We start from the raw sequence: 57,671 nt of genomic DNA on the forward strand, positions 1-57,671 counted from the left end.
CGTCCTTGGGCTCCTTGCGTGCCACTGCGGCGTCCTCCAGGTCGATCTCCGTCGATGCCTGGATCACAGTACTCATCAGGTGCGTTCTCCTTGATCAGGAGTTACACCGAAAACCGTACAGTCCCGGGTCACTGTCTTGCCCGCGTAGACGGGCTCCCATCCGATGGCGTGAAAGGCGCCGATGTTTGGGAGGAGGGTCTTGAGCATGTTCACGGTGCGGCGGTGGTACCACTTTGACATGGCGGTGATGACCAGCCCTGACCGTAGTGCTTCGTGTAGGTAGGGCAGCGCGAATTCGACGTTCTGCCAGGTGTTGGTGGACTGGTCTTCGCATCGGATCACGTTGTCGGGGACGCCACGTTCGATGAGGAGACGGCGGAAGGTGCGCGCCTCGACGATCCCGTTGTGGCGGTTCACGCCGCCGGTGGCGATGATGAGTGGGGCGAGACCCGCGTGGTATCGCTCGGCCGCGATCTCGGCCGGTGGCGCCTGATTGGTTCCAAAGAGCAGGAGTGCGGTCGGCTGGTCGTCAGGCGGAGGTGCATGGACGTCCACGAACCCGGTGATCTCAGCTATCTGGTGGGGACTGATGTCGTCGGTCATCCACGGTCCTCAACAGCGCGGGGGAGTTGCAGGTGGTGTGCGGCGGTGTTGATCGCGTCCAGGTACCGGGCGTGGTACTCGGCGGTTTGTTGAGCGTCGGCGAATTGCTGGGCGAGGACTTTGTCGAGCTTGTCGGCAAGGACCATGGTGGGCCAGGCGGGGCGGCTGCCGGATAGCGCGGCGTGGCCGGCGGCCGCTGATTCGTCCAGCCGGCCGAGTGCGGCCTGGGCGAGTCCCAGGATCAGCAGTGAGCGTGCGTAGCCGGATGGGTGCTCGCCGCGTTGGCGGGCTTCTGGCTGGTAGACGGTCTCGATGACACGATGGGTGGCGTTCACGGCTTCTCGGTATCGGCCGACGAACAGCAGCGACGTGGCGGTGTAGGGCGGATCTTCTGATAGAGCGATGGAGAGCGCGCCCGTTGTTGCAGCATCGGCGGGAAGGGCCGCGATTGCCTGGCTGGCCTGGCGGCGGGCGCGGGTCATGCCATCGACGTCGCCCGCCATCGCCGCGGCGCGCATCTCCTGAGAGGCCAGCTTGGCGTAGACGACTGTCCCCCGCGGCGCGACGTGTTGGCCCTGGGCTGACAGCGTCGCAGACTGGCGAGGCTGCCCCTGATACCAGGCGATCATTGCTTTGGTCAGGGCTGCCCATGCCTCCAGTTCCGGGTGTCTGGCTTCCCTGCTGCGGCGTTCGGCGTCGGAGCACCAGACGCGAGCGGCGGCGTGCTCTCCCATGTCACATGCGGCCACGGCGAGCAGGTGGGACAGCCGGCCAGTTGCCAAGACGAGGTCCGTCCGAGGTGAGGTGTGGCCGACGTGATCGAGGATCCCGCTGGCGTACGACCTGACGGTGAGAAGCTCGTCATACACGTCTGCGGGAGGAAGCGCGCAGATTGTCTGCGCGTAGTGGTCGATGAGTTCGCCCAGGCTGTCCACCATCCCGTTGAGATGATCGTTACCGATCACGCTGAGCGCCTGGATGACCCGCCGATCCTCGTGCAGGTGCATTGCGGGCACTGCGGCGGCAGCTATTCCGCGTTGGAGGAATGTCCGGCGTAGCACCTCGCTCACCTGCTCTACATCGTCGCTGGGGACAGTGTAGGGAGCGACCGGTGCCTGCCTGGTGCGCGTCTTCTTTCCGGGCCTGTCAGGTGCCGTCTCCAGCACGTCTAGGTCGACGTTCAGGACTTGCGCCAGCGCGGGAAGCCAAGAAGCCGGTCGGACACTGCGCCTGCCGACAATTCCATCCATGCAGGTCAAGCGGCATGTGAATACTCGTGGAGGACGCCGCCGAGCCGGTCTCGTCGGCGTATGTTCAGGTCGATGATTCGCCTGGGGTCTGTGATCGGGTCCGGGGCGGGACGCAGCGGGGCTGCTTGGTTCAGGGCTTGGTGGGCTCGGTGCTGGTTGTAGAACCGTTCGTACTCGCGCAGGGCGTGCCGCAGATGGCGTTCGTTCCATACGAGGCAGCGGTCGAGAAGTTCGTGACGGCACGACTGCACCCACCTCTCCATGATCGAGTTCATCCGCGGCATCCGAATACCGGTGAGCACCGTCTTGATGCCGGCCTCGGCGAGGACCTCGTCCATGAGCGCCGGGAACTTCCCATCCCGATCTCGGAGCAGAAAGCGCGCCCGGCAGCCCGCATCGTCCAGATCCATCACCAGGTTCTTTATCGCCTGGATGACCCAGTTCGCGCTCGGGTGAGCGGTGGTGCCGAGCACATGGACGCGCCTGGTGGCGTGCTCGATGACGGCCAGGATGTACTGGCGTTGCCCGTTAAGGGTGACGGTCTCGATGAAATCGCAGGCCAGTAGGGCGTCGGCTTGCGAGCGCAGGAAGTCGGCCCACGTGGTGGACGCCCGCTCGGACGCCGGATCAAGACCTGCCTGCTTGAGGATCTCCCATACCGTGGACGGTGCGATCTCGATGCAGAGCGTGGTGAGCTCTCCGTGGACCCGCCTATATCCCCAGCCCGGGTTCTCCCGAACCAGGCGCAGAATGAGGGCACGGATGGAGCGGACCGTGGGTGGGCGCCCACGTCGCTTCGGCCGGCAGGTACGGGCATGACGATGTCTCATCAGATCGCGGTTCCAGCGCAGGATGGTGTCCGGCCGGACGAGAAGCCGCAGCCGACGCAGAACCTCGTGGGGCAGCGAGGTCAGGAGAGCGGCGAGAAAGGCCCGGTCCTCGGGAGCGAATCTCACTCTGGTGTCGGCGCCGAGTTGGCGTTCAAGGACGGTGATCTGGTGACGCAAGACGAGAATCTCCACGTCCTTGTCCCGATCACTCATGGGCAGCAACCGCAGCGCGGCGAAGGTGTTCGTGACGGTGAGATAGGCCAGGCGAAGGAGCACGGCCGATCATCCTGCCGCACTTGGTTCCGTCTCCTGAGTGGCCGAAGCTCGCGCCGCCACGCGAAGCCCTCGCAGAGTCATGACCTGGGCGGATGTAATTATCGGCAGTCGCAATGTCCTGAGCCGACCTAACCTCCCGCGGAGAGGCGTAAGTCGTGCACGCGTTCCCACCGTTGCGCTGTGACGATCTTGGCGGTCACGTCATCCAGGTCGTAGACGATCGACCACCGGGTGTGGTGCTGAGCCACCTTCCTGAGCAGCTCCATCGCGTCCGTGTCGCCGCCTTCGGCGAGGAGCCGGTAGCGGCGGTCGGCCAGCTTGGCGGCCCGGTCGGCGCCGCTCATCGTGATGTTGGTGAGGTAGCGGTCGTCGATGACGTTCATGCGCCCGTCGCCGTACTCGACGACGGCGGACCTGCCCGCCCGGTCCGCGATCAGGTAGTGGAGTTGCGGGCCGCCGGTGAAGTCCAGATTGTAGCGACCCATCAGGTCGATCGCCTCGGGCACGGTCGCGGCCCGGTCGAGCATGAGCCGGATGATCCGCACCCCGCTCACGGTGGCGCGTCCCGGGGTGGGCGCGGGCAGCTGCGCGTCGGGCGCCTGGGCCAGGCCGACGACGAGCCCCTTCTCGTTCATACCGTCGAACGGGGCCAGCACCGCGTGCGCCAGCCGCCGCCGGTCCTGGGCGGCGTTCAGGTCCGGCCGGGCCCCCGGCGGGAACAGGTAGGAGACGTCGGCCAGGGAGAGCGAGGCGTAGCCGTCCGGCGGGCGGGCGTGGACGACCATGGCCGGGTTGGGCTCCCAGTCGAAGTTCCTGCCGAATTCGCCGGGGCGGTGGAACAGCGAGCATGCCCAGCCGTCCCCTTTCCTGGCCAGCTCCTCCTCGGTGAGCGGTGCCTCGGCGTCATAGCCGCCGTGGTAGGTCATTTCGTACAGCGGCAGATCGTCCAGCCGGCGCAGGCTGGCCGCCGTACGGGCGATCTGGTCCTCCGTCTGCCTGAGTACCCCCCGGGGAGCCGCGGAGGAGGGCGTTGGCGGCGCTACTGCGGGCGCGCACGCCACCGTCGCCGCCAGGAGCAGGGCCGACAAAATCGCCATGGTAGGGGTCCGCATCGTTGTATTGTCCCTTCCGGCACCCGCCGTGTCACCAGTGGATCAAGGCCTCACCCGTGCATGGACGAGGTCAGAAGTCCTGGAGTTGAACACCCCACAGGAAGACCGCCAACGCCGGAAGGCAGGGGCGGCATCGCGTTACGTCGTGTGCCCGTACACCTCAGGCATACGGCACGCTGATCCGCCCCCACCGCATTCAGGCGGTGCACCGACTCTCGTTGCGGGCTTGCGGGCTTGCGGGCCGCCAGGTCGGACCATGTCCGCGTTCTCAGGAGTCGCGAGTGCCACGGCGCTTGCGGCGGAGTGCCGCTCGGTCGGCGGGAGTGTGTGGCCGGCGCGTGGCCGTGTCTGCCCGCTCTACGCCCTCCACCCCCTCTGCTGCTTCGTCGGCGAGCCATTGGGCCAGGGTACGGATCGTGGGGTGGGCGTAGAGCGTGGTCAGCGGGATACGCCTGCCCAGGGACTGTTCGAGGTGGTGCTGGATCTTGGCCATGAGGAGTGAGTGGCCGCCGGCGTCGAAGAAGCTCTGGTCCCAGTCGAGCGCCGACACTCCGAGGGCGGCTTGCCAGGCTGCGGTGACGTGCTCGGCCAGCGGGACGATCGGGCCCGCGAGCCGCGGGCCCTCGGCCGGGGTCTGGTGGCTGGGCGGGGCGGGGAGCGCGTCGGTGTCCACCTTGCCGGTGGGTGTCAGGGGGAGCGAGTCCACCTCCACGAAGGCCGACGGCAGCATGAAATCAGGAAGCACCAGCTCGAGGCCGCGGCGCAGCGCGGTCGTGTCGATCGCGTCGCCGAGAACATAGGCGACGATCCGCCGCTCACCGTGGATCTCGCGGGTCGTCACGGCGGACCTGGAGACCCCGGGCAGTTCGGCGAGCGCCGCCTCCACCTCGCCCAGCTCGATGCGGTGGCCACGGATCTTCAGCTGCCTGTCGAGACGGCCGAGATAGGCGATGCGGCCATCGGGGAGCCTGCGGCCCAGGTCGCCCGTGCGGTAGTAGCGGGTGCCGTCCAGGTCGCGGCCGAACCTGGCCTGGTCCCGTTCCGAGGCGCCCAGGTAGCTCGCCAGGAAGGCGCTCCGGATGACGATCTCACCCTCCGGGGCCTCCAGACCTCTTGAACCCCTCGAGTTTCCCGAGACCCGCGAGTCATCCGAGCCCCGTGAACGTTCCGCGTAAGTCCCGTCCAGGACGATCTCCGCCCCGTCGAGGGAGAAGCCGATGGGCACCACCGCGGTCCCGATGCCCCTGCCTGCCGCCAGGTCCGCCGATGTCAGGTGGTTCTGGACCGCAAAGGAGATTTCGGTGGCGCCATAACCGTTGACGAACACGCAGTCCTCGGTGAAGTGCCTGCGGAAGCGGTCGAGGTCGTCATGGACGACCTCCTCACCGCCGAGCAGGACAACGCGCACACCGACCAGGACGTCTCGCGGCGACAGCGAGTCGAGCAGGTATCGGTAGACGGTCGGGGTGGAGTGGTAGATGGTGACACCCCGCTCCGACAATACCTCCGCCAGGTGGGCCAGCCCGCGCTCGCGGAGGTCGACAGGCACGACCGCGGCTCCGTTGAGCAGGGCGGAGAAGCTGTCGGTCACCGCCATGTCGTAGCTGAAGGAGGAGACCACGCTGAGCCGGTCGGACGGCTGGATGCGCAGGTTGGCGGTGTGCGTCCTGACCTGGAACATCACCCCCCGGTGCGTCTGCACCACGCCCTTCGGCCGGCCGGTCGACCCCGAGGTGAACAGGATGTACGCCGGCGAATCCGGGTCCACGGCGACCGGCTGGAATTCGAGGGCCGGAGGCAGGGACGTGACGTCCACGATGTCGCCGGCTCCTGGGAGCAGATCCTTGTGCTCGGGCAGGGCGAGCAGCAGGTCGGGTTCGGCCAGCTCGGCCATGCGTGCCAGCCGTACATGCGGGTAGCCGGGGTCGAGCGGGACGTAGGTCGCGCCGGCGGTGAGCGTGCCGAGGATGCCGGCCAGCATGCGGGGACCGTGGCCGAGCAGCAGCCCGACGCGCGTGGCCCCGTGCACGGCCGCCGCGACGGCGCGCACTTCCTCTGCCAGTTCGGCGTAGGTGAGCGCGCCGTCGTCGCCGAGCACAGCCGTGTGCCCTGGATGCTCCGCCACCACGGCCCAGAAGCGGGCTGCGATCGACTCGCCGAGCACCTGCTACCTCCCCCTCGACAGGCGCGGAATGGTCAGCGCCGACGTCGACGCCGGGGCCTCCGCCTGCCGCTCCGCCCTGAGCTGCTCGACCCTGGCCGCCATCTGCCGCACCGTGGGCGCCTCGAACAGGGTGCGCATCGGGAGCCGCACCCCGGCCACCGACCGCGCCTGCGCGATGAGCTGGACGGCGACCAGGGAGTTGCCGCCGAGGTCGAAGAAGTCGTCGTCGGCACCGACCTCGGGCACGCCGAGGATCTCGCCCCACACCTTCGCCAGCGCGGCCTCGAGCTCCCCTTCGGGCGCCACGAAGTCCTCCTGGCGTTCCGGGACGTGCGACTCCAGGCTCTCCCTGGTCAGGCGCTCCCGCGTGATGATCTCGTCGAGCGAGGTCGCGCTGACGGCGATCTGCGGGCCCAGGTCCGCGGCCAGGACGCGGACGAACGCCTCGGCGCCCTGGGCAGGCGCGATTCCGGTCGCGGTGGAGCCGGGGCCGCCCACCGCCAGCGAACCGGTGACCGCCTCGGTGTCGATGCGGCGCAGGACGAACTCCTCGATCTCGACGAGCACGGCCCCCGACTCGTCGAGCAGGGTGAGATCCGCCGTGACGACTTCACCGCCGCCGCCGTCGCCCCTCCGGCGGAGATGGCTGTAGAAGCGGGCGGGCAGGGCCGACCTGACGAGCAGGCGCCCGTAGCTCAGCGGGAGGTAGGCGCCGGTCCCTCTGCCGCTGCCGAAGGAGGTGGCGATGTCGAGCAGTGCCGGGTGCAGCCCCCAGCGGTGCACCTCCGCCGCGACCTGCTCGGTCCCCTCGATGAGCGCGAGCTCCTCGTCATCGCCGAGCCAGATCAGCTCTGGTGATCGCCAGCGCGGGCCGAAGGTCAGCACGCTGCCGTGTTCCTCGCCCTGGGCGGCGGTGATCGCGCGCAGCCTGCTCTTCACCGCGGCGAGGTCCGTGGACGCGGCAGGCTCGGGCCGGATCCAGGCTGCCGCGCCCTGGGTGTGCCTGCGACCGCCTGCCCGCACCTCGAAGGAGGAGCCGTCGGAGAACGCCACGGTGAGCTGGGCGGTCGTCCCGTCGGGCACCGCGAGAGGCTCGAGGAAGACCACGTCGCGAAGCTCGACCGCGTGTCCGTCGCCGGGGGAGGGTACGGCCGCCGCGAACGCGGCCCGCGCGCACTCCAGCTGCCCGGTGGCCGGCAGCACGGGCACGTCGCCGATGCGGTGCTCGTCCAGCACCCAGTGCGTGGCCGCGGCGAGCGGTCCCGAGCACTCGGCTCCGGTACGGCCGCGCACGACGGGATGGTCGACGGCGATGGTCGCCGCGCTCGCGGACAGGCCGGCAGCGGGTACGGCGGCCGCGGCCATGCCGACCTCGAGCCAGGCGCCCCAGTTGATGCTGATCACGCGGGTCCGGTGCGCGGCCCTGGCGTAGGCGTCCAGGAACGCGTTGGCCGCGCAGTAGTCGACCTGGCCGAAACCGCCGCTGATCGCGGTCACCGACGAGCACAGGGCGACGAAGTCCAGGTCGAGGTCGCCGAAGGCCTGCCACAACGCGACCGTTCCGGCGAGCTTGGGGTCGAGTACGGCTTGCGCCGTGGCGCGGTCCTTGATCTCGGCCATGCCACCACCCGGCAGGCCTGCCGCGTGGACGATGCCGTGGAGCGCGCCGTGCGCCGTGAGCGTCTCGTCCCTGATCTGGCGCAGCCGTACCGGGTCGGTGACGTCGGCCGCCACCACGGTCACCTGGCCACCTGCCTGCTCGATCCGTGCGATGGTGGCCGCCGCCCTGGGCGTGACGTTGCCGCTCCTGCCGAGCAGCACCAGCCGGGCCCTGAGCCGGGTGCCGAGGTGCTCGGCGAGGGTGAGACCGATGCCGCCCAGACCGCCGGTGATCAGGTAGATGCCCTCCTGCCTGAGCCCGGAATCTCCGCCGCCGTCCGGCAGGCGGACCTGCTGGAACTCCTTGACCCAGCGCCGCCCGCCGCGCAGGGCGAGCACGTCGCCTGGGGCGTCCCTGCGCAGCTCGGCCAGGACGGTCCTCGCCGGGGTGCCGGTGGGATCGAGGTCGAGGTGGCGCACGCGCAGGCCCTGGACCTCCAGCGGCACCACCCGGGCGATTCCGGTGACCGTGGCGTGCTCTGGTCTGGTCAGGTCGCCCCCAAGGACGTCCTCGGTGCCGGCGGTGATGATGTCGAGCTCGACGCCGTCGACGATCTGCGCGGCGGTCAGTGCCTGGACGAGGCAGAGCAGGCTGAACAGGCCGTGCTCCTGCGCATGTGCCAGGGAGCCGAGGTCCGTGCCCGCAGGCTCGCCGTCCAGCGCCCACGCGTGCAGCACACGACCCGGCATCCCGCCGTTCTCGGCCAGCGCGGTCGCGAGGGCGTCGTAGTCGGAACGCTCGCCCGGCCGCACGGTTATCGGCTCGGGAACTCCGCCCCCTTCGTCGTGGCCGGCAGAGAACTCCCCGCCCGGGCGGACCTCGATCACCTCGCCGCCGGCCGCCCTGATGGCGGACACCAGCTCCGTGCCCCGCTCACCGGCCACGAAGGCCAGGCACCTGGTGATCGGCTCGCTGGGGTCCGGCGGTGCCACCTGCCGCCAGGTGGGGATCTCGAACCAGTCCTCGAGGGCCCGTGGCCCGGCGGCCCGCTTCGGTTCGGGCGCCCTGCCCTCACCTGGCGGGATGAACCGGTACTTGCGCTCGTACGGATAGCCGGGCAGCGGCACCCTCCGACCGATCATCGGCGGTTCGACCGGCACGCCCGCAGTCCACAGCCGGCCGGCCGTGCCGTACAGGAGAGAGAGGTCGCCGGTGCTCTCACCGGGGCCGGGCAGGCTGGGGAGCGGCGGCATCGCCCCCTTGGAGACCGCCTCACGCATCTGCATGCGCGCCAGCCCGGCCAGCTGCTTGCCCGGGCCGCATTCCACTAGCGCCCACACGCCGTCGGCCAGCAGCCGGGCCACGCAGTCGGCGAAGCGCACCGGCCGGCGTATGTGCGCGGCCCAGTAGCCGGGATCGGTCGCCTGCTCCGCGGTGATCCAGTCACCGGTCACGTTCGACAGGAACGGCAGGCTCGGCGCCCGGCGCGGCACGCCCGCCACGAGGCTTTCGAACTCGGCCAGGATCGGGTCCATCATCGGCGAGTGGAAGGCGTGCGAGGTGCGCAGCAGGGTGGACTTGACGCCCTGACCCGCGAGGTGTTCAGCGAACGCCGAGATCGCCTCGGACGTCCCCGCCACCACGCACGTCCCCGGTCCGTTCACCGTGGCGATGCTCACCCCGTCGGTGAGCATCGCGGCGATGTCCTTCTCGTCCTTGGTCACGGCCAGCATCGAGCCGGTGGGGAGCGACTGCATCAGGCGTCCGCGGGCGGCCACCAGGCGCAGCGCGTCGGGCAGCGCGAAGACTCCGGCGAGCGTGGCGGCGACGTACTCGCCGACGGAGTGGCCGATCATCGCGGCCGGCCTGGTGCCCCACTCCTGCCAGAGCCTGGCCAGCGCGTATTCGACGGTGAACAGCGCGGGCTGGGTGAGGCGGGTCTCGCGCAGCCTGTCGTCGCCGCCCTCGGTGAACAGCAGGGGCCTGATGTCCTCGCCCAGCTCGGCCTGGAGGATCTCGGCGCACTCGTCGACGGCGGCGGCGAACGCCGGCTCGGCGGCATAGAGCTCGGCGCCCATGCCGGCGTACTGCGCGCCCTGGCCGGAGAACAGGAACGCCACCTTGGGCGCGGTGCCGCTCGCCGTACCGGTGTGGCAGCGCTTGCGGTCGCCCAGCGCGGCCACGGCATCCGCAAGGTCGCCGGTGACCACCGCCGCACGGTGGGTGTGGTCGGCCCGGCCCGCCCGCAGCGTATACGCCACGTCGGAGAGGCTGAGGTCGGGCTGCCCGGCGAGGAACTCGGCGAGCTGGGCACGCATGGTCTGCAGCGCGCTCTCGGTGCGGGCGGACAGCCAGAGCGGCCGCGGCCCGCCGGTGGCGGGCAGGCCGGCGGGCACGGCCTCCGGCGGCGGCGCTTCCTGGAGGATCACGTGGGCGTTGGTGCCGCCGATGCCGAACGAGCTCACCGCAGCCCGCTTGGGATGCGCTCCCGCGTCCCATTTCGACGGGGTGGACACGACATAGAAAGGGCTGGTGTCGAAGTCGATCTCCGGGTTGGGCCGTTCGAAGTTGATGGTCGGCGGGATCACGCCGCGCTCCATCGCCAGCACGGTCTTGATCACGCCGACCACGCCGGAGGCCTGGCTGAGGTGACCGAGGTTGGACTTCACCGAGCCGATGCCGCACCAGCCCCTGTCGTGCGTGTCGCGTTGGTAGACCTCGCTGAGCGCGGCCACCTCGATCGGGTCGCCGAGGGCGGTGCCGGTGCCGTGCGCCTCCACGTACCCGATCGTGCGCGGGTCCACTCCCGCCACACCGAGCGCCTCGGCCACCACCTCGGTTTGCCCCGCGTGGCTCGGCGCGGAGAAGCCGATCTTGTTACTGCCGTCATTGTTGATCGCGTTGCCGAGCACGACCGCGCGGATGTGGTCACCGTCGGCCAGCGCGTCCTCCAGCCGCTTGACCACGAGCACACCGACACCGCTGCCCCAGATCGTGCCGTCGGCGCGGGCGTCGAACGGTCTGACGTGCCCGTCGGACGAGGTGAAGCCGTCCATGGCCGGGTACCCGATCCCGTGCGGCAGCTCGACGCACACGCCACCGGCCAACGCCATATCACATTCGCCGCCGCGCAGCGCCTCGCAGGCGAGGTGAAGCGCCACCAGCGAGGAGGAGCAGGCGGTGGTGACGGTCATCGCGGGGCCGCGCAGGTTCAGCCGGTAGGAGACAGTGGTGGCGACGTAGTCGATGTTGTTGCCGATGGACATGCCGAGCTTGAGCGCCTCGCTGTCCAGGTCGGGGTTGGTCTGCAGGTTCAGCCATTGGTACTGGCTGGGGCCGGAGCCGGCGTAGACCCCGATGGCGCCGTCGTAGCGGCCGGGATCGTAACCGGCGTCCTGGAGCGCCGCATGCGACTGCTCGAGGAAGACCCGTTGCTGCGGATCGGCCAGTTCCGCCTCGCGCGCGCTCATGCCGAAGAACTCGTTGTCGACATGCTCCATGTCGATCATGACGGGCGCGGCCCTCACGAACATCGGGTTGTCGAGCTGAGCCTGCGTGGCCCCCCGAGCGCGCTGCTCGTCGTCGGTGAAGAACGTCACCGACTCCACGCCGTCGATCAGGTTGTGCCAGAACTGGTCGAGATCGTTGGCGCCGGGCACGCGGGCGCTCATGCCGATGATGGCGATGGGTTCCGAAGGGAGCGGAGCTCCCGAGGTAATAAGAGGCGAAGGGAGCGGAGCTCCCGAGGTAATAGGAGCCGCGCCCGCGTCTTCGTACATGGCGTCCTGCGACAACTCTGTCACTGTCTCCTCCTGCGCTTGTCCCGCAGCTGGCGGCGTGCACCCGCACGCCGATCGGCTCGGCTCAGTTCTGGGTGCCCGGACGCGCCGTCGAGGTGAGCGGCCAGGGCACGCACGGTCGGGTAGCGGAACAGCTCGACGACCGTGGTCTGGCGCCCGGTCAGCGCGGCCAGCCGGTCTCGGATCACGACGACGGCCATTGATGTGCCGCCCACGTCGAAGAAGTTGTCGGTCGCGCTCACCTCGCTACGGCCGAGCACGTCGCACCAGATCCCGGCGAGCAGCCGCTCGGTGTCGGTCGCCGGCTCGCTGTGCCCGCTCTCCGTCGCCGGCGCGCTCTCGACCGGCTCGTCGGCAATGCCTTCCGCCAGCGCCTCCACGCCGGGGAGCGCGAAGGACTCCACCGGACTGCCGGGATCGGCGACGGCCGCGCCGAGCAGGGTCGTGTACGCGGCGAGCAGCGCGTCGATCCGCTCCGCCGTGTACAGGTCGGTGTTGTAGACGATGTCCACCGCGTAGCGGCCCTCGCGCTCCACCACGTAGACGGTCAGGTCGAAGGGGGAACCCGCAGGCGCCGCGCCGATGCCCGTCGAGCTCAGCCCGGGCAGGCGGAGCCGCGACTCGGGGAAGTTGTAGACGTTGAACAGCACCTGCACCAGCGGGGCCCGGCCGGGGTCCCGCGGCAGCGCAAGGGTGTCGACGATGTCCTCAATCATGGCGGAGGGCCGGGCCAGGGCGTTGATGACCGCGTCGGCGCAATCGCGAACGCGCTCGGCCAAGCCGGCCCCCTCCGCCGCCCGCAGCCTGATCGGCACGATGTCGACGAAGAAGCCGACGAGGTCGTGGAATGCCTCGTGCCTGCGGTCCGCTGCCGGGGTGCCGACGACGATGTCGGCGCGCCCGGTGATGCGGCGCACGAGCTCGGCGAAGGCGGCGAGCAGCACGCTCGGGGAAGTGGTGCCCAGCCGGGTCGCGAGGTCGCGGATCGCGGCAGTGGTCGCCTGCGAGAGCGCGGCGGTGGCCAGCGCGCCCGCATAGGTCTGTACGGCCGGCCTCGGACGGTCCCGCGGCAGGTCCAGAACGGCCGGCGCATCCTTCAGGTGGTCGGCCCACCAGGCCAGGTCGGCCTTGCCGCGCCTCCCGTCACGCCTGGCTCGCCACGCCGCGTAGTCCGCGAACCGGGCGGGCCGTTCAGGCAGGGGCTCGCTCGCATAGGCGCGGGCGAGGTCCTCCAGGAAGGGCCGCTGCGACCAGCCGTCGAACACCGCATGGTGAAAGGTCACCGACAGCACGTGGTCCCGTGGCCCGAGCCGGAACAGCTGAGGCCGCCAGAGCGGGCCACTGGCCAGCTGGAACCGATGAGCCGCCGCCGCGGCGAGCCGCTCGTGGAGCTCGCTCTCGCTCGCGACGTCCTCGACGTCCAGCGACACCGGTCCGATCGGGTCGACCTCCACGCGAGGGACACCGCCGGCGTCCGGCACTCGCCAGCGCAGCACGTCGTGGTGTTCGACCACGGCCGTCAGCGCGCGCTCGAGCGCGGCCACGTCCAGGGGCCCTAGCAGCCGCTCGGCGATCCCGATGTTGTAGGCGACGCTGTCGGGCGCGAGCCGGTCCAGGAACCACAGCCGTCGCTGCGCGGCCGTCAGGGCGGGCGGGCTGCCCGCAGGCAGGTCATCGGTCACCGGCGGGGCCTCGGCGAGCAGGCCGGCGAGAGCCCCCAGCGTGCGGGCGGCGTAGACGTCCTCCACCGTGACTTCTCGGCCGATCGCCGACCGCAGGCCGCTGACCAGGCGCATGGCGCTGATGGAGTGGCCGCCGCAGGCGAAGAAGTCGTCCTCGAGACCGGGTTCCAGGCCCAGCACCCGCGACCAGACCTCGGCCACGTCGCGCTCCAGCGGCGTGCCCGGACGCGCGCCGCGGCCGGTGGCGGGGCTGGTGAGCAGCGTACGCAGCGCGGCGCCGTCCACCTTCCCCGACGCCGATGTGGGCAGGCTCGGGAGGAACAGCACCTGGGCCGGTACCATCACGTCGGGCAGCCGCTCGGCGCAGTACTCCCGTACCTGCTCCGGTCGAGGCTCCTCGCCGAGCGGGGTGCAGAAGGCCACGAGGCTGGTCCCCGCCGGGGCTTGGACCGCCTCGACCACAGCGTGCCCGATCCGCGGATGTCCGCGCAGGACGGTCTCCACCTCGCCGATCTCCACCCGCTGCCCGCGGATCTTGAGCTGCCCGTCGCTCCTGCCCAGGAAGAGCAGCTCGCCGTCGGGCTGCAGGACGGCAAGGTCGCCGGTCCGGTAGAGCCTGGCACCCGGCTCGCCGCCGAACGGGTCGGGGACGAATCGTTCGGCGGTCATCCCAGGCTGCCGGAGGTAGCCGCGGGCCAGGCCGGGGCCGCCGATCAGCAGCTCGCCCGGCACGCCGGCCGGCACCTCCCGCAGCTCCTCGTCCACGAGATGGACGCGATGGGCGGGCATTGCCCTGCCGATCGGCAGGGGACGGTCCCAGCGCCCCGTTGCCTCGAACGCCGTCACCGCCACCGTGGTCTCGGTGGGACCGTAGTAGTGGAGGAACCTGCGTCCGCCGGCGGTCCACCGCTCCACCTGCTCGGGCCCGGGCGCCTCGGCTCCGGTGATGAGGGTCCGCCACGCGGGCAGGCCTTCGGGGTCCAGCAAAGGCAGCAGCGAGACGGGAAGGCAACCCCACGAGATCTCGTGCTCGGCGCAGAACCGCTGCAGCCGCACCGGGTCGTGCCTGTCGGACTCATCGGCGAGCATGACAACGCCGCCCGCGGCCAGCGGGACGAAGATGTCCTGCACCGACACGTCGAAGACGAGCGAGGCGAAGGCCAAGGCGCGGGTGTGCTCGTCCACGCCGGTGGACTCGATGACGTAGCGCACGTACTCGCACGCGCTGAGATGGCTGACCACGACGCCCTTCGGCACCCCCGTGGAGCCCGAGGTGTGCAGCACGTAGGCGGGGTTTCCGGCGAGCGCGGGTCCGGGGCCTTCCGGTGCGGCCGCCGGGCCGTCGACCAGGACGAGTCGCACGTCCATTCCCTCGAACAGGTCCGCCGTGTACTCGTCGACCACCACGATGCCGAGGCCTGACCCCTCGACGATCTGCTCCCTGCGTGCGGCGGGGGCATCGGGGTCGAGCGGTACGTACGCGCCGCCTGCCACCATGACACCGACGATCCCGGCCACCATGGTCGGCTTCCGCCGTAGGCATACCCCTACCAGCCGCTCAGGGCCTACCTCCGGCAACCGCGCTGCCAGCCCGCCCGCCATGGTGGCGAGCTCGCCGTAGGTGAGCACGTCCTGCCGCTGCCGTACGGCGGGCGCCTGCGGGCGCCGCGCGGCCTGAGCGAGCACCAAGTCCGCCAGAGTCATCCCGTGCCTCCGTGAAGGGGGTCGACCATCTGCATCCGCAACTCCGTGAAGTAACGGCGACCCGCCGCGTCGGGCAGCCAGGCCTGGTCGGGGGTGGGCAGCATCTCCGAAACCACCAGCTGCACGTCCTGCCCGGCGGCCAGGCGGGCGGCATGGACCATGGAGCACAGCAGGTCGCAGTAGACCGGGCTGGTGAGATCGACGTACGTCGGCTTGATCTCGGTGCTCAGCTTGACGAAGACCCGATCGGGTAGTTCGAGCCGCTGCCGCCACCCGCGCACCGCCAGATACCTGGCCCGCTCTCCCTCGACGTCGGCCAAGCCCGTGGCGTCGACCGTGGTCCGCCACGTCCTGCGGGCCACGACCAGCCGATCGATGGTGATCCTCGGGCTGTGCCCGTGCCGGTCCGCGCCGCCCAGCTTGAAGCCGTCGACGGCGTGCATCGACACCAGCTGGGAGAAGACCTCGATCAGCGGCCAGGACCGCCCGTCGGAGGCGGTGGCGACCAGGCCCGCGCCCTCCTCGGTCACCAGCATCCCCGCCGCCGGCAGCAGCCGATCCGGATCGGTGCCCGGCGCGGCGGTCCAGCCGAGATCCCAGTCCGTGGGGTGGATGAGCGAGTGAGACATCCGGCCCGTGTAGCGCGGCCAGTCGACGGGGTACAGGGGCCTGATCCGCCGCGGGCCGATATCGGCGGTCAGCGCGTCGCGCAGCGCGCCCGGGTCGGGATGGGCGAGGGTGAGGACCGAACAGTCGAACGTCGCCCAGGCCGCGTGCATCTCGCCCATGACGACCAGGTAGTCGCCGCGGTTCACCGCTTCGACACTCTCGGCGCAGATCTGCAGATCAGGGCTGTGCAGCCGGCCGGCGGACCAGCCGGGGCGGGCAGCGGCGAAGGTCTTCGAGGCGGACAGCTCCCGCGCGGTGAAGGTCAGCTCCGCCGTGCCCGGTGCCACGTCGGCCAGGCCGAAGAGCTCCGACCAGCGGCGCGCGAACTCCTCGGCGATAGCGTCGACGGGCCTGGGGCCCGCGCCGAACATCATGCCCTGCGCCAGGAACCACAGGTCCGACAGGCGCACCGGCCCGTCGGCGCGCAACTCCTCGAACAGCTCGCGCAGCGCCTGACCGTATGCGTGAGCCAGCTCGGCGGTCAGCCAGCGGGCGGCGCCGAGCATCAGCTCCAGCGGACCGGCGATGCCCTCGAGCAGCGACTCGCCGAAGGTCACCCGGACGTCCCTGGTGGTGTCCTCGTAGACCAGGCCGCGTGCGGCGTAGGTCTGGCCCGCCCTGCGCTCGCCGGCGGTACCCGTGATCTCGGTGAACTCGGCGCTCAGCGCGTCCATCGCGGCGTCGAGCGCCTCCGGGTCGCCCGCCGAGCGCGCCACCCGGTCCCTGGCGGCGCCGAGCCTGCCGAAACCCGCCATCGCCCGCTCGCGCGCGCCGGGATCCTTGATCCCCGCCAGCAGCTCGCCCAGCCGCTCCTCGGCGTGCTCTGACTGCGGCACGTCGCCTCGCCAGGACAGCACGCCGCGCTCGGCCAGCCGTTCCAGCAGCAGATAGGCATCCTCCTCGGTGCGGATGCCCGCCTGGCCGAGCACGTCGGCGACCACGTCTGACGCCCTGCGTTTTCCGTCGCACCCGGACAGCAACGCCGCCTCGGCCGCCGACACGGGCAACGGCGGCTGGGCGGGGCGCCGTATCAGCCGGCCCTCCAGCGTGAGATGTGGCTGGAGGGCGGGAGGCAGCGAGCGGCGGATCAGGGGATCGTCCGCCAGCACCTCCATGTAGGAGCGCAGCGCCCAGTCCTCGAAGCGCACCCGACGGTCGCTCAACAGTCCCCGGCCGGGTGCGGCGGTCACCGTCGGCCCGTCCTGCGTGCACGTCACCCAGGTCACCGGGCCGAAGAAGCCAACGGTCTCGTTCTTGGCGCAGTACCGCTGCCAGTACTTGGCCACGATCCGCTCGCGCTTGCGCCTGCGGGAGTCGCGCTTCTGCGTCGGGCCGCCGCGCACCAGGGCGTCGAGCGAGACGAGGACACCCCGGTTCTGCCAGGTGATCGCTTCGCGGAACAGCGGGTCGGCGGCGATGCCGCCCAGTTCCCTGGCGCTCTCGTGCACGGCCTGCTCCAGCGCCTTGTCGAAAACCTCCGCACCGATCTCGCCCGCCAGCAACGCGTCGGCGGCCGCCGCGCACGCGGGGGCGGAGAGTCTGTCGAGGCCGTCGGCGGGGAAGCCGGTACTGCGTAACACCGCCTCGCGCCACACCGACCAGTCGGTGGCGCCGAGCGGCATGCGGTGACCACTGTGTTCGCTCATGCGCCCTCCTTCGTCGGTCGCATGAGCGAACAGGTTCGGCTGTGTTTGTTTGGTCGCTCGCTGCGCTCGCTCATGCCAGCGCCTCCTTGAGGATGTGATCTCGCCGCTCGTGGAGGAAGAAGTGGCCGCCGGGCTCGACGCGCAGGTCGAAGCCGGCCGTGGTGTGCCTGGCCCAGCCGCGCATGTCGTCGGGGGTGACGGAGTGGTCCTCGGCGCCGGCGAAGGCCACGATGGGCACCTCGATCGGCGGCTCGGGCTCGTACTCGTAGGTGTCGAGCCAGGTGAAGTCGGCGCGGAGCACGGGCAGGATCAGCTCGCACAGCTCGGGCTCGGCGAGGATCTCCTCCGGCAGCCCGCCGAGCTCGCGGAGCCGGTCGAGCAGCTCCTCGTCGCTGACCCACGACAGCTCGGCCAGCGGCTCCAGGATGTCGGGCGGCCTGCACCCGCCGAGGCTCAGCCGCAGCGGCTGCCTGTGGCCGCGCTTGCGCAGCTCGCGGACCACTTCGAAGCCCAGCCTGCCGCCCATGGAGTGGCCGTAGATCGTGTACGGCCGGTCGGCGCGCGCCGCGATCGCCGAGGCCAGCTCGGCGATGTCGGCGTCGAAGGGCTCGGTGTACCTGCTCTCCCTGCCAGGCAGTACCACGGGCAGCACCTCGAGCTCGGGCCCTGCGGCGGCTGCCCAGCCCCGGAAGGCGCTTGCCCCCGCACCCGCGTACGGCAGGCAGAACAGCTGCCGCCGCGCCCCCGGCCGGGGCGAGGGGTCGGAGAACCAGCGGGCCAGCGAGGCGGTGTCCTGGTGCGTCATGACCGATCCTCCTGCCAGTAGTGCACCCGCTGGAACGGGTAGGCGGGCAGCGACGTCGTCCGCCCGTCCGGCAGCGGCCAGCCGATGCCCGCGCCCTCCACCCAGGCGGCCGCCTGGTGCCGCAGCTCCTCTGGCGCACCGACGGCCACAGGTATGTCACCGTCGTGCCGGCGTAGCTCCGCGACGGCCTCGGCGATGTCGCGGCACAGCACCGCCGCCCGGCAGCTGAACGCCCGGCGCCCGGTCGCCAACGTGTAGGCGACGTTGTCCAGGCGTGTCCCCTGGGCGGTCGCGAGGTGCTCGGCCAGGAGCGTCCGGGCCGCGCGCAGGGCCTCGGGGGTGCGAGCGGACAGCGGTAGCACGTGCCACCCGCCCACCTCCGGCCTCGGGGCTTCGGCCGGCGCCTGCTCGACGATCACATGCGCGTTGGTGCCCCCCATGCCGAAGGCGCTCACTCCCGCCCGCCGTACCTCCGCCTGCCAGCCGACGTTCTTGACCGGGACGTAGAACGGCGAGGAGTCGACGTCGATGTCCGGGTTGGGGCGGTCGTAGTGGAGATTGGCCGGGATGACGCCATGCCGTACGGCGAGAATGGCCTTGATCAGCCCGGCGGCGCCAGCGGCGGCGTCCAGGTTGCCGATGTTGGTCTTGACCGAGCCCAGGGCGACAGAGCGTGGAGACAGCGGTTCTGCCGCGAAGACCTGGGCGAGGGCGGCCACCTCGATCGCGTCGCCGACCGCGGTGCCGCTGCCGTGGGCTTCGACGTACCCGATCGAGGCCGGTGTCAGGTCCGCCGCCGCCAGGGCCTCCGCCACCACGCTCGCCTGCCCGTCCAGCCCCGGCGCCGCGAATCCCGCCCGCAGGCCGCCGTCGTTGTTGACCGCCCATCCGCGCAGGACGGCGATGATCTGGTCGCGATCGGCGAGCGCGTCCTCCAGGCGCTTCAGCGCGAGCACCGCCACGCCGCTGCTGTACCCGCTGCCCTGCCCGGCGGCGTCGAAGGCGCGGCAGCGGCCGTCGGGAGAGACCAGGCCGCCGGGCCGGTGCACGAACCTCGGCTCCATCACGCTCACCCCGCCCGCGAGCGCCAGGTCACAACGGTAGTCGAGCAGCTGCTGCCCGGCCATGCAGATCGCGACGAGGGAGCTGGAACAGGCGGTCTGCACCGTGACCGCGGGCCCGGTCAGGCCGAGCCGGTAAGCGGCCTGCGCAGTCAGGTAGTCGGCGGCGAACCCGGGATCCAGCGGCTCGTCGGGGTTCCCGCCGAACTGGTGGAACAGGAAGTACCTGTTGACCGTGCCGCCGGCGAACACCCCGATCAGACCGTCGTGGGAAGCGGGGTCGCACCCGGCATCCTCGAGGGCCGCCCAGGACTGCTCGACGAAGAGCCGGTGCTGCGGGTCCATGCGGACGGCCTCGGCCGCCGGCACGCCGAAGAACTCGGCGTCGAACCGGGCCACGTCCGGCAGGCGCCCGCCCGCGCGCACGTGCGCCGGGTCTGCGAGCAGGCGCTCGCCGACGCCCAGCGCGCGCAACTCGGCGTCGGTGTAGTCGTGCACGGCGTCCATGCCGTCCAGCAGGTTGCGCCAGAACGTGGCCACGTCGGGAGCGCCGGGGAACCGTCCCGCCATCCCGACGACGGCTATCCCGTCCGCTGCGTGCTGCCGGTCCTCCATCACCCGCAGACCACCGCGGCGACGTCCTCGACGCCGGCGACCTCGATCATCGCCTCCGGTTCGAGCGGCAGGTAGTCCGCCGCGGTGTAGCAGCCCGAGCCGTGCACCACGACGTCGTCCCAGGGGTCGGCCAGGCCGCGGTCGATGGCGTTCAGCACGCCGGTCATGGCCATCACCAGCGACCACTCGCGCAGCTGCCGGAAGTCGGCGGGGAGTTCGCAGCCCGAGCCGGCGAGCAGCTCGCGCAGCTCCGAGTAGCGCGCCACGCATTCGGCCAGCGAGACGACGATGCCGTCACCGCCGAACCGCTCGATCAACCCGTTCATCTCCGGGGAGGTCGCCGGCCTGTGGGTGTAGAACGTCGGGTCGAGCACCTCGTCGGGGTCGTAGGTCACCTGCGGGAACCGCGGGTCGGCCGACTGGCGGTAGAGCCCGCCGTGGCGCTCGTAGGCGGGTGCGTTGGCCCGGTCGAAGTCGCCGTTCCGCAGGTTGAGCACCATGTCGGGGGTGCCCAGGTGCTGCACGAGCAGGCTGGCGGGCCTGGAGTCCTGGCTCACCGCGCCCGAGCCTTCCAGTACGGCCCTGCCCCGGTGGTAGCCGAGCAGCCCGAAGGCACTGGAGACGGCGTGGGCGTGCAGCCGGGGCGCGGTGCCCGCCGGGGCCGCCTGCTGCTCGAAGAACGCCCTGGCGGTGTCGGCCACCAGGTAGTTGCCCAGCTCCAGCGAGAACCACAGGTTCTCGCCACTGGCTCTGAGATCGCCCGCGTATTTGTCGGTGAAGGCCCGGCCGATCGCCTTCACCCGCTCCGGCTCGGGCCCGCTGTAGACCAGCATGGGGTTCAGCGCACGCAGCGCCGGGTCGGTGGACAGCCTGCTGGAGCGTAACTTGCCCAGGCACGAGCGTGGCGCCAGGATCACCGTGCGCAACTGCTCGGGCTCGGCCAGCCCGGCGTCGATGGCGCGCAGCACGGCGTCGCGGAGCGCCACGCCCTTGTTCGCCGACGTGGGCGAGAAGATCGTGACTGCCTCGCCGTACCGCCTGATGTATTCAACCGCCCGCGCGACGATGAGCAGCGAGGGGAAGGTCTTGGTCGTGCCCGTGGCCGGGTTGCACGTCAGGTCGAGCAGGTTCAGCCGATGGCCGGAATAGGACCTCAGTGGTTGCCAGCGGGCGGTGGCCACGGAGAAGAACCTCTCGACTCCCGCGTCCGGCTCGGGCAGCAGGAAACCGGGGGAGAACCCGGTGTCGTCCCTGACGGGCTCGGTGCTGTCGACGCAGGCCGCGATCGAGGTGGGCAGACGATCGTAGAAGTCGAGCAACAGGTTCGCTGCGTGGTTCGGCATCGTTGGCGCACCTCTGTTTGTCATAGGCGGGTGACGGGATGGGGGCTTCGGAGGTCCTGCCCGGGCGCCAGGTCGCGGAGCCGGTCGCGGAGCCGGCCCAGGACATCGCCCGCGGGTGCCAGATCGGCGACGGGGAAGCCGTCGGCGATCTCCGGCGCCAGCCGGGCCAGCTCCTCCCGGGCGGCGGGGCCGAAGGCGAGGCGCTCGCCGTCGACGACGACGCCGTCGCGCAGCGCGGCGCGCTGGTTGAACGCCACGGCCTCGGATCGGTCCATGCCAGGTGGCAGCCGCAGGTCCAGGCGGCCGCGGGCGAGTCGTACCGGATAGCCGCCCGGCAGCCCGAGCGGTCCTGGCAGATTGGTGTCGATCTCGGCCCCGGCGAGCAGGCCACTCAGCAGACGTGCCGCCGTGAGGCCGGTGACGTGGTTGAGCTCGGCTCGCGCGGCGGCACGCTGGGCCGCGAGCAGCGTGCTCACCTGGGTGAGCGGCTGGTCGCCCTGCCAGGCCAGCGCTTCGTCCGCGGGTGACGGCGGGGTGTACAGGTGGACGTGGTGTGCCAGCACGCGCAGTTCCCGCTGGTCGGGGAGGCCGAGCGCGGCTTGCAGGCTGGCGGCGAGCAGCCCCGCGTTGCCGATGCCGCACAGCACGGGCACCCCTGCGGCGCTCAGCACCGGGTTGACGGCATCGGGGAAGCAGGCGTTGACGAACCACGCGTCCCTGCCGGTGGCCGCGAGGGCCCGGCCGACGCGCAGGGCCGAGTCGGCCTGGAACGGCAGCGTCAGGCCGAACCCCGCGCGCTGGACGAGGGCCGTCCACTCCGAGGGAGAGGTGCGCGACTCCCAGGGAGACTGGCTGGAGGCCGCGAGCACCACACCTGCGGGCGCGGCGGCCGCCAGCGCGGCCGTCAGGGCGTCAGCGCAGGTCAGATCCACGGTCACAGGGCGGAACTCCGCGGCCGTCCCGGATGTCGCGGCCCGAGCGGAGGAGACGTAGCAGATCTCGGCAGCCCTGGCGGGATCGCGGCCCACCACGGACACCCGGATCGGCGCCTGGGGGATCACGGCCAAGGCGTAGGTGATGGCTCGGGCGAGACCGCCTGTGCCGATGACGACCAGCGAGGCCGGGTCGGTCATGGGGCGTGGGCCGCCTGCGGACTGGGCAGGGCGCTATGCACCGTCATCCGGATAGACCCCTCTCACTGCCTGTTTGGCGCGAAGTAAGGATGAACTCCATAAAACGGACGAACCGTCTGTTTTGTCCCATTCCGCTGTTACGGGATTTGGGCGGGGCCAATATTCCACAGCCTGCGCCGACGGGGCAATAGGGAAGTTGCCCTGTCAATCGCACAGTCGACCGGGCAACGTCGTGATTCCACGACATCTCTTGACTTGCCGGTCTTGATCTACTTCAATCAGCGAGGCTTCTGGCGTTTCGAGCAAACATCGCAGTCAGTGTCGAGAATGTACGCTGCCAACGCAGTGTGGCCGTAACTTGTCCAGTTCACGGTCTGCAGTCCCACATCATTCTTTGGCATGCCCGGAAATCCCGGGCACCGCGAAAGGGAGAAGGCGTGCCAATGCCCGGGGGCGACTACAAGGTCGTAATCAACGACGAGGATCAGTACTCCATCTGGGCCGCGAACCGCCCCGCCCCTGCCGGGTGGCGGGAGGAGGGCTTTTCGGGCGACCGAAATGCCTGCCTCGACTACATCGACAAGGTGTGGACGGACATGCGGCCTCGCAGCCTCCGCGAGGCCATGCGGGAGCTCGAGCGGGCCGACTAGACGGTGAGCACGCCCATGGATCCGGCCGGCGGTTACGAACTTCCCGCGTCCTTCGCGCAGGAGCGGCTCTGGTTTTTGGATCAGCTCGAATCCGGGCTCGCGGTGTACAACATCGGCTTCGGCACCCCGCTCCCGCCCGGTTGCGACGCCGCCGAGGTCACCGCCGCGCTCGCGCGGGTGGTCGGCCGCCACGAGATCCTGCGCACCAGGCTCACCGCGCGCGACGGCGGACTCGTGCAGGTCGTCGAGCCGGAGGTGCCGATCGAGATCCCCGTCACCGATCTGCGCGACGGAGTTCGTGCCCCCGAGGGCGAGCTGGCCCGGATACGCGCCGCCGAGGCCGCCCGATCCATCGCCCTCGACAGCGCCCCGCTGTGGCGGGCCCGGCTGATCCGCACCGGCGGCGAGGCGGACCACTTCTTCTTCACCGTGCACCACGTGGCCTTCGACGCCGCCTCCGTGGCAATCCTCCAGGAGGAGTTCCTGGCGGCCTTCGAAGGGCGCGACTCCGGCCTGCCGGAGCTGCCGATCCAGTACGGCGACTTCGCCGGCTGGCAGCGCGACCGGTGGGAGCGTGCCGAGCTGGCCGACCAGCTCGGCTACTGGCGCAAGCAACTCGGCGAGCTGCCGGGACCGCTCCGCTTGTCGCCGCGCGCCCCGGACCCGGACATCTCCCGCCACTCCGGCGGCGACGTCGGCTTCGTGCTGCCGGAGGAGACCGTACGCGCCTGCCACGAGCTGGCCAGGAAGCTCCGCACGACCCCCTTCGTGGTGCTGCTGGCCGGGCTCAAGGCGCTGCTCTCGCGGCTGGCCGGCCAGGCCGACGTGGTGGTGGGGTCACCCGTGGGCGGGCGGCCACTGCCCGAGCTCGAGCCGCTGATCGGCAACTTCGTCAACACGTTGCTGCTGCGTACCGACTGCAGGCCCGAGGTGTCCTTCGGCGAGCTGGTCGAGCGGGTGCGGACCACGGTGCTCGACGCGCTCGACCACGATGAGGTGCCCTACGAGCGGCTCGTCGAGGAGGTGCGGCCTGATCACGCCGAGGGCGCCGGCGCTCCCCTGCACCAGATCGTGTTCAACCTGCTGCCCTCGCTGGTCACCAACGGGCAGCTGCGCAACGGCACGGCGAAGGTGGACCTGCTGATCGACCTGGCCGAGGTGGACGGCCGTATCGACGGGCGGATCGAGTACGCCAGGGCGCTGTTCGACGAGACGTGGACGCTGCGCTTCGCCGAGCGCTACCGGCGCCTCCTCGACGCTGCGCTGACCGATCCGGCGACCCCGCTCGGCCGGCTGCCGATCCTGCTGCCCGGCGAGGACGACCGCCTCGTGCGGGCCGCCCTGCCGGCGAAGTCCCGCGAAGGGCACGGAGTTCCCGAGCTGATAACAGGCGCCTCCGCGGAGTTCGCGTCGGTGACCGAGGCGTTCGCCGCTCAGGTGGCGGCGCGGCCCGACCAGGTCGCGGTCGCCGACGCCGGGGGGCGCACGCTGACCTACGCGGAGCTCGACCGCAGGTCCAGCAGGCTCGCCAGGCACCTGGCGGGGACGGCCCGCCCCGACATCCCGATCGCGATCCTCCTGGACACCGACGTCGACCTCGCCGTGGCCGTGCTCGCCGTGCTCAAGAGCGGCGCCGCCTACCTCCCGCTGGACCTGGAGCACCCCCAGGAGAGGCTCCGCCACCTGATCGCCGACTCCGGCGCGACGGCCGTACTGACCAGGTCGGGGCTGGACGTACCCCAGACGGACGTTCCCATCGTCGACCTCGACGTGGACGCCGGGATCATCGCCGCTCTCCCGGACACGCTGCCCGCCGTGATCCGGCACCCCGACACGCTCGCCTACGTGATCTACACCTCCGGCTCGACCGGCCTGCCCAAGGGGGTGGGCGTGGCCGACAGGCACCTGACCGCCTACGTCGCGGGCGTCACCGGCCTTCTCGGGCTGGCACCGGGGCTGCGGTCGTCGATGCTGCAGCCGCTGACGTTCGACTTCAGCGTCACCGTCTTCCACGGCGCGCTGCTCACCGGCGGCACCCTGCACCTGGTGCCCCGTGCCCACGCTACGGACGCCGCCTGGGTCGCCGAGCACCTGCGCGACGACCGGATCGATCTGCTAAAGATCACCCCATCGCACCTGGCCGCGCTTCACACCGGCGTCGCCGACCTGCTGCCGGGCCGTACGCTCGTGCTCGGCGGTGAGGCGTCTCGCTGGGAGTGGGTACGCCGCCTGCGCGCGCTGCCCGGCGGCCCCGCCGTCGTCAACCACTACGGCCCCACCGAGACCACCGTTGGCGTGCTCGCACTCGCGGCCGATCAGGAACCTGCGGGGGCCGGAGTCATCACCCCCATCGGCCACCCGCTGCCGCACGCCGAGGCGTACATTCTCGACGAGGACCTGTGCCTCGTCCCCGACGGCGTGGTCGGCGAGCTGTGCGTCGGCGGCGTCACCGTCACCCGCGGCTACCTCGGCCGCCCCGGGCAGACCGCCGCCGCGTTCGTGCCCGACCCGTTCTCCGTGCGCGCGGGTGCCAGGCTCTACCGCACCGGCGACCGGGCGCGGAGGTTGCCCGACGGCGCGATCGAGTTCCTCGGCCGCGCCGACGGCCAGGTCAAGATCCGCGGACACCGCGTCGAGCCGGGCGAGGTGCAGGCGGTCCTGGCGGCGCATCCGTCGGTCGACGACTGCGTGGTGGTGGTGCGAGGCGAGGACGAGCCGGCGCTGGTGGCCTACGTCGTCGGTGACGCCCGGCCGGCGGAGCTGCGCGGCTTCCTGGCCGAACGGCTGCCCGAGCACATGATCCCGGCACACCTCGTCGAACTGCCCGCGCTGCCGCTGGCCGCGCACGGCAAGGTCGACAGGTCGGCCCTGCCCGAGCCGGCCGGTGTGGTCGAGCCGGTGCGGGTGGCGCCGCGTGGTCCGGTGGAGGAGGTGGTGGCGGCGCTGTTCGAGGCGGTGCTCCAGACGGGTCCGGTGGGGCGTGACGACGGTTTCTTCGCGCTCGGCGGCCACTCGCTGCTGGCGATCAAGCTGATGGGGCGGCTGCGCAAGGCGTTCGGCGCTGGGCTGCCGCCACGGGCGCTGTTCGAGTCGCCCACGGTCGCCGGCCTCGCCGCGCGGCTGGCGGCCGTCCAGGGCCGCGGGATCGACCAGATCCCGCCGGTCACCCCCGTGCCGCGCGACGGGCTGCTGCCCGCCTCCTATGCCCAGCGCCGGCTGTGGTTCCTCGATCAGCTGGAGAGCGACCTCGCGCTCTACAACACGCACATCTGCCTCAGGATCAGGGGCCCGCTGGATGCCCGGTTGCTGGAGCGGGCGTTGGTGGCGTTGGCGGAGCGGCATGAGGTGCTGCGGTCGCGGTTCGTGCAGGTTGATGATGAGGTGCTGGTGTCGGTGGGGGCCGAGCCGGTGGTGCCTTTTGAGGTGGTGGAGCTGGCCGAGGCGGAGGCTCGTGAGCTTTTGCTGGGGGTGGCGGGGCGGCGTTTCGATCTGACGGCTGAGCCTCCGGTGCGGGCGCATCTGGTCCGGCATGGGGCGCGGGATCATCAGTTGCTGGTGACGGTGCATCATGTGGTGAACGATGCGTGGTCGGCGGTGTTGTTCGCCCGGGAGTTGGGTGAGCTTTATGCGGCGTTGGCGGAGGGCCGGGCTGCGTCGCTGGTGGAGCTGCCGGTGCAGTACGCCGACTATGCGGCCTGGCAGCGTGCGCGGGTGGAGGGTGAGCTCCGCGACACCCAGGTGGCTTACTGGCGCAAGCGGCTGGCGGGCATGCCCGAACGCCTGGAACTCCCCGCCGACTGGCCGCGCCCCGCCAGGCGCGACTACCAGGGCGCCAACGTCCCGGTCACCATTCCGGCGCAGGTCGTGGAGCGGCTGCGCACCCTCGGCGCCGACGAGAACGCCTCGCTGTTCATGACCATGGTCGCCTGCCTCGCCGTCGCGCTCTCCCGCGCCACCGGCCAGCACGACATCGTGGTCGGCACACCCGTGGCCGAACGGCCCAGGCCGGAGCTGGAACCGCTGATCGGCTGCTTCCTCAACACGTTGGTGCTCCGCACCGACTGCTCGGGTGACCCCACCTTCCGGGAATTGATCAGGCAGGTCAGGGCCACCACGCTGGACGCCTTCGCCAACGCCGAGGTCCCCTTCGAAGCGCTGATCGAAGAGCTGCGGCCGGAGCGCGACCTGGGTGCGACACCGCTGGTGCAGGTCCTGTTCAGCCTGGAGGACGCCGACCGTCCGCCCATCGACGCCGGCGGCCTGGGCATGGAATGGAGGTCGGTCGGCACCTCGACGGCCAAGTTCGACCTCACCATGTACCTCCGCAGGGAGCCGGGCGGCATCGGCGGCATCCTGGAATACCGCACCGACCTGTTCGACCAGGCCACCGCCGAGCGCATCGCGACCCTCTACACCGAAGTACTCGCCGCCGCGGCCGCCGGGCCGGAGCAGCGGCTGTCCGCGTCGCCCGCGCTCACCGCCGCCGACACCGAGACGATCGAGCGGTGGAACGCCACGGGCGGCCCGGAGGGCTTCGCGGCGCTGCCCGACCTGCTGGCGCGGCGGGTGGCCGCGACGCCGGACGCGCCCGCGGTGTGCGACGCCGACGGCACGTGGCTGACCTACGCCGAGTTCGGCGGGCGGGTCAACGCGCTGGCCAGAGCCTTGCGTGAGCGTGGTGTGCGGGTGGGTGACGTGGTGGGCGTGTGCCTGCCGCGCAGCGTCGACCTGGTGGCGGCCGTGCACGCCGCGGTGGCGGCGGGAGCGGCGTACCTGCCGCTCGACCCCGGCTACCCCGACCAGCGGCTGGTGTTCATGGCCACGGACGGCAGGGCGCGGGTCGTGATCACCGAGGAGCCGGACCGCTTCCCTGGCTTCATCACTATTCTTACTAGCTCGGGAGCTCCGCTCCCTTCGCAAAGTCCTGAGACGGCGGGGGATGGCGGGCCGCTGGCGCTGAAGATCCCGCCCAGGGCGCCCGCCTACCTGATCTACACCTCCGGCTCCACCGGCACCCCCAAGGGCGTCCTCGTCTCCCACGAGGCGATCGTCAACCGGCTGACCTGGACCGACCACGCCTTCACGCTCACGCCCGGCGACCGGGTCATGCTCAAGACCACCTTCACCTTCGACGTGTCGGTCTGGGAGCTGTTCTGGCCGCTCATCGCCGGCGCCGGCCTCGTGGTGGCCCCGCCGGACGCACACCGCGATCCGGCCGCGCTGGCCCGGCTCGTCGCCCAGCACGACGTCACCACCATTCACTTCGTCCCGTCCATGCTGGACGCGCTGCTGGACGAGCCGGAGCTGGACCTGCCCTCCGTGCGCAGGGTGATCTGCTCGGGGGAGGCGCTGCCTGCCGTGCTGGCCGAACGCCTGCACACCCGGCTGCCCGGCGCCGAGCTGCACAACCTGTACGGCCCCACCGAGGCCGCCATCGAGGTGACCTGGCACAAGTGCGAGCCGGGTGAGACGCAAACCCCGATCGGCGCCCCGATCAGGGGGATCAGGGTCGAGATCCTCGACGCGGACCTGCGCAGGGTGCCCATCGGCACTCCCGGCGAGCTGTGCATCGCGGGCATCGGCCTGGCCGAGGGGTACGCCGGCCGGCCAGGGCTGACGGCGCGGCAGTTCGTGCCCGACCCCTACGGCCCGCCCGGCGCTCGCCTCTACCGCACCGGCGATCTGGCCAGGTGGCTCCCGGGCGGCGAGGTCGATTACCTCGGCCGCATGGACAACCAGGTGAAGATCCGCGGCATGCGGGTCGAGCCCGGCGAGATCGAGTCGCTCCTCGCCGAGCATCCAGCCGTCCGCACCGCGGTGGTGCAGCCCGTTCGCGGCGTCCTCGCCGCCTATGTCGTGCCGTCGGGCGATGTCACGCCGGAACCCGCAGAACTCCGCGCCCTCCTGCACGAGCGGCTGCCCGACCACATGATCCCCGCCACCCTCACCTTCTTGGACGAGCTCCCAACCAATGCCAACGGCAAGCTCGACAGGTCGGCCCTGCCCGAGCCGGCCGGTGTGGCCGAGCCGGTGCGGGTGGCGCCGCGTGGTCCGGTGGAGGAGGTGGTGGCGGCGCTGTTCGAGGCGGTGCTCCAGACCGGTCCGGTGGGGCGTGACGACGGTTTCTTCGCGCTCGGCGGCCACTCGCTGCTGGCGATCAAGATCGTCACCCGCTTGCGTGCGGCCTTCGAGATCGAGTTGCCGGTACGGGCGCTGTTCGAGGCGCCCACCGTGGCCGCGCTGGCCGAGCGCATCGCCGCCGCCCAGCGCACGGCCGCGGACTCGGCGGCGATGCGCACGGCCGCGGACTCGGCGGCGATGCGCACGGCCGCGGACTCGGTGCCCGAGGTGGTGCCGCTGCCGCGCGACGGGCTGCTGCCGGTGTCGTACGGCCAGCGCCGGCTGTGGTTCCTCGATCAGCTGGAGAGCGATCTCGCTGTCTACAACACCCAGATCTGGCTGCGCCTGCGCGGCCCGCTGGATGCGGGGTTGCTGGAGCGGGCGTTGGTGGCGTTGGCGGAGCGGCATGAGGTGCTGCGGTCGCGGTTCGTGCAGGTTGATGATGAGGTGCTGGTGTCGGTGGGGGCCGAGCCGGTGGTGCCTTTTGAGGTGGTGGAGCTGGCCGAGGCGGAGGCTCGTGAGCTTTTGCTGGGGGTGGCGGGGCGGCGTTTCGATCTGACGGCTGAGCCTCCGGTGCGGGCGCATCTGGTCCGGCATGGGGCGCGGGATCATCAGTTGCTGGTGACGGTGCATCATGTGGTGAACGATGCGTGGTCGGCGGTGTTGTTCGCCCGGGAGTTGGGTGAGCTTTATGCGGCGTTGGCGGAGGGCCGGGCTGCGTCGCTGGTGGAGCTGCCGGTGCAGTACGCCGACTATGCGGCCTGGCAGCGTGCGCGGGTGGAGGGTGAGCTCCGCGACACCCAGGTGGCTTACTGGCGCAAGCGGCTGGCGGGCATGCCCGAACGCCTGGAACTCCCCGCGAGCAAGCCGCGTCCGGCTCGACGCGGTCACGACGGCGCCAATGTTCCGTTCATGATCCCGGCACCGGTCTCCGAGCGGCTGCGGGCGCTGGGCGCCGACGAGAACGCCTCGCTGTTCATGACGCTGGTCGCCGCCTTCGCCGTCCTGCTCTCCCGGCACACGGGGCAGCAGGACATCTCCGTCGGCACGCCGACCGCGGAACGGCCCAGGCCGGAGCTGGAGCCGTTGATCGGTTTCTTCCTCAACACGTTGGTGCTCCGTACCGACTGCTCGGGAGATCCCACCTTCCGGGAGTTGATCAGGCAGATCAGGACCACCACGCTGGACGCCTTCGCCAACGCGGAGGTTCCCTTCGAGGCGCTCGTCGAGGATCTGCGGCCGCGCCGCGATCTGGGCAGTACGCCGTTGGTCCAGGCCATGCTCAGCCTGGAAGATACGGAACGGCCTGCGATGCGGGCCGGAGATCTGCACGTCGAGTGGGTGTCGTCGAACACCACGACCGCCAAGTTCGACCTCTCGCTCCATATCCAGCGCTTCCCCGGCCGGCTGGGCGGCATCTTCGAGTACCGCACCGACCTCTTCGACGCAGACGTGATCGAGCGCATGGCCGAGCACTTCGTCGCCCTGCTCACCGCGGCGGTGGACGACCCCGACGCGCCTGTCTCAGGGCTTCCCCTGCTCGCCCGGGATGTGGCGGCGGTGGAGGGGTGGAATACGACGGGGATGGCGCGGGAGTTCGTGTCGTTGCCTGACGCGGTGGCCGCACGGGTGGCCGCGACGCCGGACGCGCCTGCGGTGTGCGATGCCGACGGTACGTGGCTCACGTATGCGGAGTTCGGCGGGCGGGTCAACGCGCTGGCCGGGGCCTTGCGTGAAAGTGGCGTGCGGATGGGCGACGTGGTGGGCGTGTGCCTGCCGCGCAGCGTCGACCTGGTGGTGGCCGTGCACGCCGCGATGGCGGCGGGAGCGGCGTACCTGCCGCTCGACCCCGGCTACCCCGACCAGCGGCTGGCGTTCATGGTTACGGATGGCGGAGTGCGGACCGTGATCACCGAGGAGCCGCTGCGTTTCGCCGGGTGTGTCACGGTGAGTCCGGCGGCTGAGCCCGAGGACGGGGCGCCCGGGCGTGTGCCGGTTCCTGCGAGTGCCCCGGCGTATGTGATCTACACGTCGGGGTCGACGGGGCGGCCGAAGGGCGTGGTGGTCTCGCATCGCGCGATCGCGAATCGGCTGGTGTGGATGGGGGAGGCCTTCCCGTTGGGGGGCGGCGATCGGGTGCTGCACAAGACGCCGTTCACGTTCGACGTGTCCGTGTGGGAGTTGTTCTGGCCGTTGATGTCCGGCGCGGGGTTGGTGGTGGCGGCGCCGGGTGCGCATCGTGACACCTCTGCCTTGATCGGGCTGATTCATCAGCATGAGCTGTCGATGGTGCATTTTGTGCCGTCGATGCTGGAGGCGTTGCTGGAGGAGCCGGTTCTGGAGGTGCCGTCGCTGCGGCGCGTGGTGTGTTCGGGGGAGGCGTTGCCGTCGTCGTTGGCGGGGCGGTTCTTTGAGCGGATTCCGCATGCGCGGTTGCACAACCTGTATGGGCCGACCGAAGCGGCGGTCGATGTGAGCTGGCATGCCTGTGTGCCGGGGGAGACGCGCACGCCGATCGGCGCGCCGATCCGGGGGATCCGGTTGGAGGTCCTGGACCAGAACCTGCGGCGGGTGCCGGTGGGGACGGCAGGGGAGCTGTGCATCGCCGGGGTGGGTCTGGCCGACGGATACGCCGGCAGCCCGGCGTTGACGGCGCAGCAGTTCGTGCCCGATCCCTACGGCCCGCCGGGTTCGCGGTTGTATCGGACGGGTGATCTGGCGCGGTGGTTGCCGGAGGGTGAGGTCGACTACCTGGGCCGGATCGATCATCAAGTGAAGATCCGCGGGATGCGGGTGGAGCTTGGTGAGGTCGAGGCGGTGCTGGCCGGACATGCGTCGCTGACGGCGGCGGCGGTGCAGCCGTTCGGCGGAGGGTTGGCGGCGTATGTGGTGGGTGAGCCGCACGTCGAGGAGCTGACGGGGTATCTGCGTGCGCAGTTGCCCGATCACATGGTTCCGTCCTGGTTCACGGTGCTGGAACGGTTGCCGGTCACCGCCAACGGCAAACTCGACCGCAAAGCACTGCCTACGCCTCAGGCCCCGGCGGACGTGCCGTACGAGGAGCCGAGCGGGGCGGGCGAACGGGCGGTCGCCGAGGTCTGGGCCGAGGTGCTGGACATCGCGTCGCCGGGCGCCCACGACGGTTTCTTCGCCCTCGGCGGCGACTCCATCAGATCGCTCAAGGTCGTCGCACGCCTCCGGGCCCGTGGCTACACCCTCAAGCTCGAGGACGTCTTCGTCCACCAGACGGTACGGGAGCTGGCCCAGGCGATCAGCCTCGGCGAGAACGACGAGACCGGCGAGCCCGGCGGGAGCACGGGCAGCCGGGCGTTCGGCCTGCTCGGCTCGGCGGATCTGGATCGGCTCAAGCGGCGATTCCCAGGAGGCAGGCGTTGACGGCAACAGACTCCGTGACCGGGCTGGAAGACGCCTACCCGCTGACCGCACTGCAGGCGGGAATGCTCTTCCACAGCGCCTACCAGGAAGACTCCGCGACCTACCACGACGTCTTCACACTGATCCTGCGCGGCATCTACCAGAGCGAGGTGTTCAGGTCCGCGCTGCGCGACGTCATGGCCAGGCACGCCGTCCTGCGGACCTCGTTCGACCTGACCGGATTCGACGAGCCGATCCAGCTCGTCTGGGACGACGTCGAGCCGCCCGTACAGGAGATCGACCTTTCCGGGTTCGAGGATCCCCGGCAGCGGCTGAGCATCTGGCGGGAGGAGGAGAAGCGGCGACCTTTCGACTGGGAGGCCCCGCCGCTCTTCCGCGCCGTCATCCACCACCTCGCACCGGGACGGTTCGCGCTCACCCTGAGCTTCCACCACGCGATCCTCGACGGCTGGAGCGTGGCCTCGCTCGTGACCGAACTGCTTGGCCGCTACGCCGCCAGGTTCGCTGTCGACAGCGACCCGGCGGTCGAGCCTCCGCCCGCGAACGGCAGTGGCCGTGCGGAGGCGCCGGGGCTGACCTTCCGTGATTTCGTCGCCAGGGAGAAGGCCGCGGTGGCGTCCGTGGCGACCGAGCAGTTCTGGCGGGACGTGCTGGCGGAGGCGCCGGCCACCACGCTGCCTCGTCTGCCCGGATACCGTACGGGGGACGCGGAGGAGACGACGGCTCACGCCGTAACCCTCGGCGAGCCGCTCGTGGCGGCGCTCCAGCAGGTGGCGCGCCAGGCCAGGGTGCCGCTGCGGACCGTGCTGCTCGCAGGTCACCTCCGCGTGCTCGCGCTGCTCACCGGCCACGCCGATGTCATCACCGGCCTGGTCACGCACGGCAGGCCCGAGCACGAGGCGGCGGAGCAGGTCCTCGGCCTGTTCCTCAACAGCGTGCCCGTCAGGGTGCGTACGGACGTCCGCACCTGGCAGGAGCTGATCAGGAAGGTCTTCGAAGCCGAGGTGGCCCTCCTGCCGCACCGGCTCTACCCGCTGTTCGAGATGCAACGGCTCACTAACCGGTCGCCGGTGATCGACGTCCTCTTCGACTACCGCGACTTCCACGTCTACCGCGACCTCGGCCCCGGCGGCCCGATCGAGGTCGTGGAGAGCGAATTCTTCGAGCAGACCAACCTGCCGCTCTCGGCCAACTTCACGTGGTCCCCGCAGAGCGGCGGGCTGGAGCTGAAGCTGAAGTACGACGTCACCCAGTTCTCCGCGGACCAGATCCTCCGCATGGGCGAGTACTACCACCAGGTCTTCACCGAGATCGCTGCGGATCCCGCGGCCGATCCGCGCGGTGCCGCCGAGCTCCTCGCCCAGGACGTGGCGGCGGTGGAGGGGTGGAACGCGACGGGGCCGGCGCGGGAGTTCGTGTCGTTGCCTGAGGCGGTGGTGCGGCAGGTGACTGCGACGCCGGATGCCGCGGCCGTTTGCGGCGGCGATGGCGTGTGGTTGTCATATGCGGAGTTCGGCGAACGAGTGAGTGCGCTGGCTTCGGCCCTTCGTGAGCGGGGTGTGCGGCTGGGCGATGTGGTGGGGGTGTGCCTGCCGCGGAGCGTGGACCTGGTGGTGGCCGTCCATGCGGTGATGGCGGCGGGGGGCGCCTATCTGCCGCTGGAGCCGGAGTACCCGGATGAGCGGTTGACGTTCATGGTGGCCGATGCCGGGGCGCGGGTCGTGATCACCGAGGCGCCGGAGCGGTTCGGGGAGGTGCAGACCGTCTCCACCGCCGTGCCGGACGTGGTGCGCGGGGCGGAGCCTGTGGCCGTTCCTCCGGAGGCGCCGGCGTATGTGATCTACACGTCGGGGTCGACGGGGCGGCCGAAGGGCGTGGTGGTATCGCATCGCGCGATCGCGAATCGGCTGGTGTGGATGGGGGAGGCATGCCCGCTCGGAGCGGGGGATCGGGTGGTGCAGAAGACGCCGTTCACGTTCGACGTGTCGGTGTGGGAGTTGTTCTGGCCGCTGGTGGAGGGCGCTGGGCTGGTGGTGGCGCCGCCCGGCGTGCACCTGGACGCGCCGGCGTTGGTGGAGTTGATGCGGCGGGAGCACGTGTCGATGGTCCATTTCGTGCCATCGATGCTGGATGCGGTGGTGGAGGTGCCGGATCTGGCGGTGCCGTCCTTGCGGCGGGTGGTGTGTTCGGGGGAGGCGTTGCCGAGCGCGCTCGTGGCGCGGGTTCATCGGATGTGGCCCGGTGTGGAGGTCCACAACCTGTACGGACCGACCGAGGCGGCGGTGGATGTGACCTGGCACGCGTGCCAGGTGGGGGAGGAGCGGACGCCGATCGGGGCGCCGATCCGGGCGACGCGCATCGAGATCCTGGATGCCGATTCGCGGCGGGTGCCGGTAGGGACACCAGGAGAGCTGTGCATCGGCGGAGTGCAGGTGGCCGAGGGATATGTGCGGCGGCCCGGGCTGACCGCCGAGCGGTTCGTCCCGGATCCGTATGGCCCGCCGGGGTCGCGGCTGTATCGCACCGGTGACCTGGCGCGGTGGTTGCCGTACGGCGAGGTGGACTACCTGGGCCGGATGGACGATCAGGTGAAAGTCCGGGGGATGCGGGTGGAACTGGGCGAGATCGAGGCGGTGCTGGCCCGGCATCCCACGGTGCAGGCGGCGGCGGTGCGGCCGGTGGGTGGCGTGCTGGCGGCCTACGTGGTGGGCCGGGCGGATGCGCAGGAACTGGCGGGGTTCCTGCGTGAGCGGTTGCCGGAGCACATGATCCCCGCGTCCTTCACCGAGTTGGAGCGCTTACCGGTCACCGCCAATGGCAAACTCGACCGCAAAGCACTCCCTGACCCGGCACCGGCGGCCCGTGCCCCGTACGAAGCTCCCCGGGACGACCTGGAGCGGACCCTCACCGAGATCTGGGCCGACATCCTCGGGGTCGAGCAGGTCGGCATCCGCGACGACTTCTTCGACCTGGGCGGCCACTCGCTGCTGGCGCTCCGCCTGGCCCTGCGCATGCGCCAGGAGCTCGACCGCGAGATCCCGGTGGGGACGGTCCTCGCCGCGCCCACGGTGGCGCTGCTCGCCGAGGCGCTCGCCGACGAGGGCGACAACCCGGTGTCACGCGGAAGGGTCGTCCCGCTGCGCACCACGGGCAAGCGTCCCCCGCTCTTCCTCATCCACGCCCTCGGCGGGCAGGTGTTCCGGTATCGGCCGCTCGCCCAGCACCTGGGCGAGGACCAGCCGGTCTACGCCATCCCGGCACACGGCCTCACCGCGGGCGACGCCGTACACACCTCGATCGACGAGATGGCGGAAGCCTACGCCGGCTACATCCGCGAGATCGCCCCGGCAGGGCCGTACTTCTTGGGTGGTTTCTGCATCGGCGGGAACATCGCCCTCGAGGTCGCCCGCAGGCTGCGCGCGTCCGGCGAGACCGTGCCGTACGTCTTCCTCGCCTGGTCCTCTGCGGACGAGCCGGTGGTCGGCTCCACCCTGGAGGACGACACCGCGCTGATGGTGCACGCGCTCGCCGGCGGCGCCACCTCGCTCGACCCGCGCGAGCTCAGCATGCTCGAACCGGCCGAGCGCCTGCTGAAGATCGTCAACGCGGCCACCAAGGAAGGGCAACTGCGGACCGAGACCGACGACCTTGATCAGATCCAGCGCTATGTGGAGGTCTTCCGCGCCAACGCGCAGGCGGTGGGCCGCTACAAGCACGACATCTACGACGGGCCCGCCGTCCTGCTGATCCCGGAAGAGGACAAGGCGCCCGCCGATGAGGATTTCGGCTGGCGGCCGATCGTCCCCGGGCTGGACACCGGGCTCATCCCCGGTGCCCGCTTCAGCGCGTTGTACGACCCCTACGTCACCAGAACCGCCCACAAATGGAGGAGGTGGATGGACCGTGGCCTCGGACACGCCGACCACTGAGACACCGGCGCCCGCCCCGGCCGTAGACGAGCCCGCCAGCCTCTGGAAGCACCGAGAGTTCCTCAAGCTCTGGCTCGGCTACACCACCTCGCAGTTCGGCGCCCAGGTCACCGTGGTGGCCATGCCGCTGGTGGCCATCGTCATCCTCGGCGCGAACGAGGCCGAGGTGGGCACGCTCGGCGCGGTCAGCCGCCTGCCGTTCCTGTTGTTCCTGTTCGCCGGCTTCTGGGCCGACCGGTTCCGCAAGCGGCCCACCATGATCGCCGCAGACGTCGGCCGCGCCCTGCTGCTGCTCCTGATCGTCGTCATGTACCTCACCGGGACGCTCACGCTCTTCTGGCTCGGCACGATCTCCTTCCTCTCGGTCGCGCTGTTCGTGTTCTTCGAGGTCGCCAACATGTCGCACCTGCCGTTCCTGGTGGGGCGGGAGCATCTCGGTGACGGCAACGCCAAGCTGCAGCTCAGCACCTCCGTCTCCAGGATCGCCGGAAACAGCACGGGATCCGCCCTCGTCAGCGCGTTCGCCGCGGCCCAAGTCCTGCTCGTCAACGTGGTGACGCTCATCATCTCCGCGATCAGCTGCGCACTGATCCGCAAACCGGAGCCGGTGCCCACACCGGGCGAGGAACGGCCGAGTGTGTTCTCCTCGATCGCCGAGGGGCTGCGCTGGGTGTGGCGTGACCCGCTGATCCGGCCGGGCGTCATCGCGGCCGGCTTCTACATGTTCTTCTACACCGGCATCGAGGTCCTGCTGCCGCTCTGGGTCGTCGAAGGGCTGGGCCTCAACCCTTACTGGCTCGGCATCTTGCTGGCCGTCGGCGCTCCCGGCGCCATTCTCGGGTCGCTGCTGGCCACGCGGACGATGAAGTGGATCGGCATCGGCCCGGCGTTCTTCTGGCCCACCGTGGTCGGCAACCTCTCGCTGTTCCTCATCGGGCTGGCCACCGGGCCGACGTGGCTGCTCATCGTCATGATCGGAGCCGCCCAGTTCCTGCTGGGCATCACCGGGCCCATCGCTATGGTGGGGAGCGCGACATTGCGCATGGGCGCCACCCCGCAGCACCTGCAGGGCCGGGTGATGGCCTCACAGCGTGCCGTCGCCCTCAGCCTCGCCCCGCTCGGCGCCCTGCTCGCGGGGCTGCTCGCGGCAGGGGTCGGGATGCGGACCACGCTGCTGATCTGCGCGGCGGGTGCGGTGATCCCGATCGTCGTGCTCGCGCTGTCACCCATTCCCAAGACCAAGGGCATGCCGGAACCGCAGGAGCACTGACCATGGACAAGATCACCTCAGGTGCGACCACGATCGCCGTGCTCGACGACGCCGCGCGCGGGCCCGCCGACGAGCTGCTCGTCCAGCACGGTGCCGTGCTGTTCCGCCGTCTCGGCATCGCCTCGCCCGCTGACTTCCACCGGTTCGTCAGCACGTTCGGGGAACCGTTCACCGACTACCGGCACGGCAACTCTCCCCGCGTGGCCGTGCAGACCGGCGTGTGGACCTCCACCGAGTACCCGGCGGAGTACGAGATCTCCCTGCACAACGAGCTGTCCTACGCCCACCGCTGGCCCTCGCGCCTGTTCTTCTACTGCGACCAGGCCCCCGAGACCGGAGGCGCGACGCCCGTCTCGGACTCCAGGGCCGTGCTGGCCGGCATCGCACCCGAGGTTCGCGAGCGCTTCGCCACCCGCGGCGTCGCCTACCTGCAGAACCTGCACAGGGGATTCGGCTTCGGCAAGTCCTGGCAGGAGACCTACGAGACGGCCGACCGGGCCGAGGTGGAGAAGGCGCTGGCGGAAACCGGCGCGGAGTTCCACTGGACCGATGATGAGGAGCTCAGAGTACGACAGGTCCGCCCGGCCATCCGGCGTCACCCCGTCACCGGCGAGGAGGTCTGGTTCAACCAGGCCGAGCAGTGGCACGTCTCCAACCTCCCGGACGACGAGGCCGATGCCCTGCTGGAGATGGCAGAGACCGACGAGGACCTGCCCCTCCAGTCCACCTACGGCGACGGCAGCCCGCTGGACGTGGTCGACCTCCAGCACATCCGCGACGTCGCCAAACGGAACGAATGCTCCTTCCCCTGGCAGGAAGGCGACGTCATGATGATCGACAACCTGCTCGTCATGCACGGCAGGCACGCTTACACCGGCCCGAGAAGGATCCTGGTGGCGATGATCTGAGCGCCCGCCGCAGATCCGCCGCCACGTCCTCGGGCCGGAGATGCACGATGAATCGTTCCTTCGCCCGCGCGAATGCGCGCAGGATCTCCCGGTAGAAGGCCGCGTTGGGCGCACTCAGGTGGGCGAAGGGCTCCTGAGACGGGAAAGCCATACCGACAGTTCCCTGCCCAAAGGGAGTGTCGTGGCCAATGTCGGTGGAAGATCATGGGGGACGAGCAGAATCTTTCCGCACGGCCACATCCCTCATGGTGACGCGGCTCGCGCCGGACATCAGGGCGCTTCTCGGACGTAGCGTAGGGATGACGCACACGACGGTCACGTGCTCGGTGCGTGCTCGTACGCCCCGTCACGCGCCATCAGGATCCGGCACTGGGGGACATGCAAAGTGCGCAGAGGCGGCATGAATAACCACCAAACAGTACAGTGCGGCACTAAAAGATCTTGCTTCTAATCCGACGATCGCAGACATCCGATCTGCCCAAGTTGTCAAGCCATGGCCTTCGATCGCGGTTGGAAGGCGACATCTTCGTTGTAGGTCACGCCCTTTTGCAGGCAGTGGTGAAGGCAGCCGAGCAGGCGGTTGAAGGTGTTGCGGAGCGCGCTGGAGTGTCGCTGGCCGTCGTCTCGGCGGCGGTCGTAGTGGGCTCTGGGGCCTGGTGCTCGTAGGGAAGCGAAGGCCCAGACGTAGCCGGCGGCGGCCAGGCGCTGATTCTTCACCTTGCGGTGGTGGACGACCAGGCTCTTGCCCGAGGCGCGGGTGATCGGGGCCGATCCTGCATACGCCTTCAGCGCGCGGGCGTCGGCGAAGCGGGAGCGGTCATCGCCGAGTTCGGCGAGCACCCGGGCGCCGGTGAGATCGGCCAGGCCCGGGAAGCTGGTGATGACGGCCGCGTCCGGGTGCTGGTGGAAGGCCTCGCTGGTGGCTTCGGCGAGATCGTCAGCAGCGCGGCATGCCGCATCCAGCTGCAACAGCAAGGCTTGGGTCTGGCGGCCGAGCGCTGCTTCGACCGGTGGGAGCTGGCGAAGGTGTTCTTCACCGAACAGCGCCTGCAGCCGCTCAGCCCAGGTGGCGATGTTGCGCTGCCGGCCCGAGGCGCGCAGCAGGGCGTGCAACCTGCGGGCGGTGAGCTTGGCGGCCGCGGTGGGCGTAGGCGCCGCCTGCAGGACGGCACGAGCCTCGCGGGAGGTCAGGCCGATGTTCTTGACGTGGAAGGCCGTCAGCGCCGCGGGGAAGTACTCCCGCAGCAGCGAGCGCAGCTGGTTGGCCAGCTGCTGCCGGCTCCAGACCGCGTCTTGTTGCGCCCGGGCCAGCACGGCGATCGCCTGGACCAGCTCGGAGTCCTGCGGCAGCGGCCGGTGGCAGGCCGCGTCCACGCGCAGGATGTTGGCCAAGGTCATGGCGTCGGCGTGGTCGGACTTGGCGCGGGCGACGGTGTGACGTTCGCGGTAACGGGCCACAGCCAGCGGGTTGATCGCATACACCTTGCGCCCGGTGGCCCGCAGGCAGGACACCAGCAGCCCACGCCCGGTTTCGATCGCGACAGGGATCGGGTCGTCGGGACGGTCACCGTGCTCGGCCAGCAACTCGACCAGGACCCGCCAGCCGTGGGCATCGTCGCTGATACGCCGCTTGGCCACCAGCTTGCCGCCTTCATCGACCAAGGCCACGTCGTGGTGGATTTCGCTCCAGTCGATTCCGCATGTCACCGTCACCGGCGCCTCCTTCGTTCGGTCATCGGCCCAGGTGAGCCGCGCAGGGGCACGCCACGCCCTCATGAGAGAGCTCGACGGCTCGACATCCGATCAGCAGTTCGTGGCCCCAGCCCGCCGCAGGTCCGCGTTCTGCGCAAGGGCTCGAGCGCCCTGGTAGATACGAGCGGTCTCTCCTGCGGCTGGCTCACGCCACGATCCTGGCCAAAAAGCGACTGACGGGTGGCGGCCGAGAGAGACCGAGATGCACGGCCTTAGCAGAGGACTCCAGGTCCAGTATCGACTCAGGCATTCACTCGGTCCCCGTCGACCACCACCCGCCAGGCCCTCGCCCCATTCGCACGGCCTGCGGTCAGGAGTCAAGCTCCGATTCGAATCAAGGCATCTGAGGCGAGTGCCCGAGTCGGCGAAACTCGGGGTCGTACACAGTCATTAGGTTCGAATCCTGCAGGGCGCGCTTTGATCATGATCTGACCTGCAGTGATGCGGGATCGGATGCGTTCTAGAATTTTCGTCTAGCGTTTGTGTGCTCCGTGCGTGCTCGGTTGCACCAACCCTGCACATTCCATGATCCATTCGGCATTGCCGACTGCTGCGGGAAGAGCAGCGGCCCCGCCTCGCCACAAGTAGGCGGCGAGTGCGGGGCCGGATGCTTAATCCGCCTGTTCAGCTTCTCAGTGAGATGAGTTTGCCCGGTTCGGCGTGGTCTTCCTCGCCGAAGAGCAGGGCAGCGGTCTTCTCGGCCGCCGCGGTGGCCACCTGCGGGTAGACCGAGGTGTAGGTGTCGGCGGTGAACGCACTCGAGGTGTGGCCGAGCGTTTCCTGTACCACCTTCATCTCCACCCCTGCCGCCAGCATCAGCGAGGCGGCGCCGTGGCGCAGGTCATGCAGCCGGATGGGCGGCAGGTCCGCGAGGTAGGCCAGCCACAAGAACTGGTCGGAGACGTGCTGCGGGTGCAGGCGGCTGCCGTCGGGCTGGGTGAACACGAAGTCGGTGTGCGTCCAGGCCTCGCCCATCGATAGGCGTTCCTGGAGTTGCTGTTGGCGGTTGGCGCGCAGGACGTGGGTGGTGTCGGTGTCCAGGGCGATGGTCCGTACCGAGGCGTCGGTCTTCGGGGTGCCCTCGTGGACCTGCCAGGCCAGCTGCACGAGCTGCCAGTTCACGGTCAAGGTCTGGCCGTCGAGATCGACTTCCTTCCATCGCAGTCCGCACGCTTCGCCCCGGCGCAGCCCGCGCAGCGCGATCAGCTGGTAGAGGGCGAACAGGCGATGCGCTTTGGCTTCTTGGAGGAACCGGCGGGTGTGCGCGGGCGTCCACACCATGACCGGGGAGGGGCGCGGCACGCTGGTGTAGGCGTCGATCGGGTCGACCCGCCGCCCGCCCCGGTGTCGCTTTTCCGTCTCCCGGTAGCTGCGGTAGTCCTGCTGCCGGGCGCGGACCCAGTCCTCGGTCCACACCACAGGTCTGGGCCGGGTCTTGGCTGGCATCTCCAGCACGGCGGCGGGGTTGAAGTCGATCAGCCGGTCCTGGCGCATCGCCATGTTGAGTGCGTGGCGGAGGGTGGCGCGGATGTTGTGCATGGTGGTGACGCTGATCGGCCGCCGATATTTGACGCTGGCCCGCACCGCTGGGTCGGGGTCGGCGCGGCGGTCGGCGATGCTGTCGTTGAACTCCTCGATCTGCTCGAACATCAACGCGATGTCGCTGACCTTGAGTTGCTCCAGCCGCAGCCGCCCCAGGTACGGGGTGAGGTAGAGCCGGATGCGGCCTTCGTAGGAGCGGCGTGTGGTTTCCTCGATCTTCCGTTTGCGGTTGAGGAACTCCGCCAGCCACTGCTCGACGGTGATCTCCTGGGTCAGATGCTGCCCGGTCTTGACCTTGCTGCGGACCGTCTCCACGTTGGGCAGCGTGTCGGTCTCGGCCAGCGTGCGTTTGATCAGGTCGGCGATCTGGGTGCGGGTGGCGGGCTCACGCGGATCGGCCAGCGCCAGCAGATCGCGCACCCGGCCGAGTTCGGCCTCGGCTCCGGGAAGGGCAGGTTCTGGCCTGTTCCGGTGAGGTAGGTGCAGTTCGCCGGGCCGTGGTGTGTGGCGTGGTCGATCATCGCCGGGGAGGGGTCGAGGCGGGTGATATGGCCGCTGGGGCTGACCACGGGGACAGGATGCGGGTCAGGTAGCCGGTGCCGTAGCCCACGTCGAGGACGCGGTCACCGGCTCGTGGCCGCGCGGTGGCGGCCAGGCGGGTGAAGGCGGCGCGCCGGCCGCCGAGGTAGGCGATTGAGGCGAAGATCTCGTAGGCGCGCGGCCGATCGATGGTCATCGGGTGGGCGCTTCTACGGTGTGGCTCATCTTGCAGAGGGCCGGTATCGATCCCGACGCCGCGACGCTCGGGACCGATCTGGGGTGAGTTCCTTCGCGCTCAAACAATTGGGAGCCTAGCGTAGTTGGACAACTACCCCTGAGAGCTGGCACGGTGTCCTGATGCGTCTTGTCAGGGGATTTTTCGCGGGTTTGTTAGTTTTGGTTGGTTGCCTGGTGGCGATCATCGCCGTACCTGTGCGGTGGGCCGATGGCCAGTTGCAGACCGATGCATACGGAAACACGGTGGCTCCGCTATTGCAGGATCGGGAGCTGCAACGCCTGTTGGCCAATACCGCGTTCGACGCGGCCAACGAGAAGGGCTACGCGGTTCCGCGCCGATGGAAGGACCTCGTCCATACCCAGATGGCCACTATCCTCGCTACCGCAGAGGCGCGGCAGATCTGGCTGGACGCGAACCTGGCGGCGCGCGATCTTGTGGTGGACGGCACAGGCACCAAGATCGTGGTCGACACCGGCGACCTGATCGACTATGTCCGCAAGAGACTGAAGGCCCACGGCATCAACACGCCGCGGGCGCCAAGTGAGGCGGACACCCGGCTCACGCTGGTCGACTCACCGGAGATCGCTCAGGCCCGGGAGTCGGCCAACCTGCTGCACACGCTGGCCGGCGTCCTGCCAGTGACCGCGCTCGGCGTACTGGGGCTCGCCATCCTGATCGCACGGCGGCGATTCGTGACGTTGGCTTCGGCCGGCTCCGCGGTCGCGCTCGGCATGGGTGGTGCGATGTTCGCGCTGGACGCCGGCAAGGATCAGCTGCTCAGCAACAGCGCCTTCGCGGCCCACAAGGTGACCGGTGCACTGGTAACGGCGGTCTACGACGCGTTCGGGAACTCATTGCGCGCGGATCTGTTCGGCGCCCTCATCGCCGCGGTCGTTGTTGGTGCGGCGGGTGTGGTGTTGGCCATCGTGGTCCCGCTGCTTCGTCGGCGTTCCAGCGCCGCAGAGCAGGCAGCGGACCAACCACACGAACCACGGGGGGACGGCGCACCCATGCAGCCGGGGTACGAGCAGCCGTACGCGCAACAGCAGTACCAGTCAGCACCCAACGAATCGCAACAGTCGTACTCAGAGTCGAGCTGGAGACGACCCTAACTAGATCCATGCAATCCGGCAGGACGGCCCTTCGCGGAAGGGTGCGGATCCTTTCCAGGGAGCTGATGCGGCACCAGTTCGAGGATCGGGTCTTCGATGTGGTCGCGGCCATTTTGGTGGCGAGGGCAGAGGACGTGCGATAAACCTGATGTCGTGGACATTGGCAGGGGTCTGCGGTTCAGTGTTCTGGGGCCGTTGCGGGTGGTCGACACCGACGGGCCCATTGCGATTACCGCGGGGAAACAACGGGTGGTTTTGGCCACCCTTCCCCTCCACGCCGGACAAGAGATCTCCTACGACCAGCTGACGGATCGCGTCCTCCGGACGGGGCCGGCGGGGCCGCGTCCCAGAACGTCACCGATCCCCGCCTGGGCGCCAAGCTCCTCGACGCGCTCGAAGGCGGCCTAACCCCGGAGAAGGCGCTGGCGGAGGTCGTCGCGGCGACGCCGGAGGCCGGCTACCGGCAGCTCACGGTGCTGAATCTCGCGGGCGAGTCCGCGGTGTTCTCGGGTGCCCGTGCGCTCGGCGTCGTCGCTGAGTGTCGCGGCCGATCGGTGGTCTCGGCGGGAAACTTGCTCGCCACGCCGGGCGTCATCGATACCGCGGTCCAGAGGTTCGAGTCAGCGGAGGGAGAGCTCGAGCTCCGGCTCCTCGCCGCGCTCGAAGCCGGGCTGTCGGTCGGCGGCGAGGCCGGCCCGCTCCATTCGGCGGGACTGTCCGTGGTCCGAGCGACGCCATGGCGCGAGACCGACCTGCGTGTCGACTGGAGCGACAAGCCGATCGCCGAGCTGCGGCGCCTGGTCGAGATCTGGCTACCGCAGCGGGACGACTACGTGGCTCGGGCACTGCGTCCCGGGGACGCACCGAGCTACGGCGTGCCGGGAGACGAGTGATGGTCAAGCAGGCGGTCGCGGATGCTGTGGCCAAGCGACATGACCGGCTCGTGGCCCTGTCGGAGCGGCTGCACGCCCACCCGGAGACGGCCTGGGAAGAGCACAAGGCGGTCCGCTGGGTCGCGGACGCATTGGATGAGGCGGGCTTCGAGGTGAGGACCGGCTACCTGGGCCTGGAGACCGCGTTCCACGCGACCGCGGGGTCCGGCCCCTTCCGGCTCGGCATCTGCGCCGAGTACGACGCCCTGCCGGGACTCGGGCACGCGTGCGGGCACAACCTGATCGCGGCCAGCTCGGTGGGCACCGCGGCGGCGCTGGCACCGCTGGCCAACGAGCTGGGATTGACCGTCGAGGTCTACGGCACCCCTGCCGAGGAAGGCGGCGGCGGCAAGATCGAGCTGCTCGACCGGCGGGCGTTCGCCGGCCTTGACCTGGCGATGATGGCGCACCCTGCGCCGGTCGACGTCGCGGAGGCACGTCCCTTCGCGGTGTCGCACACCCACGTGTCCTACCGGGGCAAGGCGGCTCACGCCGCGGCATACCCCGAGCAGGGCGTGAACGCCGCGGACGCCTTCACGGTCGCGCAGGTGGCGATCGGCCTGCTGCGCCAGCAGCTTCCGCACACGGTGCGGGTGCACGGGGTCGTGACCCGTGGTGGCGAGGCGCCGAATGCGATCCCCGAGCGCACGGAGGGCCGTTGGTATGTCCGCGCCGAGACGCTGGCCGAGCTAGCCGAGGTGGAGCCGAAGGTGCGGCGTTGCTTCGAGGCCGGCGCGCTGGCGACCGGGTGTGAGCTCGAGCTCGTTCCGGAGAGCAAGCCGTACGCGGAGTTCCGGGCGGACGAGGCCGCGCTGGCGGCGTACCGCCGCAACGCCGTGGCCCTGGGGCCCGAGTTCGCCGGGGGCGGGATGGCGTCGCGGATGAATCGGCTTCCACCGATATGGGCAATGTGTCGCAGGTGGTGCCGGCCATCCACCCCTACATCGGGATCGACTCACTGCCGGCCCTGAACCATCAGATGGAGTTTGCCGCTCACTGCGTGGGTGCGGCGGCCGAGCGTGCGATCCGCGATGCCGCGACGGCGTTGGCGTGGACGGCGATAGACGTGGTGGCGGAACGAAGGCGGACCGGTGACAGCGCTGGAGGAGTCCGCAGTGCGCGTGGAGCGTGACCTCCTGGGCGAGCGAACGGTCCCGCATGACCGCCTACCGGGGCGTGCACACGTCGCGGGCGCAGGAGAACTTCCCGATCAGCGGATACTCCTGCACCGGCACCGCCAGCTTGTCGCGGCGGTCGGCGTGAAGCAGGCTGCGCTAGGGCCAACCACGAGTTCGGCCTGCTCTACGATGTGATCGCGGAGGCGATCGGCAAGGCCTGCAGTGAGGTGCGTGCCGGGTCTCTGGACAGTCAGTTCGTCGTTGATGTGACGCGCGGGCACCTCGACCAACATGAACGCCAACGAGGTCATCGCGAACCGGGCGCTGGAGATCCTGGGGGCAGAGCCTGGCGACGACGTCCAGGTGTCCGGCCGTCTCGGCGCCCGGGAGATCGTGTGCGGTGCCGTGGATGAGGACTGAGGCCGGCTTCGACCACCGCTCGACGGCACGGGTCACAGTGAGGCTCTGGACGCGCCCCGCTCTCCTGAGCCTGATCCGCGTCGCTACGCTCTGGCTTGATCAAGTGGAGGAAAGGCGGTCATGACCGAAACCTGTACATTCTGCGGCATCATTGCTGGAGAGATCCCCGCGGAGATCGTCTACTCCGACGAGCACGTGGTCGCCTTCCTTGACATCTCGCAGGCGACTCGCGGTCACACCCTGGTCGTCCCCCGCGAGCACTGTCGCGACCTGACCGACATCGGCCCGGACCGGGCGGGCCTGCTGATGCGGGGTGCTGTGTACACCGCCGCCCTGCTGCGGCGCGCGCTGGAACCGGGCGGGATGAACATCTGGCACGCTACCGGCCCTACGGCCTGGCAGACCGTGTTCCACTTCCACCTTCACCTGCTTCCCCGCTACACCCCGAAGGATCTCAGGCAGGCATGGACGCATCGGGAACTGCCGCTGTCGTCGCTGTCGCCACTCGCCGATCACATCAGGACCGCCGCAGCGTCCTGAGAGAGGCGTCACTCCGGCGCCGGGAGCGCGGGATCCATTCCGGGGAGCCGTGATGCAATGATCGAATAGGGTGTCGGCCGCGCTCGGTGCGTGCTCGCACGCCCCGTCACACGCCGGCAGAACCCGGCATTGCCTAACACACAAAACGCGCTGAGACGGCACGAACCATCACCCAATGGCACAACGCGACATCAAAGGATCTTGCTTCTAATCCGACGGTCGCAGGTTCGAATCCTGCAGGGCGCGCTTTGATCATGTCCTGACCTGCGGAAACGCGGATCGGATGCGTTCTAGAATATACGTCTGGCGCCAGCGTGCTCCGTGCGTGCTCGTGTGGACCAACCCTGCACACACCATGATCCATTCGCCCTCCTCGGGGTTCTACGGAAGAGCAGCGGCCCCGCTCCGCCGCGAGAAGGTGGCGACTGCGGGGCCGGATGCTTATCCGACTGTTCAGCCTCGTAGCGAGATGAGTTTTCCGGACTGTGTCTGGTCTTCGTCGCCGAGGAGCAGGGCGGCGGTCTTCTCGGCTGCGGCCGCTGCCTGTGGGGCTCGGAAAGTCGTCGCCGCTGGTCAAGAGGCGTAGCGGTACTCGTTGATGGCGCCGCCGACGATGCGGGTGCGCAGGAGTCTGTGCCTCTTCGAGGCCGTGCACGGTGGCGGGCTGCTGGTGGGCGTCGGGTGGTAGCTGATAGCGGCCCCGATGGGGGCGGTGCCTAATATTCAGTCACTACGTCTGACCTGTGGCTTCGCTAGACATGCGGAAACCTCGGTGCTTCGAATTGAGCGACTGCACAAGTCGTTTTGAGCGATCGCTTAGACAGTGACGCTCAAGATCCACACGTCTGCCAAGAGCCGCAGGTCACCACGTGAATCGAGTATTCGATCCCCCACCCACAAGGCGGCGTCCCCCCAGGGACGAGGTCAAGGCTGCCGCTCAAGGTTGATTGATTCTGGCCTCTTATGATACGAATTGCGCGAATATCGGACTGGTCCGTAAATGGAAGGCACCCCCATGCCGTTCAACGCAGTCGTCACGGCCGTCATGGCCGCCGTCCTGACGACCGGCGCACCGGCGCCGGTCGTCGAGGACCTGGGGCCCGCGTCGTCGGTCACCTCGATCAATGGGTCGGAGTTCGTCGGCGACAAGCTCTACGTCGCCACCGGCGGCATCAAACCGACCAGGATCGGCGCCTACGACCCCGCTCAGCGCAAGGTCACCTCTATCACCGAGCTGCCCTCGGGCGATGGTGCCTGGGCCACCGCCGTCGTCGGCACCGACCTCTACGTCGGCACGTACACGCCCGGCGACATCCACAAGGTGGACACCACCTCCGGGACGGCCACGAAGGTCGCCGACGTCAAGCCGGACAACTTCGTCTGGTCCATGGCCGCTTCCGGCGACGGCAAGCTCTACGCGGGCACCTACCCGGGCGGCAGGGTCGTCGAATACGACACCGCCACCGGCCAGACCCGCGACTTCGGCCAGGCGGCCGCTGGCGAGCAGTACGTTCGCAGCATCGCTGTCGACGACACCACGATCTACGCCGGAGTCGGCGCACACGCGCATCTGATCGCCATCGACCGGGCCACCGGAGCCAAGCGCGAGATCCTCCCGCCCGAGCTGGCCGACCGCACATTCGTCGCCACGCTCACCTCGAAGCAGGGGCTGCTCGCGGCCGGCCTGTCGGCGACCGGTGACATGCTGCTCATGGACACGGTAGACCCATCGAAGTACACGCTGGTCGACGCGCCAGGCGACTCCTACGTGACTGCCATCGAGATCGACGCGGCCAACAACGACGTCTACTTCGGTACGCGTCCCTCGGGCACGCTCTACCGCTACGACCGCGACACCGCCGAGCTGGAGAAGCTGGTCGTGCCGTACGACGGGGCGTATTTCAACCGGATCTTCCTGCGCGGCGGCAAGGTCGTCGCGGTGCTCACCAGCCAGGTCGTCGAATACGACCCGGCCACCAAGGAGCTGACCGGCGTCGATCTCACCCAGGCCGGCATGCCGCCCGCGCCGGAACTCGCCATGGCCATCACGGCAACCGAGGATCAGGTACTCGTCAGCGGCAAGGCCGGGGTCCAGGTGCACGATCTGGCCACCGGCACGAGCACGCGCACCTTCTTGCCAGGCGAGGCCAAGGTGATGACCCCGATCCGCGACCAGGTCTACCTGTCCGTCTATACCCTGGCGTACCTGTTCAGCATGCGGCCTGACGGCTCCGACCTGCAGCGCCTCACCCGCGTCGGCGCCGACCAGAACCGCCCGCTGGCCGCGCACTACGACGAGCGTACCCGCCGCCTGTTGGTCGGCACCCAGCCGGAGTACGGCCTGCACGGTGGCGCCCTGGCCCTCTACGACCCGCACAAGAACGCCGTCGAGGCCTTCCGCGATGTCGTCGAGAACCAGTCGATCAGTGCGATCACCAGCTTGCTCGGCACCGCCTACGTGGGCAGTGAGATCTACGGCGGCCTCGGCACTACTCCGATCGAACCCGAGGCCAAGCTCGCCGCCTTCGACCTGCGCACCAAGCAGGTCCGGTGGAGCCTGGTTCCCGTGCCAGGAGCCAAGCGGATCAGCGCGCTGACCGAGCAGCGCGGCAAGCTGTACGGCATCGCCTCCACCGGAGTCATCTTCGAGCTCGACCCCTGGGCAAAGAAGGTCACCAGGACCGTCCCGGTGCCGGTGACAGGTGGGGGCAGCGGCTCGCTGGTCGAGGCCGGCGGCAAGATCTACGGCACCGACGGCAACCAGGTCTACCGCCTGGACACCAGGACCATGACCGTTTCCACGGTCGTGTCCGGACTAGCCGCCCAGGCGTACGGCGCGCAACCGCTGCTGGCGGCGTCGCCTGACGGCAGCAGCCTCTACGCGCTCAAGGCACGCAACCTCGTTCGGATCAAGCTCTAGGACGCTGGATTTAAGTAGGCCATCCTGGCCGAGGGCTTCGGGTGAGCTTGCGCCCGCACGGAGCGTCTGGGCGTTGGAGCACGCGCCGAGCACGGCGGCAGCGCCGTGTGGAGCGCCAGCATGGTCTGGGGTGCGGGGCTCAGGCCGTGGAGCCATAACGTAATGATCGAATAGGGCGTCGACCGTGCTCGGTGCGTGCTCGCGTGCCCCGCCACGCCCCGTCAGGGCTCGGCACTGCCGGGCATGCGATGTGCGCGAAGGCGGCACGTATCACCACCAAACGGCACGGTACGACGGTAAAGGATCTTGCTTCTAATCCGACGGTCGCAGGTTCGAATCCTGCAGGGCGCGCACAACTCAACCAGCAGAAGAGGGCCTCTGCCCCGCGGTAACGCCGGTCAGGGGCCCTCTTCTTGTGTCCGGTGGTGTACGGCTATCGCCATGCATCACCGGGTGATCCTTCCCAATGCCTTCCCAAGGGATCAGAAGGGTGCGATGCCATGCCCGACTGCCTACGGGGTGGGCTCAGGGGCGAGTGGCGGGGCACCTGCCCAGTCCGGCAGGGGTTCGCAGCGTCTCTTCCACTGCGGTGGCAGGCGGATGCCCTCGGCAACGGCGACGATGCCCCCGACGATGGCGCAGGTGGTATCGACGTCCCCTCCGGCCACCGCTGTGGTCCATATGGCCGCCTCGTAGTCGTGGCGTTGGCGGGCTGCCACCCAGAGGGTGAACGGCACGGTGTCGTGCGCGGTGACCTGTCGTCCGTTCCCGAGCATCTGGGCGGCGAGCGAGGGGTCGCTGATGGTGAGGAGTTGCCGGGCCTCGGCGATGCCGTCGCGAACCATGCTCGCGGGTACGTGTTCGCTGATGTGATCGAGGAAGTGTCCGGAGGGCAGGTCGGGTTCTGTTGCGGTTACGGCTGTCGCCACCGCTATGGCCACGGCGCCGGCCACTGCCTCGGGATGGGTGTGGGTGACCTGTGCCGACAGGGTGGCTTGGTGGACGACTTCGGTCAGGTCGTCGGCGAACCAGGCGCCAAGTGGTGCCACTCGCATCGCGGCGCCGTTGCCCCATGAGCCCTTGCCGTCGAAAAGCTCGGCAGAAAGCGCCCGCCAGTCGCCTCCTTCGCGTACGAGCCGGAGCATCCGGTTCGTCGCCGGACCATATCCGCGGTCGAAGTTATGGCGGCTGGCGAAATCAGTAGCTAGCTCGTCCTGATCGATGGCGCCGTGATCCGCCAGGACACGGTAGATGGTGCACGCCATCTCGGTGTCGTCCGTCCACTGCCATGGGCCGGGTGGAAGAGAGCGAGAGGAGAGGGCGTGACGATTGGCCGGGACGAAGAATTGGGAACCGAAGGCGTCGCCGAGAGCCAAGCCATGGAGTGAGGCTGTGGCTCGTGCAAGGAGGTGAGCTGACATCGCTCTCATTGTGAAGTACGTCGGCTGTTCGCCGACGTACTTCACGCTCATCTTTCGCTGATCCCGGGACGTCACTCAATCACGGAGCTGTAGGCATGCATCGTTTCCTCATGCATGGTCCCGTCATCACCCAGCGCCTGAGCGATACGTCGTTTCGCGGCCTCGTCTTGTCCTGCGACGCACTTGGCATAGATGCGCAGCAGGACCTCCACGCTGTGTCCGGCCCAGGCCGCGACCTGCGTGGCGGGCACGCCCGCGTTGAGCCACGTGGAGACGCAGGCGTGGCGTAGGTCGTAAGCCCGCTTGGCCAGTGGTGAGGCGGCCTGGTTGGGCGTCAACGCGTCTCTGCGGGCCTTCGCCCATACGCGGCGGTAGGTGATGTCCGGCAGCTCGCCGCCGCGCGTGCTTCTCACCCATCTCGCTACGGGCGATGAAGGCGGCGATGGACAGCGTGCCAGCGTAGATGCCGGATGGGGCCAGCTCACCGTTGAGGGAGTACAGCCAGTTGCGGGCGGCGGCCATAAGCGGGCCGACGCCGCTGAGGTGAGGCATGGGGTGGCCGGCTGTGGCGCCGGTGGTCATGAGGAAGGCACCGTCGCCGCGTTCAGTCCATTCTGGTAGCACGGCGCGGACCACCTCGACCGGGGTGAGCAGCAGCAGCGGGCTGTCCTTTTGCAGGGTGGCCGCGTCCAGTTGCGCGGCCGGGACGAAGGTCTGCTCGGTGCTGATCGGTCCGTACTCGACGACGTCGATGCGGCCGAAACGGTCGCGGATGGCCGCGACTACGGCGGGCACCCCGGTGGGCTGCGACAGGTCGGCGCTGAAACCGGCCACCTCGATGCCGTCGGCGGTGAGTTGCTCGACGAGCGCGTCGAGGCGGTCCTTGCGGCGGGCCACCAGGGCGACGCTGAAGCCCTCGCGGGCGAAGCGGCGGGCGACGGAGGCGCCGAGGCCCGTCCCGGCGCCGAAGATCGCGATCACTTTGGACATGGAGGTTCTCCTCAACTGGTGCGGAAACGAGGGGTGTGGGCGGTTGTGGGTTGCAGGGCGAGCGTTAGCCGCGTGCGTTCCAGACGAGCGGGGTTTTGCCGATCCAGGTGCCCTGCTCGACGGTGTCCAGGAGGAAGCGGGCGAGGTCGGCGCGGTAGATGCGGGTACCTGGCTTGTCCGTACCCGCCTCGGCGGCCCGTACCTGATCATCGACCGGCTTGTCAGTGAGCATCACGGCCCTAGCAAGGGTCCAGTCGATGCCGGACGCGCGCACGACTTGGTCGACGCCATTGTGATCGGTCCAGACGGCCTTGAGATTCGACAGCTGGATGAACGCCCGGAACGGCCGGCGGGCGACGCGGTCAGTCGAAGACCTCGGTGAACTGGACCCTGACCCGCCGGCCATTGCTGTCGACGAGGAGATACCAATAGCCGTCATAGGGCACCTCCAGGACGACGGGGCTGACGTCAAAGAAGCCGCCGTAATCCTCGTACTCGTCACCGTCGAGATATGCCTGGTAGTCGTCGACGTCCATGAGACACACTCTGGCGGCCGAGCCGCGCAGCTCCACCTCGAAGCAGGCGCCGCCTGCGCGAGATCCGAGGTCCCAGTAGAGATGCTCCGCACGTCATTAGTAGCGGGTCACGCAATGGGCAGGAAGCCGGGTGCGGATCCGCGCTGTCCCCGAGTTCATGTTCCACGAGCCGCTGCCGAGGCCGGAGTTCCAACGGCTCAGTATGGCTCCGGGCCGAGACAAGTCCCGGTCTCGTGCACCTGGTCCGACGGTGGGGGGTCGATGAGCACATCGCTGCCCCAGTCGGTGAAGTCGACCTCGGTCACGATGGTCTTGGGCTGATTGTCCTCGGCCATGGGATCGGTCGAGGTGAGGCGCACCCGACGGGGAAGCCGGTCCGGTCCGACCCACAGCTGCCAGGAGATCTGTGTCAAGTCGTTCCGCTTGCGAAATTGGGCGGCGATCACGGGGTCGTCGTGTGGAGCCGCGATGGCGAACTCCGTCAGTGAGCTGCTCCCGGCGTGCACGACGGTGGCAACTCCGTCGATGGCCTCCCCCGAAGAGGGAGCCGGGGCCGCCAGTTTTCGCAGCACCTCGGGTGTGACGAGGCTGCGTACGCCGAGCGAGCCGATGGCGCGCAACAACTGCTCGCACCTGGAGCTGCGGCCATGAAGCCAGGACTTGCCCGCAGGAACGTCCTGCCGATCAGCCCGGTACTGGTAGGTGCCGGAGCCTGCGATCGTGATCGTCCTGGTCGTCATGTAGGACAGGTCGGTCGGGACAACGCTTTTCAGCTCATCGGGGACATTGGTCCGGTAGTAGGTCGCGGTCAGGTCGGAGGCGGTCGCGCCGAGGACGCCAGTGGCGCGGCTCTCGCTGTATTCGCCGATGTTGACCAGCGCGACGGAGTCGTCCTCCGCTGGAGGGGTGAACACTTTCTCGCCGTAGTCCAGGCGGACCAGCCTGGTGACCTTCACACCGGTCGAGTCCTTCATCCGCTGAGTCACCGCCTCTGCGGGCGTTCGCGCCGTGACCGCATCGCCGCCTCCGCAGCCGGCCGTTAGGGCGAGCATCAGGACGATCGTTGTGATCCTCGGTAACGCCACCCGATGATCATATGGGTTGCCTGGCGAGACTTGGCGGCCGCGCGCGACGAACTGCCCGTCGACGCGCGTGAGGCTGCGGTGCGGCTGTTCGCTATGCAGCGCGACGTGATCCGGCTGCGCCTCGAGCGCACGTGAGCCCGCCGAGCTGACCGACGCCGTCCTAGCGATGCGCGCGCCGTACACCGCGCGGGGCAGGAACGGCAGCTGCACGACGATCCCGAGCGTGACGAAGCAGTTGCCACGGCTGGTCTTCTTCGAGCCGGTGGCCGACCCGTCGTACTGCCAGAACGCCCCATGCACCTGCTTACCTGAGCGGCGTGTGACGCTGTCGTCGATCGCCACGATCAGCGGTGCGTCCGGCTCCACCAGCGTCGCGATGATGAGCCGGGCCAGCACCAGCCCGACGTGGTCGATGCACCAGGCCGCGCGGGAGAAGAACCGGTGCGCGCGTTCGTGCCGCCAGGCCAGGTTCATGCCCGCGCCGATCAGCATCCCGGTGACCGTGCGCATCCGGGTACAGGCCACCAAACCCGTGGCCAAAGCGACGAACACGCTACGACCGGTTACGACATTCAGCCTTCCTGCTCACGGGAGGCCGTGCGACCGCCGAAGACGTTGTGCAGACCGCGCTGGCGAAGGCCTGGGTGGCATGGGGCCGGATCAAGACCAACCCCGATTCCTACGTGCACCGCATCGTCGTGAACACCCACATCTCCTGGTGGCGCCGGAAATGGCGCGAAGAGCTGCCCTTCGTAGGCATGCTCGAGGAGCCCGACCCTATCGGCGGAGTCCGCACCCCTGAAGCCATGCCTTAGGGGTGTGCGGCGTGTCACGGCCGCGGTTATCGTCGAACACGTCAATCCCCCGCACGCGCCTTTTCACACCGGGGATCCAAGGGGCGCCGAATTCGCCCAGCCGCCGTGCTCGGGAAAGGGGACCCAATGCTGAGCACTGTTGAAATCGTGGTAGGTCTTTTCCCAGGTCAGGGTGCCTATGTTCAGGACGCTCTGCACTGGTTGAAATCCCGTGGAGATGCCGCGGCCGCTGCGGTCGAAACCATTGACGCCGTGGCCACAGGAATACTGGGCAAAGGGTTGGAACGCGCCTTTTCCGGTGATTCCGCGGACCAATTGCTCGATGAGGCGCCGGACGTGTTGCAGCTGGCGGTGTTCGCCACTTCGGTCGCCGCCTTCCGCGCGCTCCGCGAGGAAGGGGCGCGGTTCAGCGTGCTGGTCGGGCACAGTCTCGGCGAGATCGCCGCGCTGGTCGCCGGCGGCGCGCTGGACGTCGCCGAGGGCGCGGAGATCCTCTGCCACCGGATCACCGCGCTGCGCGAGCACGACAGCAGCGGCGGCGGCTTGCTGGCGCTGGGCTGCGCGACGGAGCGCACCCGGCAGATCCTGGACCTGCTGCCGACCTCCGGCGCGGTGATCGCCGTAGACAACGGACCGGAGCAGACGGTGGTCGCGGGGCCCGCTGACGCGCTGCGGCGCACGGCCGCGATCGCCACCGCCATCGGCCTGTCCGCCACCCCGCTGCGCTCGCCGCATCCGTTCCACAGCCCGCTGCTCGCCGCGGCCAGGCAGGAGCTGGCCCGCAGGCTCACCGGGTACGACCGGCGCGGCCTCAGCGTGCCCGTCTTCTCGCCCATCCTGGGCCGCTACTACCGCGACTCGGACGACCTCGGCGAACTGCTCGCCTCCCACCTGGTCACGCCGGTGCGGTTCGGCGCCGCCGTGGAGCGGCTGCACGGCTCAGGCGCGGGAGTCTGGGTGGAGGTGGGCGCGGGGCGCGCTCTGACCTCCCGGGTCTCTTCCGCGCACCGGGCCGCGTCCGTGCACACTCCGCTGTTGCAGGGCGTGGACACGTTACGGGAGACGGGACGGTTCCTGGCTCCCGCCGCCACCGGACCCCGAACACACGCTCCCTCCGGTCACGCGCAGGAGGATGCCACGCGGGCCGTACCGGCGCAGGAGAGTGCCGCGCAGGCCGTACCAGCGCGGGAGAGCCATGTTCCGGAAGCGCCGGCTCAGCGAGCCCCGGCCGAGCTGTCGAGGGACGCGATCGCCGCACGCGTACGCGACCTCTACGCCACCACCCTGGAGTACCCCGAGGAGGTCTTCGAGGACCACGCCGAGCTGGAGGCCGATCTCGGCGTCGACTCGGTCAAGCGTGTGGAGCTCATGGGCAGGCTCGGCACGCTGTTCGAGCTGGGCCCGCGTCCCGACGACCTGCGGATGTCCGACTACCGGACGTTCGGCCAGGTGGTCGACTTCGTCGTGGACTCATTGGCCGGGGCGGGTGCGGCATGACGGCGTTCCGGGGAAGGGTGGCCCTCGTCACGGGCGGCGCGGGCAGCGTGGGCGCGCACATCGTGCGCTCGCTCGCCGAGGCGGGCGCCACGGTCGTGCTCAACTGCTTCCACTCCTACGACGCGGCCAAGGCGCTGGCGGCCGAGCTGGGCGGCGGCGTCCGGGTGATCAGGGCATCGGTGGCCAGGCAGGAGCAGGTGCGCCGGATGTTCGACGAGGTGGCCTCGACGTACGGGCGGCTGGACCTGCTGGTCAACAACGCCGCCGCGGGCACGTTCGTCGGCTGGGACGAGCTGACCGAGGAGCATCTGGACCAGGCGTACGAGACCAACGTCAAGGGCGCGTTGTGGTGCGCCCGTGCCGCCCGCTCGCTGCTGGCACGCTCGGACGCGGGCTGCGTGGTGAACGTCTCCTCGGTCGGGGCGGCATACGCGCCGGCCAGCTACCTGCCGGTAGGGCTGTCCAAGGCGGCGCTTGAGGCACTTACCCGCTACCTGGCCGCCGAGTTCGCGGGGGACGGGATCCGGGTGAACACCGCCTCCGCCGGACTGCTGGACAACCCGGTCGGCCGGAGCTTCCCCGGGTTCGAGTCGATGAGCGCGAACACCGTGGCCGCCACCCCGATGGGCCGCCTGGCCACCCCGGCCGACCTGGCGAACCTGGTGATGCTGCTGGCCTCACCTGGCGCGGGCTGGGTCACGGGCCAGACGGTGGTGGCGGACGGCGGCATGTCGCTGCAGCGCCGCGCACTGTCGCCGGACCCGCCCCCACCCGCCAAAGCAGCGCCGAAGCCGGGGACGGCCCAGAGCGTTGACCCGGTGGACCCGAAGGCCCAGGACGTGGACCCGATCGCGGTGGTCGGCATGGGGCTGGCCGTGCCGGGAGCCAGCGACCCTGACACGTTCTGGCAACTGCTCACCCAAGGCGCCGACCTGTTCGTGGACGTCCCGCCCGACCGCTGGCCGATCGCGAGCTTCCACAACGACGACCCGCGCGCGCCCGACAAGACCTACCAGCGCCGCTCCGGCTTCATCACCGGCTTCACCCCGCACCCGCGGCTGGCCGCCGAACATCCGGACGACGGGCTCGACTTCACCACCCTGTGGCTGCGGCACAGCGTCCATCAGGCGCTGGAGGGGGTGGCCAGGCGGGACGGCGACCGTTACACCGCCTGCTTCGGCTATACCCCGGACGGCAGCCAGCACCTCCAGGAGGCGCTGGTCAACCAGGAGCTCGGCGGACCCGCCGTGCTGCCGCACGGCGACGCCACGCGATCGGAGCCGTTCCCGCACCGGATCGGCGCCAACGCGATCGACGGCCTGCTCCCGGCGGGCACGCCGCTGCTCATGGTGGACACGGCGTGCTCGTCCTCCCTCTACGCGATCGATCTCGGGCTGCGCGACCTCCTCGCGGGCAGGGCGGAGATCGCCGTGTGCGGTGGGGCGTTCGCGCTGGCTCCGGGCGGCTCGGTGCTGTTCTCCAAGCTTTACGGCCTGTCGCGGAGCGGCGAGGTCCGCGCGCTGGACAGGAGCGCCGACGGCGTGCTGTTCTCCGACGGCGCGGGCGTGGTCGTGCTGAAGCGGCTGTCCAGGGCGCTGGCCGACGGCGACACCGTGCACGGGCTCGTCGCGGGCGTCGGGCTGTCGG

Annotated in this window: 33 protein-coding genes and 3 pseudogenes (1 of these 36 running past the window's edge); 15 read left to right on the forward strand and 21 right to left on the reverse strand. The window is 69.9% G+C overall.

The features are described from left to right. Positions 1-75 precede the first annotated feature (75 nt). The 12 genes from ACTWPT_RS49950 to ACTWPT_RS50005 form a co-directional block, all read right to left on the reverse strand. Complete coding sequence (locus tag ACTWPT_RS49950) at positions 76-603, reverse strand: YdcF family protein (protein WP_443184609.1); 528 nt, start codon at positions 601-603, stop codon at positions 76-78. Next, the gene (locus ACTWPT_RS49955; RefSeq protein WP_443184610.1) at positions 600-1,862 is read right to left on the reverse strand and encodes a hypothetical protein; all 1,263 of its coding nucleotides are present in this window, start codon (positions 1,860-1,862) and stop codon (positions 600-602) included. The genes ACTWPT_RS49950 and ACTWPT_RS49955 overlap by 4 nt, the downstream gene beginning before the upstream one ends. Continuing rightward, complete coding sequence (locus ACTWPT_RS49960) at positions 1,859-2,959, reverse strand: integrase core domain-containing protein (RefSeq protein ID WP_443184611.1); 1,101 nt, start codon at positions 2,957-2,959, stop codon at positions 1,859-1,861. The genes ACTWPT_RS49955 and ACTWPT_RS49960 overlap by 4 nt, the downstream gene beginning before the upstream one ends. Positions 2,960-3,087: 128 nt before the next feature. Further along, the gene (locus ACTWPT_RS49965; protein WP_443184612.1) at positions 3,088-4,071 is read right to left on the reverse strand and encodes a linear amide C-N hydrolase; all 984 of its coding nucleotides are present in this window, start codon (positions 4,069-4,071) and stop codon (positions 3,088-3,090) included. 268 nt (positions 4,072-4,339) lie between these two features. Next, positions 4,340-6,235 carry a non-ribosomal peptide synthetase gene (locus tag ACTWPT_RS49970; RefSeq protein WP_443184613.1) on the reverse strand — a complete coding sequence of 632 codons (1,896 nt, stop codon included), beginning with the start codon at positions 6,233-6,235 and terminating at the stop codon, positions 4,340-4,342. Between the two features lie 3 nt (positions 6,236-6,238). After that, a complete protein-coding gene (locus ACTWPT_RS49975) occupies positions 6,239-11,587 on the reverse strand; it encodes an SDR family NAD(P)-dependent oxidoreductase (protein ID WP_443184656.1) in 5,349 nt (1,782 codons plus the stop codon). A 47-nt stretch (positions 11,588-11,634) separates the two neighbouring features. Beyond that, positions 11,635-15,021: an amino acid adenylation domain-containing protein gene (locus tag ACTWPT_RS49980; RefSeq protein ID WP_443184614.1), complete on the reverse strand. Its 3,387-nt coding sequence runs from the start codon at positions 15,019-15,021 to the stop codon at positions 11,635-11,637. Further along, positions 15,018-17,336: a lantibiotic dehydratase gene (locus ACTWPT_RS49985; RefSeq protein ID WP_443184615.1), complete on the reverse strand. Its 2,319-nt coding sequence runs from the start codon at positions 17,334-17,336 to the stop codon at positions 15,018-15,020. The genes ACTWPT_RS49980 and ACTWPT_RS49985 overlap by 4 nt, the downstream gene beginning before the upstream one ends. A 70-nt stretch (positions 17,337-17,406) precedes the next feature. After that, positions 17,407-18,141, reverse strand: coding sequence for a thioesterase II family protein (locus ACTWPT_RS49990; RefSeq protein WP_443184616.1), 735 nt, complete (start codon positions 18,139-18,141; stop codon positions 17,407-17,409). After that, positions 18,138-19,817, reverse strand: a complete 1,680-nt coding sequence (locus ACTWPT_RS49995; protein WP_443184617.1) for a beta-ketoacyl synthase N-terminal-like domain-containing protein — start codon at positions 19,815-19,817, stop codon at positions 18,138-18,140. Before ACTWPT_RS49995 ends, ACTWPT_RS49990 begins: the two co-directional genes overlap by 4 nt. Then, positions 19,817-21,160 carry a DUF6002 family protein gene (locus tag ACTWPT_RS50000; RefSeq protein ID WP_443184618.1) on the reverse strand — a complete coding sequence of 448 codons (1,344 nt, stop codon included), beginning with the start codon at positions 21,158-21,160 and terminating at the stop codon, positions 19,817-19,819. The genes ACTWPT_RS49995 and ACTWPT_RS50000 overlap by 1 nt, the downstream gene beginning before the upstream one ends. A 20-nt stretch (positions 21,161-21,180) precedes the next feature. Then, positions 21,181-22,293, reverse strand: a complete 1,113-nt coding sequence (locus ACTWPT_RS50005; protein WP_443184619.1) for a hypothetical protein — start codon at positions 22,291-22,293, stop codon at positions 21,181-21,183. A gap of 443 nt (positions 22,294-22,736) precedes the next feature. Between ACTWPT_RS50005 and ACTWPT_RS50010 the strand changes: the two genes are divergently transcribed. From ACTWPT_RS50010 to ACTWPT_RS50030, 5 genes are read left to right on the forward strand one after another with little or no spacing between them, the layout of a single operon-like run. After that, entirely contained in the window at positions 22,737-22,943 is a 207-nt protein-coding gene (locus ACTWPT_RS50010) for an MbtH family protein (RefSeq protein WP_305915739.1), read from the forward strand. Between the two features lie 15 nt (positions 22,944-22,958). Beyond that, positions 22,959-32,459 (forward strand): amino acid adenylation domain-containing protein, encoded by a 9,501-nt coding sequence (locus ACTWPT_RS50015; protein ID WP_443184620.1) that lies wholly within the window; start codon positions 22,959-22,961, stop codon positions 32,457-32,459. Next, positions 32,456-36,388, forward strand: a complete 3,933-nt coding sequence (locus ACTWPT_RS50020; RefSeq protein WP_443184621.1) for a non-ribosomal peptide synthetase — start codon at positions 32,456-32,458, stop codon at positions 36,386-36,388. The genes ACTWPT_RS50015 and ACTWPT_RS50020 overlap by 4 nt, the downstream gene beginning before the upstream one ends. Beyond that, positions 36,363-37,658 carry an MFS transporter gene (locus ACTWPT_RS50025; protein WP_443184622.1) on the forward strand — a complete coding sequence of 432 codons (1,296 nt, stop codon included), beginning with the start codon at positions 36,363-36,365 and terminating at the stop codon, positions 37,656-37,658. Before ACTWPT_RS50020 ends, ACTWPT_RS50025 begins: the two co-directional genes overlap by 26 nt. A 2-nt stretch (positions 37,659-37,660) precedes the next feature. Next, positions 37,661-38,566 (forward strand): TauD/TfdA family dioxygenase, encoded by a 906-nt coding sequence (locus ACTWPT_RS50030; protein ID WP_443184623.1) that lies wholly within the window; start codon positions 37,661-37,663, stop codon positions 38,564-38,566. Here ACTWPT_RS50030 and ACTWPT_RS50035 read toward each other — a convergent pair. The 4 genes from ACTWPT_RS50035 to ACTWPT_RS50050 all read right to left on the reverse strand — a co-directional run bounded on the left by ACTWPT_RS50035 (position 38,508) and on the right by ACTWPT_RS50050 (position 42,596). Further along, a complete protein-coding gene (locus tag ACTWPT_RS50035; protein WP_443184624.1) occupies positions 38,508-38,717 on the reverse strand; it encodes a DUF2397 family protein in 210 nt (69 codons plus the stop codon). The genes ACTWPT_RS50030 and ACTWPT_RS50035 overlap by 59 nt on opposite strands. A 335-nt stretch (positions 38,718-39,052) precedes the next feature. Then, a complete protein-coding gene (locus ACTWPT_RS50040) occupies positions 39,053-40,279 on the reverse strand; it encodes an IS110 family transposase (RefSeq protein WP_443184625.1) in 1,227 nt (408 codons plus the stop codon). Positions 40,280-40,942: 663 nt separating this feature from the next. After that, positions 40,943-42,280: a tyrosine-type recombinase/integrase gene (locus ACTWPT_RS50045; protein WP_443184626.1), complete on the reverse strand. Its 1,338-nt coding sequence runs from the start codon at positions 42,278-42,280 to the stop codon at positions 40,943-40,945. 97 nt (positions 42,281-42,377) lie between these two features. Further along, positions 42,378-42,596, reverse strand: coding sequence for a hypothetical protein (locus ACTWPT_RS50050; RefSeq protein ID WP_443184627.1), 219 nt, complete (start codon positions 42,594-42,596; stop codon positions 42,378-42,380). 161 nt (positions 42,597-42,757) lie between these two features. Between ACTWPT_RS50050 and ACTWPT_RS50055 the strand changes: the two genes are divergently transcribed. The 7 genes and pseudogenes from ACTWPT_RS50055 (at position 42,758) to ACTWPT_RS50085 (ending at position 49,680) form a co-directional block, all read left to right on the forward strand. Beyond that, positions 42,758-43,750, forward strand: a complete 993-nt coding sequence (locus ACTWPT_RS50055; protein ID WP_443184628.1) for a hypothetical protein — start codon at positions 42,758-42,760, stop codon at positions 43,748-43,750. Between the two features lie 338 nt (positions 43,751-44,088). After that, positions 44,089-44,643: pseudogene (locus ACTWPT_RS50060) on the forward strand (DUF1028 domain-containing protein); the annotation flags it as partial. Continuing rightward, the gene (locus tag ACTWPT_RS50065) at positions 44,643-45,653 is read left to right on the forward strand and encodes an amidohydrolase (protein WP_443184629.1); all 1,011 of its coding nucleotides are present in this window, start codon (positions 44,643-44,645) and stop codon (positions 45,651-45,653) included. The pseudogene ACTWPT_RS50060 and the gene ACTWPT_RS50065, both read left to right, overlap by 1 nt. A gap of 157 nt (positions 45,654-45,810) precedes the next feature. Further along, positions 45,811-45,945, forward strand: a complete 135-nt coding sequence (locus ACTWPT_RS50070) for a hypothetical protein (protein ID WP_443184630.1) — start codon at positions 45,811-45,813, stop codon at positions 45,943-45,945. 146 nt (positions 45,946-46,091) lie between these two features. Next, complete coding sequence (locus tag ACTWPT_RS50075; RefSeq protein WP_443184631.1) at positions 46,092-46,220, forward strand: hypothetical protein; 129 nt, start codon at positions 46,092-46,094, stop codon at positions 46,218-46,220. Between the two features lie 120 nt (positions 46,221-46,340). Beyond that, positions 46,341-46,760, forward strand: a complete 420-nt coding sequence (locus ACTWPT_RS50080; protein ID WP_443184632.1) for an HIT family protein — start codon at positions 46,341-46,343, stop codon at positions 46,758-46,760. Between the two features lie 1,015 nt (positions 46,761-47,775). After that, positions 47,776-49,680 carry an outer membrane protein assembly factor BamB family protein gene (locus ACTWPT_RS50085; RefSeq protein WP_443184633.1) on the forward strand — a complete coding sequence of 635 codons (1,905 nt, stop codon included), beginning with the start codon at positions 47,776-47,778 and terminating at the stop codon, positions 49,678-49,680. Between the two features lie 512 nt (positions 49,681-50,192). Here ACTWPT_RS50085 and ACTWPT_RS50090 read toward each other — a convergent pair. From ACTWPT_RS50090 to ACTWPT_RS50110, 5 genes and pseudogenes are all read right to left on the reverse strand, one after another. Beyond that, positions 50,193-51,152, reverse strand: a complete 960-nt coding sequence (locus ACTWPT_RS50090; RefSeq protein WP_443184634.1) for an ADP-ribosylglycohydrolase family protein — start codon at positions 51,150-51,152, stop codon at positions 50,193-50,195. Positions 51,153-51,227: 75 nt separating this feature from the next. Continuing rightward, entirely contained in the window at positions 51,228-52,091 is an 864-nt protein-coding gene (locus ACTWPT_RS50095) for an SDR family NAD(P)-dependent oxidoreductase (protein ID WP_443184635.1), read from the reverse strand. Positions 52,092-52,155: 64 nt separating this feature from the next. Beyond that, positions 52,156-52,530, reverse strand: coding sequence for an NAD(P)H-binding protein (locus tag ACTWPT_RS50100; protein ID WP_443184636.1), 375 nt, complete (start codon positions 52,528-52,530; stop codon positions 52,156-52,158). Then, a pseudogene (locus ACTWPT_RS50105) lies at positions 52,454-52,693 on the reverse strand (DUF1883 domain-containing protein); the annotation flags it as partial. The pseudogene ACTWPT_RS50105 and the gene ACTWPT_RS50100, both read right to left, overlap by 77 nt. Before the next feature lie 131 nt (positions 52,694-52,824). Beyond that, on the reverse strand, positions 52,825-54,222 hold the full coding sequence (locus ACTWPT_RS50110) for a transposase (RefSeq protein ID WP_443184637.1): 1,398 nt from the start codon (positions 54,220-54,222) through the stop codon (positions 52,825-52,827). Positions 54,223-54,278: 56 nt separating this feature from the next. Here ACTWPT_RS50110 and ACTWPT_RS50115 point away from each other — a divergent pair. The 3 genes and pseudogenes from ACTWPT_RS50115 to ACTWPT_RS50125 all read left to right on the forward strand — a co-directional run. Beyond that, positions 54,279-54,527, forward strand: a pseudogene (locus ACTWPT_RS50115) (sigma factor); the annotation flags it as partial. A gap of 126 nt (positions 54,528-54,653) precedes the next feature. Next, positions 54,654-56,024, forward strand: a complete 1,371-nt coding sequence (locus ACTWPT_RS50120) for an acyltransferase domain-containing protein (protein WP_443184638.1) — start codon at positions 54,654-54,656, stop codon at positions 56,022-56,024. Continuing rightward, positions 56,021-57,671, forward strand: the 5' portion of a protein-coding gene (locus ACTWPT_RS50125) for an SDR family oxidoreductase (RefSeq protein WP_443184639.1). Its footprint extends 1,283 nt past the window's final position; only the first 1,651 of its 2,934 coding nucleotides appear in the window; it begins with the start codon at positions 56,021-56,023; its stop codon lies off the right edge, out of view. The genes ACTWPT_RS50120 and ACTWPT_RS50125 overlap by 4 nt, the downstream gene beginning before the upstream one ends.

Origin of the sequence: Nonomuraea sp. 3N208 (genome assembly GCF_052245935.1) — a bacterium.
In the GTDB taxonomy this organism is placed as follows: domain Bacteria; phylum Actinomycetota; class Actinomycetes; order Streptosporangiales; family Streptosporangiaceae; genus Nonomuraea.

Coding starts and splice junctions, on each gene's coding strand:
- ACTWPT_RS49995 (WP_443184617.1), bottom strand. CDS start 19,817: ATGGAGGACCGGCAGCACGCAGCGGACGGGATAGCCGTCGTCGGGATG.
- ACTWPT_RS50100 (WP_443184636.1), bottom strand. CDS start 52,530: ATGACGGCTATTGGTATCTCCTCGTCGACAGCAATGGCCGGCGGGTCA.
- ACTWPT_RS50110 (WP_443184637.1), bottom strand. CDS start 54,222: ATGCGCACGGTCACCGGGATGCTGATCGGCGCGGGCATGAACCTGGCC.
- ACTWPT_RS50010 (WP_305915739.1), top strand. CDS start 22,737: ATGCCCGGGGGCGACTACAAGGTCGTAATCAACGACGAGGATCAGTAC.
- ACTWPT_RS50035 (WP_443184624.1), bottom strand. CDS start 38,717: ATGGCTTTCCCGTCTCAGGAGCCCTTCGCCCACCTGAGTGCGCCCAAC.
- ACTWPT_RS50065 (WP_443184629.1), top strand. CDS start 44,643: ATGGTCAAGCAGGCGGTCGCGGATGCTGTGGCCAAGCGACATGACCGG.
- ACTWPT_RS50095 (WP_443184635.1), bottom strand. CDS start 52,091: ATGTCCAAAGTGATCGCGATCTTCGGCGCCGGGACGGGCCTCGGCGCC.
- ACTWPT_RS50030 (WP_443184623.1), top strand. CDS start 37,661: ATGGACAAGATCACCTCAGGTGCGACCACGATCGCCGTGCTCGACGAC.
- ACTWPT_RS50120 (WP_443184638.1), top strand. CDS start 54,654: ATGCTGAGCACTGTTGAAATCGTGGTAGGTCTTTTCCCAGGTCAGGGT.
- ACTWPT_RS49980 (WP_443184614.1), bottom strand. CDS start 15,021: ATGACTCTGGCGGACTTGGTGCTCGCTCAGGCCGCGCGGCGCCCGCAG.
- ACTWPT_RS50090 (WP_443184634.1), bottom strand. CDS start 51,152: ATGAGCGTGAAGTACGTCGGCGAACAGCCGACGTACTTCACAATGAGA.
- ACTWPT_RS50075 (WP_443184631.1), top strand. CDS start 46,092: ATGAACGCCAACGAGGTCATCGCGAACCGGGCGCTGGAGATCCTGGGG.
- ACTWPT_RS50000 (WP_443184618.1), bottom strand. CDS start 21,160: ATGCCGAACCACGCAGCGAACCTGTTGCTCGACTTCTACGATCGTCTG.
- ACTWPT_RS49965 (WP_443184612.1), bottom strand. CDS start 4,071: ATGCGGACCCCTACCATGGCGATTTTGTCGGCCCTGCTCCTGGCGGCG.
- ACTWPT_RS50015 (WP_443184620.1), top strand. CDS start 22,959: ATGGATCCGGCCGGCGGTTACGAACTTCCCGCGTCCTTCGCGCAGGAG.
- ACTWPT_RS50080 (WP_443184632.1), top strand. CDS start 46,341: ATGACCGAAACCTGTACATTCTGCGGCATCATTGCTGGAGAGATCCCC.
- ACTWPT_RS50005 (WP_443184619.1), bottom strand. CDS start 22,293: ATGACCGACCCGGCCTCGCTGGTCGTCATCGGCACAGGCGGTCTCGCC.
- ACTWPT_RS49950 (WP_443184609.1), bottom strand. CDS start 603: ATGACCGACGACATCAGTCCCCACCAGATAGCTGAGATCACCGGGTTC.
- ACTWPT_RS49990 (WP_443184616.1), bottom strand. CDS start 18,141: ATGACGCACCAGGACACCGCCTCGCTGGCCCGCTGGTTCTCCGACCCC.
- ACTWPT_RS50050 (WP_443184627.1), bottom strand. CDS start 42,596: ATGACCATCGATCGGCCGCGCGCCTACGAGATCTTCGCCTCAATCGCC.
- ACTWPT_RS49985 (WP_443184615.1), bottom strand. CDS start 17,336: ATGAGCGAACACAGTGGTCACCGCATGCCGCTCGGCGCCACCGACTGG.
- ACTWPT_RS50085 (WP_443184633.1), top strand. CDS start 47,776: ATGCCGTTCAACGCAGTCGTCACGGCCGTCATGGCCGCCGTCCTGACG.
- ACTWPT_RS50055 (WP_443184628.1), top strand. CDS start 42,758: ATGCGTCTTGTCAGGGGATTTTTCGCGGGTTTGTTAGTTTTGGTTGGT.